54 protein-coding genes and 1 pseudogene (1 of these 55 cut by a window edge) are annotated in these 56,172 nt (G+C 62.9%); 32 read left to right on the top strand and 23 right to left on the bottom strand.

Annotated features, from left to right (window positions below; translation table 11 throughout):
- From NKI66_RS07555 to NKI66_RS07535, 5 genes are all read left to right on the top strand, one after another.
- Positions 1–60: the final stretch of an acetylornithine deacetylase/succinyl-diaminopimelate desuccinylase family protein gene (locus NKI66_RS07555; RefSeq protein WP_023812267.1), read on the top strand. 1,221 nt of this gene lie to the left of the window's left edge; 60 of the gene's 1,281 nt are visible here — the last part of the coding sequence; the start codon falls outside the window, past its left edge; it ends in the stop codon at positions 58–60.
- Positions 61–222: 162 nt separating this feature from the next.
- Positions 223–1,701 (top strand): ABC transporter substrate-binding protein, encoded by a 1,479-nt coding sequence (locus NKI66_RS07550; RefSeq protein ID WP_023812268.1) that lies wholly within the window; start codon positions 223–225, stop codon positions 1,699–1,701.
- Positions 1,702–1,966: 265 nt separating this feature from the next.
- Entirely contained in the window at positions 1,967–2,914 is a 948-nt protein-coding gene (locus NKI66_RS07545; protein ID WP_023812269.1) for an ABC transporter permease, read from the top strand.
- Positions 2,911–3,780 (top strand): ABC transporter permease, encoded by an 870-nt coding sequence (locus tag NKI66_RS07540; RefSeq protein ID WP_023812270.1) that lies wholly within the window; start codon positions 2,911–2,913, stop codon positions 3,778–3,780. Before NKI66_RS07545 ends, NKI66_RS07540 begins: the two co-directional genes overlap by 4 nt.
- Positions 3,777–5,399 carry an ABC transporter ATP-binding protein gene (locus NKI66_RS07535; RefSeq protein WP_023812271.1) on the top strand — a complete coding sequence of 541 codons (1,623 nt, stop codon included), beginning with the start codon at positions 3,777–3,779 and terminating at the stop codon, positions 5,397–5,399. Before NKI66_RS07540 ends, NKI66_RS07535 begins: the two co-directional genes overlap by 4 nt.
- A 21-nt stretch (positions 5,400–5,420) precedes the next feature.
- Here NKI66_RS07535 and NKI66_RS07530 read toward each other — a convergent pair whose 3' ends face one another.
- Positions 5,421–5,852 (bottom strand): TerB family tellurite resistance protein, encoded by a 432-nt coding sequence (locus tag NKI66_RS07530; protein WP_023812272.1) that lies wholly within the window; start codon positions 5,850–5,852, stop codon positions 5,421–5,423.
- Between the two features lie 148 nt (positions 5,853–6,000).
- Here NKI66_RS07530 and NKI66_RS07525 point away from each other — a divergent pair, with 148 nt between their 5' ends.
- The 4 genes from NKI66_RS07525 to NKI66_RS07510 all read left to right on the top strand — a co-directional run bounded on the left by NKI66_RS07525 (position 6,001) and on the right by NKI66_RS07510 (position 8,433).
- The gene (locus tag NKI66_RS07525; RefSeq protein ID WP_023812273.1) at positions 6,001–6,786 is read left to right on the top strand and encodes a TSUP family transporter; all 786 of its coding nucleotides are present in this window, start codon (positions 6,001–6,003) and stop codon (positions 6,784–6,786) included.
- Positions 6,787–6,837: 51 nt separating this feature from the next.
- Positions 6,838–7,008 carry a hypothetical protein gene (locus NKI66_RS07520; RefSeq protein ID WP_023812274.1) on the top strand — a complete coding sequence of 57 codons (171 nt, stop codon included), beginning with the start codon at positions 6,838–6,840 and terminating at the stop codon, positions 7,006–7,008.
- Between the two features lie 102 nt (positions 7,009–7,110).
- Positions 7,111–7,941 (top strand): helix-turn-helix transcriptional regulator, encoded by an 831-nt coding sequence (locus tag NKI66_RS07515; protein ID WP_023812275.1) that lies wholly within the window; start codon positions 7,111–7,113, stop codon positions 7,939–7,941.
- A gap of 72 nt (positions 7,942–8,013) precedes the next feature.
- Positions 8,014–8,433 carry a VOC family protein gene (locus NKI66_RS07510; RefSeq protein WP_023812276.1) on the top strand — a complete coding sequence of 140 codons (420 nt, stop codon included), beginning with the start codon at positions 8,014–8,016 and terminating at the stop codon, positions 8,431–8,433.
- A gap of 277 nt (positions 8,434–8,710) precedes the next feature.
- On the opposite strand, the gene NKI66_RS07505 is transcribed toward NKI66_RS07510, so the two are convergent.
- The gene (locus NKI66_RS07505; protein ID WP_023812277.1) at positions 8,711–10,186 is read right to left on the bottom strand and encodes a cobyric acid synthase; all 1,476 of its coding nucleotides are present in this window, start codon (positions 10,184–10,186) and stop codon (positions 8,711–8,713) included.
- Positions 10,186–10,800, bottom strand: a complete 615-nt coding sequence (locus tag NKI66_RS07500; protein WP_023812278.1) for a dimethylsulfonioproprionate lyase family protein — start codon at positions 10,798–10,800, stop codon at positions 10,186–10,188. The genes NKI66_RS07505 and NKI66_RS07500 overlap by 1 nt, the downstream gene beginning before the upstream one ends.
- 149 nt (positions 10,801–10,949) lie before the next feature.
- On the opposite strand from NKI66_RS07500, the gene NKI66_RS07495 reads away from it, so the two are divergent.
- Positions 10,950–12,116: an isobutyryl-CoA dehydrogenase gene (locus tag NKI66_RS07495; RefSeq protein ID WP_352751366.1), complete on the top strand. Its 1,167-nt coding sequence runs from the start codon at positions 10,950–10,952 to the stop codon at positions 12,114–12,116.
- Positions 12,117–12,140: 24 nt separating this feature from the next.
- Positions 12,141–13,025: a 3-hydroxyisobutyrate dehydrogenase gene (gene mmsB / locus NKI66_RS07490; RefSeq protein WP_352751365.1), complete on the top strand. Its 885-nt coding sequence runs from the start codon at positions 12,141–12,143 to the stop codon at positions 13,023–13,025.
- Between the two features lie 330 nt (positions 13,026–13,355).
- Here mmsB and NKI66_RS07485 read toward each other — a convergent pair whose 3' ends face one another.
- From NKI66_RS07485 to NKI66_RS07455, 7 genes are all read right to left on the bottom strand, one after another.
- Positions 13,356–15,794 (bottom strand): GcvT family protein, encoded by a 2,439-nt coding sequence (locus tag NKI66_RS07485; RefSeq protein ID WP_352751363.1) that lies wholly within the window; start codon positions 15,792–15,794, stop codon positions 13,356–13,358.
- 194 nt (positions 15,795–15,988) lie between these two features.
- The gene (locus NKI66_RS07480; protein ID WP_352751361.1) at positions 15,989–16,633 is read right to left on the bottom strand and encodes a cytochrome c oxidase assembly factor Coa1 family protein; all 645 of its coding nucleotides are present in this window, start codon (positions 16,631–16,633) and stop codon (positions 15,989–15,991) included.
- Positions 16,634–16,714: 81 nt separating this feature from the next.
- Positions 16,715–17,080 carry a hypothetical protein gene (locus NKI66_RS07475; RefSeq protein ID WP_352751359.1) on the bottom strand — a complete coding sequence of 122 codons (366 nt, stop codon included), beginning with the start codon at positions 17,078–17,080 and terminating at the stop codon, positions 16,715–16,717.
- A 141-nt stretch (positions 17,081–17,221) separates the two neighbouring features.
- On the bottom strand, positions 17,222–18,601 hold the full coding sequence (locus NKI66_RS07470; RefSeq protein WP_352751357.1) for an aspartate aminotransferase family protein: 1,380 nt from the start codon (positions 18,599–18,601) through the stop codon (positions 17,222–17,224).
- Positions 18,602–18,857: 256 nt separating this feature from the next.
- A complete protein-coding gene (locus NKI66_RS07465; RefSeq protein WP_352751355.1) occupies positions 18,858–20,930 on the bottom strand; it encodes a prolyl oligopeptidase family serine peptidase in 2,073 nt (690 codons plus the stop codon).
- A gap of 68 nt (positions 20,931–20,998) precedes the next feature.
- Positions 20,999–22,171 (bottom strand): MFS transporter, encoded by a 1,173-nt coding sequence (locus NKI66_RS07460; protein ID WP_352751352.1) that lies wholly within the window; start codon positions 22,169–22,171, stop codon positions 20,999–21,001.
- A gap of 112 nt (positions 22,172–22,283) precedes the next feature.
- Entirely contained in the window at positions 22,284–23,459 is a 1,176-nt protein-coding gene (locus tag NKI66_RS07455; RefSeq protein WP_352751350.1) for an MFS transporter, read from the bottom strand.
- A gap of 252 nt (positions 23,460–23,711) precedes the next feature.
- On the opposite strand from NKI66_RS07455, the gene NKI66_RS07450 reads away from it, so the two are divergent.
- From NKI66_RS07450 to NKI66_RS07440, 3 genes are all read left to right on the top strand, one after another.
- On the top strand, positions 23,712–25,289 hold the full coding sequence (locus tag NKI66_RS07450; protein ID WP_023812287.1) for a trimethylamine methyltransferase family protein: 1,578 nt from the start codon (positions 23,712–23,714) through the stop codon (positions 25,287–25,289).
- Positions 25,290–25,459: 170 nt separating this feature from the next.
- On the top strand, positions 25,460–28,030 hold the full coding sequence (locus NKI66_RS07445) for a GcvT family protein (protein WP_352751348.1): 2,571 nt from the start codon (positions 25,460–25,462) through the stop codon (positions 28,028–28,030).
- A gap of 9 nt (positions 28,031–28,039) precedes the next feature.
- Entirely contained in the window at positions 28,040–29,395 is a 1,356-nt protein-coding gene (locus tag NKI66_RS07440) for a M24 family metallopeptidase (RefSeq protein ID WP_023812289.1), read from the top strand.
- Here the strand turns inward: NKI66_RS07440 and NKI66_RS07435 are convergent.
- Both NKI66_RS07435 and NKI66_RS07430 read right to left on the bottom strand, forming a co-directional pair.
- A complete protein-coding gene (locus NKI66_RS07435) occupies positions 29,360–30,187 on the bottom strand; it encodes a phosphate/phosphite/phosphonate ABC transporter substrate-binding protein (RefSeq protein WP_023812290.1) in 828 nt (275 codons plus the stop codon). The genes NKI66_RS07440 and NKI66_RS07435 overlap by 36 nt on opposite strands.
- A 91-nt stretch (positions 30,188–30,278) precedes the next feature.
- Positions 30,279–31,289, bottom strand: a complete 1,011-nt coding sequence (locus NKI66_RS07430) for a fatty acid desaturase (protein ID WP_031213520.1) — start codon at positions 31,287–31,289, stop codon at positions 30,279–30,281.
- A gap of 230 nt (positions 31,290–31,519) precedes the next feature.
- On the opposite strand from NKI66_RS07430, the gene NKI66_RS07425 reads away from it, so the two are divergent.
- Positions 31,520–32,377 carry a helix-turn-helix domain-containing protein gene (locus NKI66_RS07425; protein WP_023812292.1) on the top strand — a complete coding sequence of 286 codons (858 nt, stop codon included), beginning with the start codon at positions 31,520–31,522 and terminating at the stop codon, positions 32,375–32,377.
- Between the two features lie 134 nt (positions 32,378–32,511).
- On the top strand, positions 32,512–33,534 hold the full coding sequence (gene bmt / locus NKI66_RS07420; protein ID WP_023812293.1) for a betaine--homocysteine S-methyltransferase: 1,023 nt from the start codon (positions 32,512–32,514) through the stop codon (positions 33,532–33,534).
- A gap of 15 nt (positions 33,535–33,549) precedes the next feature.
- Here the strand turns inward: bmt and NKI66_RS07415 are convergent, their stop codons facing one another.
- From NKI66_RS07415 to NKI66_RS07405, 3 genes are all read right to left on the bottom strand, one after another.
- Positions 33,550–33,819, bottom strand: coding sequence for a hypothetical protein (locus tag NKI66_RS07415; RefSeq protein ID WP_023812294.1), 270 nt, complete (start codon positions 33,817–33,819; stop codon positions 33,550–33,552).
- Positions 33,820–34,027: 208 nt separating this feature from the next.
- Positions 34,028–36,136 carry a YfbK domain-containing protein gene (locus tag NKI66_RS07410; protein WP_352751346.1) on the bottom strand — a complete coding sequence of 703 codons (2,109 nt, stop codon included), beginning with the start codon at positions 36,134–36,136 and terminating at the stop codon, positions 34,028–34,030.
- Positions 36,137–36,138: 2 nt separating this feature from the next.
- Entirely contained in the window at positions 36,139–36,699 is a 561-nt protein-coding gene (locus NKI66_RS07405) for an RNA polymerase sigma factor (protein ID WP_352609544.1), read from the bottom strand.
- A 155-nt stretch (positions 36,700–36,854) separates the two neighbouring features.
- Between NKI66_RS07405 and NKI66_RS07400 the strand changes: the two genes are divergently transcribed.
- The 6 genes and pseudogenes from NKI66_RS07400 to NKI66_RS07375 all read left to right on the top strand — a co-directional run bounded on the left by NKI66_RS07400 (position 36,855) and on the right by NKI66_RS07375 (position 39,246).
- A complete protein-coding gene (locus tag NKI66_RS07400) occupies positions 36,855–37,178 on the top strand; it encodes an ArsR/SmtB family transcription factor (RefSeq protein ID WP_127291759.1) in 324 nt (107 codons plus the stop codon).
- Positions 37,175–37,600, top strand: coding sequence for an SRPBCC family protein (locus tag NKI66_RS07395; RefSeq protein WP_352609542.1), 426 nt, complete (start codon positions 37,175–37,177; stop codon positions 37,598–37,600). The genes NKI66_RS07400 and NKI66_RS07395 overlap by 4 nt, the downstream gene beginning before the upstream one ends.
- A 53-nt stretch (positions 37,601–37,653) precedes the next feature.
- Positions 37,654–37,875, top strand: a complete 222-nt coding sequence (locus tag NKI66_RS07390) for a hypothetical protein (protein ID WP_352678280.1) — start codon at positions 37,654–37,656, stop codon at positions 37,873–37,875.
- A 12-nt stretch (positions 37,876–37,887) separates the two neighbouring features.
- Positions 37,888–38,326 (top strand): annotated as a pseudogene (locus NKI66_RS07385) (DUF1801 domain-containing protein).
- 150 nt (positions 38,327–38,476) lie between these two features.
- Positions 38,477–38,803: a VOC family protein gene (locus NKI66_RS07380; RefSeq protein WP_352751408.1), complete on the top strand. Its 327-nt coding sequence runs from the start codon at positions 38,477–38,479 to the stop codon at positions 38,801–38,803.
- Positions 38,804–38,844: 41 nt separating this feature from the next.
- Positions 38,845–39,246: a DUF1801 domain-containing protein gene (locus NKI66_RS07375; protein WP_352751343.1), complete on the top strand. Its 402-nt coding sequence runs from the start codon at positions 38,845–38,847 to the stop codon at positions 39,244–39,246.
- A 2-nt stretch (positions 39,247–39,248) separates the two neighbouring features.
- Here the strand turns inward: NKI66_RS07375 and NKI66_RS07370 are convergent, their stop codons facing one another.
- Entirely contained in the window at positions 39,249–40,427 is a 1,179-nt protein-coding gene (locus NKI66_RS07370; RefSeq protein ID WP_352751342.1) for a BaiN/RdsA family NAD(P)/FAD-dependent oxidoreductase, read from the bottom strand.
- Positions 40,428–40,509: 82 nt separating this feature from the next.
- Positions 40,510–41,097 (bottom strand): TetR/AcrR family transcriptional regulator, encoded by a 588-nt coding sequence (locus tag NKI66_RS07365; RefSeq protein ID WP_352751341.1) that lies wholly within the window; start codon positions 41,095–41,097, stop codon positions 40,510–40,512.
- A 130-nt stretch (positions 41,098–41,227) separates the two neighbouring features.
- On the opposite strand from NKI66_RS07365, the gene NKI66_RS07360 reads away from it, so the two are divergent.
- On the top strand, positions 41,228–41,785 hold the full coding sequence (locus NKI66_RS07360; RefSeq protein ID WP_352751339.1) for a DUF308 domain-containing protein: 558 nt from the start codon (positions 41,228–41,230) through the stop codon (positions 41,783–41,785).
- 139 nt (positions 41,786–41,924) lie between these two features.
- On the opposite strand, the gene NKI66_RS07355 is transcribed toward NKI66_RS07360, so the two are convergent.
- The 5 genes from NKI66_RS07355 to NKI66_RS07335 form a co-directional block, all read right to left on the bottom strand.
- Positions 41,925–42,662 carry a dienelactone hydrolase family protein gene (locus NKI66_RS07355; protein ID WP_023812306.1) on the bottom strand — a complete coding sequence of 246 codons (738 nt, stop codon included), beginning with the start codon at positions 42,660–42,662 and terminating at the stop codon, positions 41,925–41,927.
- A gap of 104 nt (positions 42,663–42,766) precedes the next feature.
- Positions 42,767–44,062, bottom strand: a complete 1,296-nt coding sequence (locus NKI66_RS07350; RefSeq protein ID WP_352751337.1) for a CynX/NimT family MFS transporter — start codon at positions 44,060–44,062, stop codon at positions 42,767–42,769.
- A complete protein-coding gene (locus tag NKI66_RS07345; protein ID WP_352751335.1) occupies positions 44,059–44,736 on the bottom strand; it encodes a FadR/GntR family transcriptional regulator in 678 nt (225 codons plus the stop codon). Before NKI66_RS07345 ends, NKI66_RS07350 begins: the two co-directional genes overlap by 4 nt.
- A 100-nt stretch (positions 44,737–44,836) precedes the next feature.
- The gene (locus NKI66_RS07340) at positions 44,837–45,532 is read right to left on the bottom strand and encodes a 4Fe-4S dicluster domain-containing protein (protein WP_352751333.1); all 696 of its coding nucleotides are present in this window, start codon (positions 45,530–45,532) and stop codon (positions 44,837–44,839) included.
- A gap of 89 nt (positions 45,533–45,621) precedes the next feature.
- Positions 45,622–47,196 (bottom strand): trimethylamine methyltransferase family protein, encoded by a 1,575-nt coding sequence (locus tag NKI66_RS07335; protein WP_023812310.1) that lies wholly within the window; start codon positions 47,194–47,196, stop codon positions 45,622–45,624.
- A gap of 276 nt (positions 47,197–47,472) precedes the next feature.
- Between NKI66_RS07335 and NKI66_RS07330 the strand changes: the two genes are divergently transcribed.
- Positions 47,473–48,171, top strand: coding sequence for a cobalamin B12-binding domain-containing protein (locus NKI66_RS07330; protein WP_023812311.1), 699 nt, complete (start codon positions 47,473–47,475; stop codon positions 48,169–48,171).
- Positions 48,172–48,257: 86 nt separating this feature from the next.
- Here the strand turns inward: NKI66_RS07330 and NKI66_RS32655 are convergent, their stop codons facing one another.
- On the bottom strand, positions 48,258–48,398 hold the full coding sequence (locus NKI66_RS32655) for an entericidin A/B family lipoprotein (protein ID WP_013531174.1): 141 nt from the start codon (positions 48,396–48,398) through the stop codon (positions 48,258–48,260).
- 63 nt (positions 48,399–48,461) lie between these two features.
- Between NKI66_RS32655 and NKI66_RS07320 the strand changes: the two genes are divergently transcribed.
- The 8 genes from NKI66_RS07320 (at position 48,462) to NKI66_RS07285 (ending at position 56,094) form a co-directional block, all read left to right on the top strand.
- Entirely contained in the window at positions 48,462–49,091 is a 630-nt protein-coding gene (locus NKI66_RS07320; RefSeq protein ID WP_352751331.1) for a DUF1638 domain-containing protein, read from the top strand.
- 112 nt (positions 49,092–49,203) lie between these two features.
- Positions 49,204–49,779: a DUF4893 domain-containing protein gene (locus tag NKI66_RS07315; RefSeq protein ID WP_352751329.1), complete on the top strand. Its 576-nt coding sequence runs from the start codon at positions 49,204–49,206 to the stop codon at positions 49,777–49,779.
- Between the two features lie 93 nt (positions 49,780–49,872).
- On the top strand, positions 49,873–50,652 hold the full coding sequence (locus tag NKI66_RS07310) for a formyl transferase (RefSeq protein ID WP_128304381.1): 780 nt from the start codon (positions 49,873–49,875) through the stop codon (positions 50,650–50,652).
- Between the two features lie 203 nt (positions 50,653–50,855).
- The gene (locus NKI66_RS07305) at positions 50,856–51,158 is read left to right on the top strand and encodes a virulence factor (RefSeq protein ID WP_023812316.1); all 303 of its coding nucleotides are present in this window, start codon (positions 50,856–50,858) and stop codon (positions 51,156–51,158) included.
- The gene (locus tag NKI66_RS07300) at positions 51,151–51,789 is read left to right on the top strand and encodes a methylenetetrahydrofolate reductase C-terminal domain-containing protein (protein WP_128304382.1); all 639 of its coding nucleotides are present in this window, start codon (positions 51,151–51,153) and stop codon (positions 51,787–51,789) included. The genes NKI66_RS07305 and NKI66_RS07300 overlap by 8 nt, the downstream gene beginning before the upstream one ends.
- A complete protein-coding gene (locus NKI66_RS07295; protein ID WP_128304383.1) occupies positions 51,786–52,877 on the top strand; it encodes a methylenetetrahydrofolate reductase in 1,092 nt (363 codons plus the stop codon). The genes NKI66_RS07300 and NKI66_RS07295 overlap by 4 nt, the downstream gene beginning before the upstream one ends.
- 141 nt (positions 52,878–53,018) lie before the next feature.
- Positions 53,019–53,993 carry a methyltetrahydrofolate cobalamin methyltransferase gene (locus NKI66_RS07290; protein WP_023812319.1) on the top strand — a complete coding sequence of 325 codons (975 nt, stop codon included), beginning with the start codon at positions 53,019–53,021 and terminating at the stop codon, positions 53,991–53,993.
- The gene (locus NKI66_RS07285) at positions 53,944–56,094 is read left to right on the top strand and encodes an ASKHA domain-containing protein (protein ID WP_352552491.1); all 2,151 of its coding nucleotides are present in this window, start codon (positions 53,944–53,946) and stop codon (positions 56,092–56,094) included. The genes NKI66_RS07290 and NKI66_RS07285 overlap by 50 nt, the downstream gene beginning before the upstream one ends.
- The last annotated feature ends 78 nt before the right edge of the window (positions 56,095–56,172 follow it).

The raw sequence follows: 56,172 nt of genomic DNA, 5'->3' as shown, positions 1-56,172 counted from the left end.
TCGGCCAAGGTGATGGCAATAGGGCTCAACGTGCTGCTGCGCGGCACAGCCACGGAATAAGGTGCGCACCGCGACAAGCTTCGACCTGCCGATGCGGTCGCCAGGACAAAAAGATTCCCGGCCACGCCAATGGGCAGAACGAAACGCAATTTACTCCGTGGCGAAATCACGCTTCTATCGCCCGGGTTCGAGCACGTGTCTGAACGCATGGGGAGTTGCACGATGAAACTGTGGAAAACCATTCTGGCGGCCGCGGTGCTGTCGCTGGCCGCCGGCACCTCTGCGTTTGCCGCGCGAACCGACCTGGTCATCGGCATCGCGCTCGAACCCCCGCATCTCGATCCGACCGCCGGGGCGGCCGCGGCGATCGACGAGGTTCTCTACGCCAATGTGTTCGAAGGCCTGACGCGCATCGGGCCGAATGGCGAGGTGCTGCCGGATCTGGCCGAAAGCTGGACCATTTCCGATGATGGAAAGGTCTACACCTTCAAGCTGCACACCGGCGTGAAATTCCATGACGGCACCGACTTCGACGCCAGCGACGTGAAATTCTCGCTCGATCGAGCCCGCGCCGAAAATTCCGTCAACGCACAAAAGGGCCTGTTCGCCGCCATCGACAAAGTCGACGTGGTCGACCCGGCAACCGTCAAGGTCACGCTGAAAAACCCGCAGGGCTCGTTCCTCTACAATATGGGCTGGGGCGACGCGGTAATCGTGGCGCCGGAATCTGCCGATACCAACAAGGAGAAACCGATCGGCACCGGCCCGTTCAAGTTCCAGAGCTGGGCCAAGGGATCGTCGATCACCTTGGTCAAATCGGATAACTACTGGGGTACGCCGGCGTCCCTCGACAAGGCCGAGTTCCGCATCGTGCCGGATGCAGCCGCCTATGTGCCGGCGCTGCTCTCGGGCGACATCCAGGCTTTCCCGTTCTTCGATGCCGACAGCGTCGCCCAGGTCAAGGACGACCCGCGCTTCAAGGTTGTGATCGGCGCGACCGAGGGTGAGACCATCCTGTCGATCAACAACAAGAAGCCGCCTTTCGACAAGCTGCAGGTAAGACAGGCGATCTCCTACGCGCTCGACCGCAAGGCGATCATCGACGGCGCCTCGGCCGGCCTCGGGCAGCCGATCGGCTCGCATATGTCGCCGGCCAACAAGGACTATGTCGACCTCACCGGCCGCTACCCGCATGATGTCGCCAAGGCCAAGGAACTGCTGAAGGAGGCAGGCCTCGAGAACGGCTTCAAGGCGACGCTGAAACTGCCGCCGCCCGCCTATGCGCGGCTCGGCGGCGAGATCATCGCCTCACAACTTCGCGACGTCGGCATCGATCTGGAAATCATCCCGGTCGAATGGGCACAGTGGCTGGATCAGGTGTTCACCAAGAAGGATTACGACCTGACCATCGTCTCCCACACCGAGCCCAACGACATCGATATCTATTCGCGCAAGGACTATTATTTCAACTACGACAACCCGGCCTTCGACAAGGTGATTGCCGACCTCGGTGTCACCTCCGACGAAGCCAAGCGCAAGGAATTGCTGGGGCAAGCGCAGAAGATCCTGGCCGACGACGCCGTGGTCGGCTTCCTCTACGAATTGCCGAAGGTCGGAGTCTGGGACGCCAAGCTGCAAGGGCTGTGGGAAAACGCGCCGATCCAGGCCAATGATTTGACCAAGGTGAAGTGGTCGGATTGAAGACTCAGGCTGCCTGGCGGAACTTGCGCTCCGTCACACCCCCCTCTGCCCTGCCGGGCATCTCCCCCGCAAGGGGGGAGATCGGCAGTTTGGCCGATGGTGCACCCTTTGCAACCTTCTTGGTCTGCGCACCGTCAACGATTGGCGAAAGCCTCGATGAGAGCACAATCTCCCCCCTTGCGGGGGGAGATGTCCGGCAGGACAGAGGGGGTGTGCGGGAACGCAACCTTTGCCCGGTGGACAAAATAACAGTGCCTCCGCTTCCATGACCGCCTATCTCCTAAAACGCATCGCCGTCGCCATCGCCACGCTGCTGCTGGCTTCCATGGTGGTGTTCGCCGTGCTGGAGATCCTGCCCGGCGATCCGGCACGGCTGATGCTGGGCATGAACGCAAGCGCCGACCAGATCGAACTTCTCCGCAACCAGATGGGCCTCAACGCGCCACTGGCCTTGCGCTATCTGCACTGGGCCGGCGGCCTGCTCAGCCTCGATTTCGGCCGTTCCTACACCTATTCGGTGCCGGTCATCGACCTGGTGAGCGAGCGGCTTGCCGTCTCGCTGCCGCTGGCGCTGATTGCACTTGCGCTCTCCACCATCATCGCGATTCCCGTTGGCCTGTTTTCCGCCAGCCGGCGTGGACGCGCCGGTGATACGATTTCGATGGGTGCCGCACAGCTTGGCGTCGCCGTGCCCAATTTCTGGTTCGCGCTGATGCTGATCTATGTGTTCGCCGTCTGGCTGCGGCTGGTCCCGGCCGGTGGGTTTCCCGGCTGGAGTGCCGGCGTCTGGCCAGCCCTGAAATCGCTGCTGCTGCCGGCGGTCGCACTTGCCTTGCCGCAAGCCGCGATCCTGGCGCGCGTCACCCGCTCGGCGCTGATCGAGGTGCTGAGCGAAGACTACATCCGCACCGCCCGCGCCAAGGGCCTGCCCTATCGCGCAGTCTTGTGGCGGCATGCACTGCGCAACGCCATGATCCCGGTCCTGACCATTCTGGGCCTGCAATTCGCCTTCCTGCTTGCCGGCACCATCATCATCGAGAATGTTTTCTATCTGCCCGGCCTCGGCCGGCTGGTATTCCAGGCGATCACCCAGCGCGATCTGATCGTCGTCGAAAGCGTCGTCATGCTGCTGGTCGCCGCCGTCATCGCCGTCAACCTTCTCGTCGATCTTTCCTATGCGGTTGTCGATCCGCGCCTGAGAAGCCGGCAATGACACTGCACATCGACATCCCAGAGGAGACGTTCGGCAGCATCCTGGCCAAGGCATTCAGGAACACCGCCTTCGTGGCCGGTTTCGTCATCACCCTGCTGATCCTGGCAATGGCAATCGTCTCCTATGCGTGGACGCCCTACGACGTCACCAAACTGGTGATATCGGACAAGACGCAAGCCCCCTCTCTGACGCACTGGTTCGGCACCGATCATTTCGGCCGCGACATCCTGTCGATGGTCATGGTCGGCGCCCGCAATTCGATTGCCGTGGCGCTGGTCGCGGTTGGCATCGGCATGGGGGTCGGCGTGCCGCTCGGCGCCTTTGCCGCGGCACGCGGCGGCCTCGTCGACGAGGCACTGATGCGGCTGAACGATCTCGTCTTCGCCTTCCCGGCTTTGCTGTCGGCGATCATGATCACCGCCATCTTCGGGCCGGGCGCGATCAACGCCATCATCGCCATCGGCATCTTCAACATTCCGGTCTTTGCCCGTGTCGCCCGCGCCGGCGCGCTGGCGATCTGGCCGCGCGAGTTCATTCTGGCCGCGCGCGCCGCCGGCAAGAGCAGCACGCAGATCACAATCGAACATGTGCTGCCCAACATCGCCACGCTGCTCCTGGTGCAGGGCACCATCCAGTTCGCGCTGGGCATCCTGGCCGAGGCCGGGCTTTCCTATCTGGGCCTGGGTGCCCAGCCGCCGATGCCGAGCTGGGGCCGCATGCTGTTCGACGCGCAGACCCGCATGGTGGTGGCGCCATGGATGGCGATCTTTCCGGGCATGGCGATCGTCGTCGCCGTGCTGGGACTGAACCTGCTGGGCGACGGCATTGCCGACATCCTCGATCCGAAATCGCGGCGGCAGCGATGAGCCTGCTCGACATTGAGAACCTGTCGCTGACTATCGGCGACACGCAGATCCTCAGGGGTATGGAGCTTTCCGTCGCGCCCGGTGAGGTAATGGGGCTGGTCGGCGAATCCGGTTCGGGCAAATCGATGACCGCGCTGACGGTGATGCAGCTTCTGCCCCATGCCGCGCGCGCCACCGGACGCGTCACATTCGACGGTATCGACATCCTGGCAGCAACCGAGGACCAGATGTGTGCGCTGCGCGGCGACGACATCGGCATGGTGTTTCAGGAGCCGATGACCGCGCTTAACCCGGTCAAGACCATCGGCGAACAAGTCGCCGAAGGCATCCGCTGGCACACCAAGGCCAACCGCGCCGAAGCCGAAGACCGGGCGCGAAAGATGCTCGACCGCGTCGGCTTGCCCGAGGCGAAATTCCCGATGGCGCGCTTTCCGCACGAACTGTCCGGCGGCCAGCGCCAGCGCGTCGTCATCGCCATCGCCTGCGCGCTGAAGCCGAAGCTGCTGATCGCCGACGAACCGACGACGGCGCTCGACGTGGTGCTGCAGGCACAGATCCTCGACCTGTTGCGCGACCTCGTCGCCGAAAGCCGCATGGGCCTGCTCCTGATCTCGCATGACCTCGCCGTGGTGACCGAGATGGCCGACCGCATCACCATCCTGCGCCATGGCGAGGTGATGGAGGCCGGCGACACGGCGCGCACGCTGTCCGAACAGACCCACCCCTACACGCGCCAGCTGGCGCAGGCCTCGATGCATGTGCCGGCGCGCGCCAGGCCGCATGACATCGAGACGGGCCAACCTTTGCTTCAGGTCGAAAGCGTGACCCGCGACTATCCCGGCCGACGCACCTCATTGTTCAAACGCGCGCCTGGTATCCGAGCCGTCGACGATGTCTCCCTGTCGATGGCGCCGGGTCAGTCAGTGGCGCTGGTCGGCCGCTCCGGTTGCGGCAAGTCAACGCTCGCCCGCATGATCCTGGCGCTGGACCAGCCAAGCTCGGGCACGATCCGGTTCCGAGGCGAGACCGTCACCGGCAAGAGCGAAGCCGAGCTGAAGCCGGCGCGACGTAACATGCAGGTCGTCTTCCAGGATCCCTACGGTTCCTTCGACCCGCGCCAGAAAGTCGAAAAACTGATCGCCGAACCCCTGCATGTGCTGGAGAAAAAGCCGACGCGCGCCGAACGCCGCGAGATGGTGGCGCATGCGCTGCACGAAGTCGGTCTCGGCATCAGCGACATGGACAAATACCCGCACGAATTTTCCGGCGGCCAGCGCCAGCGCCTGTCGATCGCCCGCGCCATCATCACCCGCCCCAAGCTGGTCGTCGCCGACGAGCCGGTCTCGGCGCTCGATGTCTCGATCCGCGCCCAGATCCTCGATCTGTTCGCCGAACTCAACCAGAAGCTCGGCATCGCCTACCTCTTCATCACCCACGACCTGACCGTCGCGCGCGCCATCACGGACGAGGTGCTGGTCATGCATGACGGCAAGGTTGTCGAGCGCGGCAAGACGAGCGAGGTGCTCGACCACCCGCAATCCGAGGCTGCCAAGGCGCTTGTCACCGCCGCCCCTGACTTGCACCGGGCAATCGCGAAGCGGCTGCGAGAGCAAGGCTGATCAGGAGAGAAGGCGGCCCAATCACTCCTGCGGCTTCACCACATCGACCGGGCTGATATCGAGCAGGTCGAGCGTGCGGCGCAGCAGGCGTATCTCGCTCTCGGCCAGTTGCGAATTCGCCTTGGCAATCTCCGCCATATGTTTGGCCAATTGCCGGCGCCGCTCGACATCGAGGTCGCGGAACAGTGCGATCGCCTGCGAACCATTGGTCTCGTAGCCGAACTCGTTGAGATATTCGATGACGCTGTCGATACTGCTTTCCGCAATGCCGAAGGCGTCCTTGCAGATGCGCCGGAAGGCAACCATCTCGCTCTCGCTGACAGACCCGTCGGCCAGGATCATGCGAAACAACATCAGCAGTTCCGCCGACAGGACCGGATCGTCCGCCACCTTGCGCACACCCGGGTCGCCGTCGAATATTTGACGTATCTGGTCCAGCAATGCGAATGCCATCAGGAGCCTCTTTCCGGGTTAACCACACAAATACAAATCCAAGCGCGATGCGCTTGGATAGAGGTAGCGCGGAATCGACCTTGCGCAAACAGGGTGGCCGTGGTCGAACGCCCGATATTTCAGCCGGCCGGATACCCCCATACATCAGATGATCGACCTTAGCATCCAGACCGTCGCCATGCTCGCCTTCGCCGCCTTTGCCGCGGGTTTTGTCGATTCGATCGCCGGCGGTGGCGGGCTGATCACGGTGCCGGCGCTGCTGCTTGCCGGCTTCACACCGGTCCAGGCGCTCGCCACCAACAAACTGCAAGGCATGTTCGGCTCGGGCTCGGCGACCATCCACTACGCATCGAAGGGTCATGTCGATCTGCGCCGGCAATTGCCGTCGGCGCTTCTGGCCCTTGTCGGAAGCGCCATCGGCGCCTTGCTGGCAACGATCGTGCCGGGTGACATTCTGCGTGCTGCCCTGCCTATCGTGCTGATCGCCATCGCGCTCTACTTCGCGTTTAAGCCCAACATGAACGACATCGACCGCGCCGAGCGGCTGTCGCCCTTCCTGTTCGGACTGATCCTTGTGCCCGCCATCGGCTTCTACGATGGCCTGTTTGGACCGGGCGCAGGCTCCTTCTACATGCTGGCCTTCGTGGCGCTCGCCGGCTATGGCGTGCTCAAGGCGACGGCGCATACCAAGCTGCTCAACTTCGCCTCCAACATCGGCGGCTTCATCGTCTTCGCGGCCTTCGGCGTCGTCTACTGGAAGATCGGCCTGATGATGGGCGTTGCCCAGTTCCTCGGCGCCCGCGTCGGCGCCAGCCTGGCCATGCGCATCGGCGCGAAACTGATCAAGCCGCTGCTGGTAATCGTGTGCCTGGCGCTTGCTGTGAAGCTGCTGGCCGACCCGGCGAACCCACTGCGCGCCTTGATTGGTGTGTGATCACGCGCCCTGATAGAATGCCGCTGTTCGAATCATGTTGGAGAGGCAGACATGAATCTTAGCGCACCTACCCAGATCGTTTTTATCATCTCCGTTGTTATCGCCATCATCGGCGTCCTCGCCGCGCTTGGCGTTCTTGCATTCATTCCACTCGCATCGGTGTGGATCGTACTTATTGCTTTCATCGTGCTTGCCGGCGGCTGCTTGATGCGCGGCGCCTGACCATTTCCCTTGAAGTGGGGACGAGGAGCGCCCGGCCAAAAGCCGGGCGCTTTTGATTCCGGCCTCGAGTCTGCTAGATTTGACTTGGCGCAAGGATGGCCAATGCCCGTCGATATGCAACCCCAGCAAGAGCAGGACCGATCCGTCGCCGGGCGGTTCGAGATGCGCCGGCGCCTGCCCGACCCTCGACTTGAGGGCATTGTGTCAGACATTTGCGGCTATCGCGAAATGGCGCCCGGCCATATGCGCAACGTCGAATACGCGTCGCTCACCGTACCGCTGGTCATCAGCTTCGCCGAACCCTTCGCCATCGGCCTCGGCAAGGCGCCCGGCGACAATGACCGCTTCGCCAGTTTCGCCGCCGGTCTCTATGCCGGACCGGTGGTGATCGAATCCTTCGGCGGCGCCTGCTGCGTCCAGGTCAACTTCACGCCGCTTGGCGCACGCCGTTTCTTCCGCCTGCCGATGAGCGAGCTGGCTGACAGCATGGTCGCCCTCGACGACGTGCTTGGCGCGCAAGGCATGGCGCTGCGTGAACGGCTTGGCAACGCGCCGGACTGGGCCACGCGTTTCGACGTGGCCGAAGCCTTCGTCACCGCCCGTCTCGAGAACGCCGCGGAAACGCCGCTCGAAATCGCCTGGGCCTATGACCGCATCATCACATCCGGCGGCCGGACCCGCATTGCATCGATCGCCGAAAGACTGGGCTGGAGCCGCAAACATCTCGCCGGCAGTTTTTCCAACGCCATCGGCATCGGCCCCAAGACGCTGTCGCGCATCGTCCGCTTCAACCGGGCGCTCGGCCTGTCGAGACAGCCGGCAGCCGACTGGGCGGATATCGCCGCCGATTGCGGCTATGCCGACCAGGCGCATCTGGTGCGCGAGTTTCGCGACCTCGCCGGCGAAACGCCGACCGCGCTCTCTGTCAGGTAACATTTCTTCAAGACGCCGGAACGGCCTTTGAGCAGGGTGGGTTGTCGACCAACCCAAATGAAGGAGGTTCCCATGCCAACCACCACTGAAACGCCCCGCCTCTATCCCGCTTTGCGCTACAAGAACGCGGCAAGAATGATCGACTGGCTGGGCGAAGCTTTCGGCTTCAGCGTCCGGGCCCGCTATGGCGAAGGCGATGTCGTGCACCATGCCGAACTGGTCTTCGGCTCCTCAATGATCATGCTGGGCACGGTGCGCGACGACGACTACGGCAAGATGGTCGGCGAGCCCGGCTCAGGCGGCGGCAAGTCGATCTACATTGCAGTCGATGATGCCGATGCCGCCTATGCCAAGGCCAAGAAGGCCGGCGCCACAATCATCCAGGAATTGACCAACCGCGACTATGGCAGCCGCGAGTTCATCTGCCGCGACCCGGAAGGCAATGTCTGGTCGTTTGGCACCTACTGGCCGAAGGCTGGCGAGAAGGCCTGAGTTATTGCGCTGCTGGCTGGGGATTGACCGAGGCGTCCTCAACTTCGTCATCCTAGGGCGAAGCAGGAGCGAAGCTCCGTCGCGGAGACCCTAGGATCCATGCCGCGACCTCAGTCGTAGAGTGCAGCGGTGCAGAATTCTGCACCGAAGCAACGCTTCGAAGTTGCGGCATGGATCCTCGGGTCTGCGCCGCGTCGCTACGCTCCTTGCTCCGCCCGTGGATGACGACGTGATCGGCGTTTATCGCTAATTGCCAAGGTGGTTCGCCAACGGGGATCTATCGAGCCAACCCAAAAATCGCGTCACAGTCGAGATTAGTCTCCAGCTCGGCCGCGATCTCGTCCAGCGCTTTCTCGACCTCGGCGCGATAATCGACGCCGCCGCCGCTGACGCCAAGGCTCGCAAGGTAGGCAGCGCGAAAGCCATCGGCGCCAAACAGGCCATGCATATAAGTACCCAACACCTTGCCGTCGGCCGACACCGCCCCATCCTCGATGCCATTGATGATTGCCGACGGCCGCAGCGTATCCGGTCCGGTGGTGCGGCCGAGATGGATTTCGTAGCCTTCGAGCGGCAGGTCGAATTGCACCGAACGGGCGCTGATATTGCGCACCGTCTTTTCCGGTTCCATCACCGTTTCGACGTCGAGCAGGCCTAGCCCTTCGGCTTCGGTGACGCTGCCCTCGACGCCGTCGGGATCGCGGACAGCACGGCCGAGCATCTGGAAACCACCGCAAATGCCGACGACATGGCCGCCGCGCTTGCGATGGGCCAGCAAGTCGCGATCCCAGCCGTTCTCGCGGAATTTCAGGAGATCGCCGATGGTCGACTTGGAGCCCGGAATGACCACCAGTCCGGCATCGGCCGGCAGCGGCCTTCCCGGCGGCACGAACACCACCTCGACCTGCGGTTCGGCCTTGAGCGGGTCGAGATCGTCGAAATTGGCGATGCGGCCAAGCATCGGCACCGCCACCTTCAGCGCGCGCGCTTCGCCGGATGCCAGCCGTTCCAGCACCACCGAATCTTCCGAAGGCAGGCGTGCCGCCGCCTTCAGCCACGGCACGACACCGAAACAGCGCCATCCCGTGAATGTCTCGATCGACTTCAGACCGTCGTCGAACAGCGAAACGTCGCCGCGAAACTTGTTGATGAGGTAGCCGACGATCATGCGCCGGTCCTCTTCCGGCAGGATCAGATGCGTGCCGACGACCGAAGCGATGACGCCGCCGCGATCGATGTCGCCGACCAGCACCACGGGCACGTCGGCGCGCGTGGCAAAGCCCATATTGGCGATGTCGCGGCTGCGCAGGTTGATCTCGGCCGGCGAACCGGCGCCCTCTACGATGACCAGATCGGCGCCCTCGCCGACCTTGCCCCAGGAGTCCAGCACGGCATCCATCAGCCGGCCCTTCATCGCCTGGTAGTCGCGCGCCCGCGCTTCGCCGAACATTTTGCCCTGCACGATGACCTGCGCGCCGACATCGGTCTGCGGCTTGAGCAGCACCGGGTTCATGTGAACCGATGGCGCAACACCGCAAGCGATCGCCTGCAGCCATTGCGCGCGGCCGATCTCGCCGCCGCCATGATTGTTGTCGCCCGGAATGTCGGCGACGGCGGCGTTGTTCGACATGTTCTGCGGCTTGAATGGCCGCACCTTCAGCCCACGCTTTTTTGCCGCCCGGCAGAGGCCGGCGACCAGCACCGTCTTGCCGACATCCGAACCCGTGCCTTGCAGCATGATCGCTTTGGCCATCAGCCCCTGCCCTGCGCCACGGTTCCGGTAATATCGGATTTCTGCGCCAGCGGCCCGCCGCGCCAGATGTAGAGCGCCAGCAATGGGTCCTTGCCGGTGCGCATGGCGTGATTGACGTTGGACGCGTGGTGGACGACCTCGCCGGCCGTGCGCATGCAAAAGCCGCTCTCGCCCATGCGCCATTCGGTACCGCCGGTCAGCGGAATGTAGATTTCCTCGGCAATGTGATGGTGGTCGGGATAGACGATATCAGGCCCAAGGATCAGCACGCCGGCGGCGACCGCGTCATTGGCGAAGTGGCCTCGGTTGCCGAACACTTCCAGCCAGCCGTAATTGTCGATGAACTCTTTTCCGAAATCCGCCTCGCTGTAGGTCTGCCCCCAGCGGAAATCATTCCGACGCTCGGCAAGCAGTTGCACCAGCGGCTTGGCATCCGACGGCGCCAGTTCGGCGGCGCGATCAAGATGGCGCAGGCAGGCAAGCGGATGTGGCTCCAGCGTGCGGGCCGGCATGCCCCAGCCAATGCGCGCCACGGCTTCGCGCACCAAGGCGTGATCCACGGACGCAAGGTATGCGTGGAACCGGCCCAGCAGTTCATCGAATTTTGTCGTCACATTGTGCTCCGGACATGCATTGATGCACAGCCGCTCCCCAAATGGCCGGTTGATAGGCTCGGGTTGCGCGGCGGCATCATTGGTCTAGATTGGTGCGCGCGCAAAGCCAAAAACGACAGGCCAACAGGTCGAAGATTAGGGAGCACGCCATGGACGCCGCGGTCGATGCGAGCACCAGCCAGTTCGAACTTAACGAGGAGCAGCGCGCCATCCAGGAGATGGCGCAGGCCTTCGCCGCAGACCGTGTCGCGCCGAATGCGTTAGACTGGGACCGCAACAAGCATTTCCCGGCCGACGTGATCCGCGAGACCGGGCCGCTCGGCCTTGGCGGCATCTATATCAGCGATGACGTCGGTGGTTCCGCGCTCGGCCGGCTCGATGCCGTACTGATCTTCGAGGCGCTTGCGCACGCCGATCCGGCCTTCTCGTCCTTCATCTCGATCCACAACATGGTGGCCTCGATGATCGACCGTTTCGGCAATGACGAGCAGCGCCAGCGCTTCCTGCCCAAGCTCACGTCGATGGAATGGCTGGCGAGCTACTGCCTGACCGAGCCCGGCTCCGGCTCCGATGCCGCGGCGCTCAAGACACGTGCGGTCAGGAGCGGCGACGACTATGTCCTCAACGGCACCAAGCAGTTCATCTCCGGCGCTGGCGACAGCGATGTCTACGCCGTCATGGTGCGCACCGGTGCCGAGGGGCCGAAAGGCATTTCCACCATCATCGTGCCGAAAGACGCGCCAGGCCTCTCCTTCGGCGCCAACGAGCACAAGATGGGCTGGCACATGCAGTCGACCCGCCAGGTGATTTTCGAGGATTGCAAGGTGCCGGCGGAAAACCTTTTGTCCGGCGAAGGCGCGGGCTTCGGCATCGCCATGGCCGGGCTCGACGGCGGCCGGCTGAACATATCAGCCTGTTCGCTGGGCGGCGCGCAGTCGGCGCTCGACAAGGCGCTTTCCTACACCGCCGAGCGCAAGGCCTTCGGCTCGAAGATCAATCAGTTCCAGGCGCTGCAGTTCAGGCTGGCCGACATGGAGACCGAGCTGCAGGCGGCGCGTATTTTCCTTTATACCGCCGCCTCGAAGCTCGACAGCAAGGCGCCGGATGCCGGCAAATGGTCGGCGATGGCCAAGCGCTTCGTCACCGACACCGGCTTCAATGTCGCCAACGACGCACTGCAACTGCTCGGCGGCTACGGCTACCTGCACGACTACGGCATCGAGAAGCTGGTGCGGGACCTGCGGGTACACCAGATCCTCGAAGGCACGAACGAGATCATGCGCGTCATCATCGCGCGGGCGCTGATCGGTCGCTGACGTTACAAAATCGGGAGAGAGACAATGACGACGATCGCCTTCATCGGCCTCGGCAACATGGGCAATCCAATGGCCGCCAATCTGGTCAAGGCCGGGCACCAAGTGCATGGCTTCGACTTGATGCCCGAGAATTTGACCGTCGCGCGCGAGCATGGCGTCGTCATCATGGCCAACGGGCCGGCTGCGGTGAAGGATGCCGACGTGGTGATCACCATGCTGCCTGCCGGCAAGCATGTGCTGTCAGTCTATGAAGACATCGCGCCCAAGGCGAAAAAGGGGGCGCTGTTCATCGATTCCTCCACCATCGATGTGGAGTCGGCGCGCAAGGTGCACGCCATAGCCGCCAAACACGGCCTGCTGTCCGTCGATGCGCCCGTCTCAGGCGGCACCGGCGGTGCCGCAGCCGGCACGCTGACCTTCATGGCCGGAGGCTACGATGACGCCTTTGCAACTGCCGAGCCGATCCTGAAGCCGATGGCCGGCCGCATCGTCCATTGCGGCGGCGACGGCGCCGGCCAGGCGGCAAAGATCTGCAACAACATGATCCTCGGCATTTCGATGATCGGTGTCGCCGAAGCCTTCGTGCTGGCGGAAAAGCTCGGCCTGTCACACCAGGCGCTGTTCGACGTCGCCTCAACCTCGTCGGGGCAATGCTGGTCCTTGACCACCTATTGCCCGGTGCCCGGCCCGGTGCCGACTTCGCCCGCAAACAGGGACTACAACCCAGGATTTGCAGCAGCACTGATGCTGAAAGACCTGAAATTGTCCCAGGAAGCCGCGCAAAGTGCGGGTGCTGTAACGCCGCTTGGTGCCGAAGCAGCCCAGCTCTATGCCTTGTTCAACGCCCAGGGACATGGCGGCGTCGATTTCTCCGGCATAATTAATTTTCTCAGGGGTAACCCAGCGTAACCCTTGGATTTGGCGGGTTTTTCCGGTTTCCTTCGGTGGAAAAAATGCAAATTTAGATTTGCTTAAGCTCTCGATAACTCCGCGGTAACGATGTCCCTATAAAACGGACTGCGAGGCGGACATATCTCATCCGCCCGGCGCTCCGGATCAGGTCTCGCGTACCGGAGCCCGTAAGTTTCGACAAGTGCCATAAGTTTCGCAAAGTGTTTGCGTAGCGAAGCGCCATGCGTATCTGGCAAAGCCGCGTTCCTGATGGAGCGCGGTTTTTGCGTTTTGCCCTGCAGCACGTTTTGAGACATCGATAACCCGGAAACTGTACTCCGGGATGCCTCACATGCGCCCGCGGGCGCCTTCCGGATCATAGGGCGAGTCCGCGATCACCTTGGCCGCGCGGCGCTCGCCGAGGATGGACACCTCGAGCTCGATACCGGGCGACACAAGTTCCAGGGGCAACAGCGCAAGTGCGATGTCGTGACCGAAAGTGTAGGAGTAGCCCGCAGAGGTGATGTGGCCGACGAGCTCGCCTTCGCGGTAGACGCCCTCGAAGGCGAACGCGCTCGCACCGTCCGTATCGATCGACAGCGTGGCGATCCGGCGTGCCGCCCCCTGCTTCTGTTTTGCGACCAGTGCCGCGCGGCCGATGAAGTCCCCTTTGTCGAGGCTCATGAATCGGTCGAGGCCGCTCTCCCAGGCCGACAGTTCGAGATTCATGTCGCGATACATGGCGCGGTAGGATTTATCGAGACGAAGCGATTCCAGCGCTTGAAGTCCGACCAGCCTCAGTCCGTGCGCCTCCCCCGAGGCCAGGAGCGCATCCAGCAAATGCCGCTGATAGCAGAGCGGATGATAGAGCTCCCATCCCAATTCGCCCGAATAGTTGACGCGCAGCAGTCGCACGTCGCTGGCCATGCCGACAGTGCCGGACTGCACGCTGAACCAGGGGAAGGCCTCGTTGGAGAGATCTATTTCCGTCAGCGGCTGCAATATGTCGCGCGCCTTCGGCCCAACCACCGTGAAGCTGCCGCGATCCTCCGTGACGTTGCGCAGATGCACGCTGCCGTCCTTCGGCAACAGCCGGCGGAGATCGTCAAGGTTACAGCGCTCTGCGCGCGGCGTCGATATGAGATAGAACAGGTCGCTCTGCAGCCGCGCCACCACATACTCGGCCCGCACGCCGCCGGCCGGCGTCAGGTGATGGGCAAGAGCGACGCGACCGGGACGCGGCAGTCTGTTGGCTAGGATTCCGTCGAGCCAGTCCCTTGCGCCCGGTCCGCTGACCTCGAACTTGGTCATTGGTGTCATCTCGACCAGGCCAGCGGTCTGGCGGACAGCCTGGACCTCCGCGGCGACGTGGTTCCCTTTGGGGGTCCAGCGCCAGCTGCAGACGTTGCGCGCTTCGACACCGGCAGGCGCAAACCAGCTCGGCATCTCCCAGCCGTTCAACACATCCCACACCGCGCCGAGCTGGCTTAGACGGTCATAGGAAGGGGCCGTTTTCTGCGGTCGTGCCGCCGGCATGTCCTGGCCTGGATAGTGCTGTGCGGCGTGGGTGCCCCAGGCTTCCCGGACCTTTGCCCGGGTCCAGTTCTTGTTGGCATATTGGCCGAACCGACGGGGATCCAGCTCCGCCGTGTCGATGCTGTTGCCACCCTCCACGATCCGTTCGGAGAGGTAGTAGCCAATCGCACCGCCCCAAAGGATGCCCCCCGGCACCCCTTCGGCGAGCCAGACATTCTCCAGGCCCCACGCCTGCCCCATCAGCGGCAGTTCATCGGCCGTCATCTGGAAAGGCCCTCGCACATTCCGCTTGATGCCGGCGCGGCCTAGTGCGGGGACCAGTTCGGTCGCGCGCTCCCAGTTCCAGGAAACGGCGTCGAAATCTTCATCGAGCAGATCGGCGCCGAACCATTCCGGGACGCCGTTTTCGGCGAACAGCTTGAGCTGCTCGGTACGCTCATAGGGGCCGAACATCAGCCCGTCCCCCTCTTCGCGCAGATAGCCCTCATAACCCTCGTCCCTGAGGATCGGCATCTCCGGAAGACCAAGCCGTTTGCGTTCCACCACCTCGGGAACCGACTCGGTGATCCAGTACTGATGCAGGATCGGGATCGCGGGAATGTCCAGGCCCAGCATGGCGCCTGTCTGGCGTGCGTAATTGCCGGTCGCAAGGATGACATGTTCGCAAACGATGTCACCGCGCGAGGTATTGACCCTCCACTCGCCGCTCGGCATCCGCTCGAAACCCACGACCTCGGTATCAAGATGGATCTTCGCGCCGAGGTCGCGTGCACCCTTGGCCATGGCCTGGGTGACATCGGCGGGTGCAATGTGGCCGTCATCGGGATGGTAGAGGGCGCCCAGCATGCTGTTGTTGTCGAGCAGCGGCCAGATCTCTCGCGCCTCCGCGGGCGATACGATCCGGGCCCGCACACCCTGGACCTCGGCAACGTCCATGTAGCTTCTGTACTCGTCCAGCCTGTCGCGCGTGTTGGCAATGCGCAGCTGGCCGCATTTGTGCCAGCCGACGTTCTGGCCCGTCTCCGCCTCCAGCCCCTCATAGATTTCGATCGACCTGGCGATCATGCGGCCGACATTGCGGCTGCGCGCGTAAGAGGGGATGAGCCCCGCGGCATGCCATGTCGACCCGGCCGTAAGCTGCGTTCGCTCCAACAATGCCACATCGGTCCAGCCGCGCTTTGCCAGGCCGTAGAGAATGCCGGCACCCACACAGCCGCCACCGACCACGACCGCACGAAAGGAACTCACCATATGCGCGTGCCCTTGTATGAAATTGCCACCGGCCCACATGAACGCATGCGCATACTGTCAGACAGCATCCGGCTTTTCAGCATATTTCCTTGTCTGGAACGCAGCAGTGGTGACCCGATTGTTGGGCCACAAAGCCGACCGAACTGTCAGCCTTCGCGCCCGTGTTTAGGTTGCTTTTTTTGCGTTTTGCCCAGCTATATTCCGATTGCAGCATTCGGGATCGGGACATGATCTTCGTTGATCAGCACGATCGGCGCATTGGTTCCCTCGACCCTGACGACCAGCAGGCGCAAGCTCCATGTGCCGGCTGTCCGGACAGCGGTCGAATAGGCCGTGCCCTTGCCCTTGGCGCCATGGACCGGAATGCCGAACTGGGCGTCGCCGGCCCCATTTGCATTGACGTTGAGATGGCCGCCGACCCAGAAACTGTCGGTCAAATCATCACCCAACGCCGCCTTGACGCGGTCGTCGGCGCGAAGCCTGTCCATCGTCATGTGATAGGCATCGCTGCCTTTCAGGACGTAGGGAATGCTGCCCACCATCGTCGCGCAGCCGCCAATCCCGACAACCCAGACGGCAAGGCCGGCGATTGCCCAGTTGCGCTGCGTCTTGCGAAACTGTTCCGCGTCATGCCAGGCGCGGTTCTGCCAAGCCCAGCGGCTGCCGCGCGCGCCCAGCACGATGATCATGATGATGTTGACGACAGGGATCAGCGCCAGCAACGCGATGAAAGTGCTGTTGCCGATGCCCCAGATCCAGTTGAGGAAGAAAGCGCCCCAGTTCCAGCGGTCGAGTTCGGCTGGAATTTCAGCCGGCTGGTTGAGCGGTTGTCCGGCCATCGTGTCCCCCATCGGTGACGTACCGACTGATTCTAGCGCATGAGCCCGTCAATGCGCAAAATCAAAGTTCTGCAACTTCTGTCAGGTCTTGTTGGATAGCCGGCGAAAGTTCGCTTTCACGGCACGGCTTGCCGGCTTCAGCGCGGCGCTGATCGAGCGTTCAGCGGCGACACCGTTAAACAGCGACGGCGTGCGGCCGGAAAAGATTTCCGGCCAGAACCGCGATGCCGATTGCAGGAAAGACATTTGCGCCGCAAGCGCACCTTCGGCCATGGCAACGGTCTTCTCGTTGACCGCACGCGCGGTCTCCGTGCTCCATGGCTGGCTGCTCCCGCCATCCATGGCCATCAACGGCAGCCGCATCATCGCCACCAGCGGCGCCAGCATCAGGTCGTCGCCGATGCTGGCCGCTTCTTGCGTCCGTCGGCTTTTGCCGGTCTTTCTCATGGAAACAAACCCCTTGTCGCGGCCGAATCAGCCGCAGCCCCACACACTACGCGCTTGTGGTGGAATTCGTTCGCTCCCCGCTTCAGCATGGTCTCAAGGCTGGGCGCTCCCTCAAGGAGCGCCCAGCCAAGGGATCGAGTTCTACCGCTTGCGAAGATCGGCTTGCGCCAGATCCAGCGCCTTCGAGATGCGGTCGCAGGCCATATCGATCGTCTCACGGGTCCAGATCAGCGGCGGCGACAGGATCATCGTGTCGCCGGTGGCGCGCAGCATCATGCCATTCGCGATGGCATGATCGCGCACGGTTACCGCCGCACTTCCAGCCGGCAGGAACCGCTCCTTGGTCGCCTTGTCCTTGACGATCTCGATCGCGCCCATCAGTCCGATCGAACGCACCTCGCCGACCAGATCATGTCCGGCAATGCGCTCCTGCAACGCCTTGGCGAAATAAGGACCGGTGTCGTTCCTGACGCGGTCGACCAGCCCTTCGCGCTCGATGATCTCGAGGTTCTTCAGCGCCACGGCGCAGGCCACCGGGTGGCCGGAATAGGTGTAGCCATGGTTGAACTCGCCGCCCTTCTCGACCAGCGTCGAGGCGATGCGGTCGCCAACCAGCAATGCCGACAGCGGTTGATAGCCCGAGGTCAGAGCCTTGGCGGTGGTGATCGTGTCGGGCTCGATGCCAAGCGTCTGGGCGGCGAACCATTCGCCGGTGCGGCCATAACCGGTGATGACTTCGTCCAGCATCAACAGGACATCGTATTTGCGGCAGATGCGCTGCACTTCCGGCCAGTAGCTTGCCGGCGGTATCTTCACGCCGCCCGCCCCCATGACCGGCTCGCCGATAAACGCGGCAACCTTGTCGGCGCCGGCTTCGAGGATCGCCTCCTCGACAGCCCCGGCCGCGCGCAGGCCGAAATCATGATCGCTCTCGCCAGGCAGCGCCAGTTCATAGGCGTAGGGCATCATCACATGGACGATGTTGGGCACCGCACCGTTGAGCTGCTTGTGCATACCATCCATGCCACCGAGCGAGGTGCCGGCAACGGTCGAGCCGTGATAGGCCATCTTGCGCGAGATGATGCGGTTCTTCTCTGGCTGGCCTTCCAGCACCCAATAGTGGCGCACAAGGCGCAGTGCCGTGTCATTGGCCTCCGAGCCCGACGAGCCATAGAACACCTGGTTGACGTGCTTCGGCGCGATCTCCGCCAGCTTCTTGGACAGCAGCACTGGCGTTGGCGTCGAGCATTTGAAGAAGGAGTTGTAATAAGGCAGTTCCTTCATCTGGGCATAGGCGGCCTCGGCCAGCTCGTCACGGCCATAGCCGATGTTGACGCACCACAGCCCGGCCATGCCGTCGAGGATTTCTGTCCCTTCGGAATCGTAGATGAAAGGGCCGTTGGCATGGGTGATGATGCGCGACCCGGCCCCGCGCATTTCCTTGTGGTCGGTGAACGGATGCAGATGATGCGCGGCGTCGATCTGCTGAAGCTGCTTCAGCGAATAATTCTGATAGGTCATGTCTGATCTTCCCTCTGGATTCTATCCGGCAAGCCGGGGCGAATGCTTCAGAGGCACAGAGGTGGCGAATAGCCGATGCGGGCACACAGCCGCAAAAGCTCGGCGCGCAGCGTACGCGGTGACGGTGTCACCGCCACCCGCAGCGCGCGAGCCTCAAATGCGTCAACCAACATCCTGACGAGAGCCATGGAAGCCATCTTAGAGCAAAGGCTGGTCGAGGAGAACCACCCTTTGCTTGGCCCATAACGGAATGAGTCTAGGCCTTGGCTGTCAGCGCCCTCTGCAGGAAGACATATTTCATCGCCGTCTGCGCCGCCTGCGGCCGGCGGTCGCCACGCCCGCCATGGCCGCCCTCGGTCTCCTCGAAGAACAGCGTCCTGGCATGGCCGGCTTCCTGCAGGCGGGCGGCCATCTTGCGCGCATGGCCGGGATGGACCCGATCGTCAGCGGTCGATGTGGTCAGCAGCACCGGCGGATAGGCGGCAGCGGCGTCGACATGCTGGTAGGGCGAGTAGGCTGAAAGCCACCTCGCGTCTTCGGGTTTCGACGGATCGCCGTATTCGGCCATCCACGAGGCGCCGGGCGGCAATTCGGCGTAACGCAGCATGTCGAGCAGCGGCACCTCGATGATGACGGCGCCGAAAAGCTCGGGATGCTGCGTCAAGGAAACGCCGGTCAGCAAGCCGCCATTCGAACCACCCTGGATGCCGAGTGAGCTTGCTGTCGCGATGCCGCGCTTGACGACGTCCTGCGCGACCGCTGCGAAATCATCGAATCCATTTTGGCGATTGCCCTTGAGCGCCGCTTGATGCCAGGCCGGGCCGAACTCGCCGCCGCCACGGATGCAGGCCTGCACATAGGCATTGCCCTTTTCCAGCCATAGCCTGCCGCGCACGCCGGCATAGCCGGGCAGCAGCGGCACTTCGAAACCGCCATAGCCGTAAAGCAGCGTCGGCACCGGCCCCTTCTGATCGCGCCGCCTGACGACGAAATAAGGGATCATCGTGCCGTCCTTGGAGCGCGCCTCGAACTGTTCCGAGATCAGCGGCGAGGCATCGAAACGCGCCGGCTGCGACTTCACGGTTTCTAGCGTCTCGCCATTGTCGTCAGACCAGATGATCGAACTCGGGGTCAGGAAATCGGTGAAGGAGAAGGACACGCTCGAGCCGAACTGCTCGGCATGGCTGATGCCGACATTGCCATTTTCGGGCAGCGCCACCGGTTTCAGCGACCAGTTGCCATCCTTGCGCTCGCAGACGACGACCTTGCCGCGCACATTGTCCATCAGGCTGATGAACAGCCGGTCCCGCGTGCGGGCAACGCCGGCTATGGAAACGCGATATGCCGGCTCGAACAAGGTTTCGACAGGTCCGAGCGCGCCGATCTTGGCCCAGTGCGCGAGATCCAGCGAATAGAGGCCGTCGGGCTTGCAAACCGTGCCGTCGGGCGCCGTCCATGGACTGCGCACGCCGAACACGAGCTGATCCCTGAAGATTGCCGTATCGGTCATGTCGTCCGGTAGCGGCAGTTGTTTGTTTTCGCCGGAAGGCAGCCGAAGGAAGATGTGCGAAGCGAAGAAATTCAGCGTTCGAGCCAGGACCAGATAGCGTCTGTCACCGTCGTACTCGACAGCGGCACCAACGGCGAGATCCTCTTTCTGCGCCTCGAAGATCGGCGTCGCGTCTTCCAGCTTGGTACCGCGCTTCCACAGCTTTATGACTCGCGGATAGCCGGACTCGGTCTTGTCGGCCTCGTCGAAAGCGGCCGAAACAATCACGGTGTCCTTGTCCAGCCAGCTGAAGCCCGACTTGGAAGCGGGTGCACGAAACCCACCCTCGACAAACGACTTGGTCGCGATGTCGAATTCGCGCATCTCGCTGGCGTCGCCGCCATCCGGCGACATACTCACCAGGCAACGGTTGAAGTCCGGATAGAGTCGGCTTGCGCCGCCAAAAACCCATTTTACCCCCTCCTTCGCCGCAAGCTGGTCGAAGTCGATGATCGTTTCCCAGTCGGGCTTCTCGGTCTTGTAGGAAGCGACGGTCGTGCGGCGCCAGAGGCCGAGCACATTGGTCTTGTCCTGCCAGAAATTGTAGACATGGCCGGCAATGGCGGCGCCGACCGCGATGTTGTCCTCGGCCGTCATCAGGTCGAGCGCGGTCTGGAACGACGCCTGATAGGACGGATCGCCCTGCAATTCGCCAACCGTGACCTCGTTCTGGCGATGTACCCAGTCCAATGACTGTTTGGCTGTCCTGTCCTCCAGCCAGAGGAAGGGATCGTCGGTCGACGGGGTGGAATTCGGCGTCTGGGTGGCAGGCTTGGTCATGAGGTCTCCGATAAACGCGTTGCTTTGAAAAAGCCAACGCCGATAGGCCGTATCGATATTCACTATGTTCAGCGCACGATTGAGGCTTTCCGCCCACCAGCGAGGCTAGCAATAGCCAGCGCCAGGCACAGCAGCCCAAGCGTGATCGGCAGCCCGCCGGCACCCAGAATATCCATGGCGCCGCCCGCCAGCGGCGGCACGGCGATACCGCCGACGCCCCACATCAAGGAAAAGGCCGCATTACCGGCAACCAGTGCGGAGCCGGTGAAGCGTTCGCCGAGCTCGATGATCGACATCGCGTAGATGCCGTAGGAAACCGCGCCCCAGACAAAGATCATTGGCCAGATGAGCGGCGATTCGATGAAAAGCGGAAGCAGGACGCAGCCGAGCACCGTGATCGCGACGCAGGCGAGCCGCACCAGGCGCGCGGAAAGCCTTTCCGCCAGCAGGCCTAGCGGCACCTGCATGGCGATATTGCCGGCAATCATCACCGACAGCAGCGCCGACATGCGGATCTCGGTAATGCCGTGATGGGTGCCATAGACAGGCAGCAACGCCAGCGCGCCCTGTTCGAAACCGGCGGCGACTATGACGGCAAACAAAAGCAGCCACGCCAGCGGCACGAAACCCAGGACGGAAACTTGATGCCCGGCCTCGTCGACCTTGGGCAAGCGCGGCAGCACCAAGCCCAGGCAGATGCCGCACAGCACGAAGGCGGAGATGCCGACGAGGAAGGGCGGCCAGCCCTCGGTGCCGACTGCAAGCAGGCATAGCGGCCCGGCCGCGAAACCGGCCGAGATGATCGTCGAATAGACACTCATGACGCGCCCTCGCCGCGCCGGCGGCGCCAGCGCGATGACCCAGATCTCGCTCAGCACATAGAGCGGGTTGGTCACCACGCCGATCAGGAAGCGCAGCGGAAACCACAAATAGACATTTTGCGTCCAGCCGATCAGCGCCAGCACGACAGCCGAAAGGGCCGCACAGGTAAGCGCCGTGCGCCCTGCCCCGAACCGCCGCGCCAGCGCCGGGATCAGCGGCGATGACACGATGAAGCCGACCGGCGTCATCGCCGCCGACAGGCCGATCATCGCCGGCGAAACACCCTGGCGCTGCAGGATGAAGCTCAACAGCGGATAGGACAGCCCTTGCGCGATGGCGAACACCGAGACGGTCGCGATCACACCGGTGATCGCAGCCCATTGCATCGTTTCGTTCTTGTTCGATTCAACCAAATTCATGTGCGCACCGCTATCGAGGCTGCAGGATTAGCGATTGGGTTGCGTGGTGGTAAGTCCCCTGGCGGGAGAAAACCGCTTGCTCCAGACAGTGCCTGTCAGGAGGTTGGGCTCGTCAGGAAGCTCGGCGCACGGACGACCGATACAGCGCGAACATCACCAGCACCGCGTCGAGGCCGGCGATCACGACCGGCAGCCCGAGCGGGCCGATGCCTTGCATGAGCAGGCCGGCACCGGGTGGGCCGACGATGCCACCGACGCCCCACATCAGTGCAAAGGCAGCGTTGCCGGCGACCAGCACAGAGCCCTTGAACCGGCTGCCGAGTTCGACCAATGCCATGGTGTAGACGCCGTAACCGACCGCGCCCATCACCAGCAGCACGACCCAGATCAACGGCGTTGTGATCAGCAGAGGCAGCAAAAGCGCGCAAACGGTTGTTGCCAGCGCGCAGACGATGATCATGGGGCGGCCGCCAAAACGCTCCGCCAGAAGGCCGAGTGGTATCTGCAGCAGGATGTTGCCGAGTGAAAGCGCCATCACCAGCGAGGCCAGAACGGCTTCCGCCAAGCCGTAGCTGGCGCCGAAGACCGGCACCAGCGCATAGGTGCTCTGCTGGACCGCCGCCGAGACAAGCACGGCAAGCAACAGCGCCGGCGCCATCCCGGCGAAGCCGACAAGGCCGCTGGCAGGCTGGCCGTCATCCTCGAAACCGGTGAGCTTAGACGAGACGGCGCGCAGGATCACCGCGCAGAGCGCGAAACCGGCGACGCCGACCATGAAGGGCGCCCAGCCCGACGTACCGAGCAGGGTCAGCGCGAATGGTCCGGCGGCGTAACCGGCGCCCATTAGCGTGTTGAACACGCCCATCACCCGGCCACGCCGCGATGGCGGCGCCAGCGACAGTGCCCAAACCTCGCCAAGGATGTAGAGCGGGTTGATGACGACGCCGATGATAAAGCGGATGACGAACCACGCCACCCAGTCCTGCAGATAGCCGATGCCCAGGAAGCAGAGCGCGCCGATCAGCGAGCAGCCGACCGCCAGGTTGCGTGCACCGACAAGCCGCACAGCCGCGGGCACGAAAGAAGCAGAAAGGATCAGCCCGAGCGGCATCATCGCCGCCGACAAGCCGATCAGCGCTGGCGACATGCCTTGCTTCTGCATCAAGAGCGTGAACAGCGGCGAACTCAGCCCTTGCGCAGCGCCAAACATGGCAAGTGCCGCGGTGACGCCGGCAAGCGCTGCCCATTGCGTTCCTGCTTCGCCTTCGCTCGAGCCGGTCGCGACCATGCTGCCATCCAAATGAACTGCTGGCCATCAGGCCGGCAAGCCGAGTAGCTATCGGTTCGATCCCGGGAAAGGAAGGGCCGGCCGCCGAAATCCGCTTAAGCCAACGAGGCGGCGGGATCAGGCCGATGTCGTGGCCGCGCAACTGCCGTTCCGGCATGTCGCTTCCCTCGCCCTAGTGGTCGCCGCCTCCGCAATGGCTGGACAGCCGCCGGTCCATTATGCCGCCCGCTATCGCATCCCACGAGGACCATCATGACCGCCGCCCTACAACCCTTGGAACCGGCATTGGCTACCGACCGCGCCCGTCGCGGCGGCCGCGCCGGAAAGCGCGCCGGCGGCTCGGCCGCGTTCGAGCAGCCGGCTTTTCGCCAGCTGAAGAACCCGCTGGCGCCGACCAGGCTGGTCTCCGACGACGAGCTGGAATCGATCCACCTCGCTTCCCTGCGCGTGCTGCGGGAAATCGGCGTCGACGTGCTGCATGACGAAGCCCGCAGCATCATGAAGGCGCATGGCGCCGACGTGCGCGACGGCAGCGAGCGGGTGCGCTTCGATAGCGACATGATCCTCGAACTGGTGTCGCACTGCCCGTCGGAGTTCACCATCCATGCCCGCAACCCCGCGCACAATGTGCGCTTCGGCGGCAACAATGTGATCATCTCGATGATGGCGTCGGCGCCCAATTGCTCCGACATCGATCGCGGCCGCCGGCCCGGCAACCAGCAGGACTACCGCAACTTCCTCAAGCTTGCGCAGATGCACAACATCCTGAACTGCACGGGCGGCTATCCGGTCGAGCCGACCGATATCCATCCGTCCGTCCGCCACCTCGAATGCATCCGCGATCTCAGCGTGCTCACCGACAAGGTGTTCCACATCTATTCGCTCGGCAAGGAGCGCAATGTCGACGGCATCGAGATCGCCAGGATCGCGCGCGGCATCAGCCACGAGCAGATGCTGGAAGAGCCGTCGGTCTTCACTATCATCAACACCAATTCGCCGCTGAAACTCGATGTGCCGATGATGGAAGGCATCATCCAGATGTCGAGCAAGGGCCAGGTCGTCGTCGTGACGCCGTTCACCCTGTCGGGGGCCATGGCGCCTGTCACCATCGCCGGCGCACTGGTGCAGCAGAACGCCGAGGCGCTTGCCGGCATCGCCTTCGCCCAGATGGTGCGCAAGGGCGCGCCCGTCGGCTATGGCGGCTTCACCTCCAATGTCGACATGAAGTCCGGTTCGCCGGCGTTCGGCACGCCGGAATACATGAAGGCGCAGCTTGTCGGCGGCCAGCTTGCCCGCCGCTACAACATCCCCTACCGCACCTCCAACACTTGCGCCGCCAACACGGTCGACGCGCAGGCGGCTTATGAAAGCGTGTTCTCGCTGTGGGGCGCCATCCAGGGCGGCGGCAATCTGATGATGCATGCCGCCGGCTGGCTCGAGGGCGGCCTGCGCTGCTCCTACGAGAAGACCATTCTGGACATCGACCTGCTGCAGATGGTCGCCGAATTCCTGACCCCTCTCGATCTTTCCGAAGAGGCACTCGGCTTCGACGCCATCCAGTCGGTCGGTCCTGGCGGCCATTTCTTCGGCACCCAGCACACGCAGGACCGCTACAAGACCGCCTTCTACTCGCCGATCCTCTCCGACTGGCGCAATTACGAGACCTGGGCGGAAGCCGGCTCGCCGACGGCGCTCGAAAAGGCCAACAAGGTCTGGAAGGAGCGGCTGGCGTCCTATGAGGAGCCTTACATGGACCCGGCCATCCGCGAGGAACTCAACGCCTTCGTCGCCAAGCGGCGGTCCGAAGGCGGCGCGCCGACCGATTTTTGATCGGCCGTGTTGTTGATGAACAGTCGACCCCCACTCCGTCGAGCTGCGCTCGACACCTCTCCTCCAATCGACGGCGGAGAGGGAAGGCGCGAGCTTATGCCGGCTGGCGCCCTTCCTCTCCCCCCGGAGGGGTCATCCGATTCAATCTCTTCAAAAACGGACTTATCTAGATGAAATCTCACGTAAAAGCGGTTGTCATCGGCGGCGGCGTCGTCGGCTGCTCGGTTCTCTACCATCTGGCCAAGGCCGGCTGGACCGACATCATGCTGATCGAGCGCTCGGAGCTCACCTCCGGCTCGTCCTGGCATGCGGCGGGAGGCTTCCACACGCTGAACGGCGACCCCAACGTCGCCAAGCTGCAGGCCTATACGGTGCAGCTCTACAAGGAGATCGAGGAGATATCCGGCCAGTCCTGCTCGCTGCACCTGACCGGCGGCGTGATGATGGCTGATACGCCAGAGCGCATGGATTTCCTGCGGCTGGCCCACGCCAAGGGCCGCTATCTCGGCATGGACACAGAGCTGATCACCCCGTCCGAAGCCAAGGCGATGTTTCCGCTGATGGACGAGACCAATTTCGTCGGCGCCATGTGGGATCCGGTGGAAGGCCATCTCGATCCGTCGGGCACCACCATCGCCTACTCCAAGGCGGCAAAAAAACTCGGCGCCGAGATCGTGCTGCGCAACCGCGTTGTGGAACTGACACAGGAGGTCGACGGCACCTGGAACGTCGTCACCGAACAGGGCACGGTGAAGGCCGAGCATGTCGTCAACTGCGGCGGCCTGTGGGCGCGCGAGATCGGCCGCATGGTCGGCGTCGAGCTGCCGGTTCTGGCCATGGAGCACATGTATCTCTTGACCGAGCCGATGCCGGAGGTCGAGGAGTTCAACAAGTCGACCGGCCGCGAAATGATCGGCGTGCTCGACTTCAAGGGCGAGATCTACACCCGCCAGGAGCGCAACGGCATCCTGCTCGGCACCTATGAGAAGGCCTGCAAGCCGTGGTCGCCGGTCAACACGCCGTGGGATTTCGGCCATGAATTGCTGCCGCCCGACCTCGACCGCATCGCGCCGTCGCTGGAAATCGGCTTCACGCATTTCCCCGGCATCGAGAAGGCCGGCATCAAGCAGATCATCAACGGCCCCTTCACCTTCGCGCTCGACGGCAACCCGCTGGTCGGCCCGGTGCAGGGCCTGACCAATTTTTGGTGCGCCTGCGCCGTGATGGCCGGCTTCAGCCAGGGCGGCGGCGTCGGCTTGGCGCTGTCGAACTGGATGGTCCATGGCGATCCCGGCTTCGACGTCTGGGGCATGGATGTCACCCGCTTCGGCGAATGGGCCGGCCTGCGCTACACCAACGCCAAGGTGCGCGAAAACTATTCGCGCCGCTTCTCCATCCGCTTCCCCAATGAGGAACTCCCGGCGGCACGCCCGGCGCAGACGACCCCGCTCTACGACACGATGCTGGCCAACAACGCCGTCATGGGCGACAGCTGGGGACTTGAGACACCGCTCTGGTTCGCACCTGAAGGCAAGGAACCCAGGGATATCGTCTCCTTCCACCGCTCCAACGATTTTGGGCCGATCGGCGAGGAAGTGCGCGCCACGCGTGAGCGTGTCGGTGTCACCGAGATCGCCAATTTTGCCAAATACGAAGTCTCGGGACCCGCGGCCGAGGATTTCCTCAACCGGCTGATGACCAACCGCATGCCGAAGACCCGCCGCATCGTGTTGACGCCGATGCTCAACGAATTCGGCAAGCTGATCGGCGACTTCACCATCGCCAAGGCGGCAGAAGACCGCTTCATGATCTGGGGCTCGTCGGCGGCGCAGAAATACCACATGCGCTGGTTCGAGAAGCACCTGCCGAAGGACGGAACGGTGCGCATCCACCGCTTCGACCAGACCCTGGTCGGCCTGTCGATCGCCGGGCCGAAATCACGGGACTTGCTGCAGAAACTGGTCGATGTCGACGTCTCGACAAAAGCCTTCCGCTTCATGGATTTCCGCGAGATGGCGGTCGGCGGGGCGCCCTGCATGGTCAACCGCATCACCTACACCGGCGACCTCGGCTATGAAATCTGGATGGCGCCGGCCTACGAGCGCCTGGTTTACAAAGCGATCAAGGACGCCGGCGAGGAATTCGGCCTTGTCGATTTCGGCATGCGCGCGCTGCTCTCCATGCGCCTCGAAAAGAATTTTCCGACCTGGTTCCGCGAGTTGCGGCCGATCTACGGCCCGTTCGAAGGGGCGATGGACCGCTTCATCAAACTGGAGAAGAACGACTTCATCGGCCGCGAGGCTGCCGCCAAGGAACAGGTCGAGGGTCCGAAGCTGCGCCGCGTCTCCTTCATCGTCGATGCCGCCGACGCCGACGTCATGGGCGACGAACCGATCTGGGCCAAGGTCAGCAAGGACTACGGCACGGTGGAAAAGCCGCATGGCTATGGCGCGCCACGCTTCGACAAGGGCGGCAAGGAAATACGCGGCTCCAAGGCTGCCGAAGGCGCGTCCGCCGTGCGCGGCATCGTCGACGGCGACTGGCGCGTGGTTGGCTGGGTCACGTCGGGCGGCTATGCGCATTATGTGCAGAAGTCGATGGCGCAAGGCTATGTGCCGGCGGCTCTTGCCGAGGACGAAAGCGCGGGCCTGTTCGAGATCGAGATCCTCGGACACCGCCGGCCGGCCCGCATCAACGTCGAAGCGCCTTTCGACCCGAGCGGCGAGAAGATGCGGACCTGAGGTTCGACCATGGACAGCGCGGGGCCGAAGGGCAGCTTTGGCCGCCATCGCAAGATCATGCCGTTCGAGCCAGGCTCGATCGAGGCCCTCCGCGACGCCTCCCGCCGGAAGGCGGCTTCGCTCAACCAGCATGTGCTGGGCTATGGCGCGCAGGCCGAAGCTGAATGGGCCGCGGCAGGCATTGCCGCGCCCGATCTGCCTGCCATGCGTCAATACCGGCTGGAGCGTATCCGCGCCGAGCTGAAGCGGCGCGGCTATGCCGGCGCCCTGCTCTACGACCCCGTCAACATCCGCTACGCCACCGACTCGACCAACATGCAGCTGTGGGTGGCGCACAACCCGACGCGGCATTGCTTTGTCGCCACCGACGGCCCGGTGGTGCTGTTCGACTATTTTTCCTGCGAGCACCTGTCCGATCATTCCGGCGTCGTCGACGAGGTGCGGCCGGCGGTGTCGTGGATGTACCTCTATAGCGGCGAGTTGACCGAGCAAAAAGTCCGCCGCTGGGCCGCCGGGATCGCCGATCTGGTGAAAGAGCATGGCGGCGGCAACAGCCGCATCGCCGTCGATCACATCAACCCGGAAGGCGTCGAGGAACTGGCGCGGCTTGGTATCTCCATCGGCAATGGCGAAGCGGTGATGGAAAATGCGCGGCTGATCAAGTCGCCTGACGAAATCCTCGCCATGCGCCGCGCCATCGTCGCCTGCGAGGCGGCGATGGGCGAAATGGAACAGGCGCTGAAGCCTGGCATTTCCGAAAATGAGTTGTGGGCGGAACTGCATCGCGGCAACATCGCGCGCGGCGGCGAATGGATCGAGACCCGGCTGCTGACGTCAGGTCCGCGCACCAACCCATGGTTCCAGGAATGCTCGTCACGCAAGATTGTATCAGGCGACCTCGTCGCCTTCGACACCGACCTTATCGGCCCCTACGGCTTCTGCGCCGACCTGTCGCGGACATGGCTGTGCGGCGATGCAAAGCCGACCAATGAACAGCGCGACCTGTTCCGTATCGCCGCCGATCAGATCGAGCACAACACGGCACTGATGCAGCCGGGCATCTCGTTTCGCGACCTCGTCGAGCGCTCGGCCGTGCCACCGGGAGACTGCTTCCCGACGCGATACGGCGTGCTCTATCATGGCGTCGGCCTGGCCGACGAGTATCCGACACTACCGCATGCCAGCGACTGGACATCGGACACGCCGGACGGCGTGCTGGAACCGGGCATGGTGCTGTGCGTGGAAAGCTATATCGGCCGGCTTGGCGGGCGCGAAGGCGTCAAGATCGAGGAACAGATCCTGATTACCGAGACCGGCAACGAACAGCTCTCAACCTACCCGTTGGATGCGAGGCTGCTCGGCTAGCCCGGCAAGGGCCTCGCGCAACGCCCCAACCGTCTTTTCCGGTGTCACCGCGGCGGTGATGTAAGGCAGGCCTTTGCGCCGCCCGGTCCAGCCGATGACCACCACCTTTTTCGCCGCCGGCTCGAAACGCTGCGCCAGTGCCCAGCTCTCGCAGTCGATGGCCGCTATATCGGCCTTGCCCTCGGCAATTGCCACGATCGAGGAACGGTGCCCACCGCTTTCGCTGCGCGAGGCAAAGAGGTCAAGGCTCTCGCCCATCGCCTCCAGGTCGCGCGTCAAACCGAGGAACCCCGACATCGAATCGAGGCTGTTGAAGGTGAAGCGCTTGCCACGGATGCGATCGAGTGGGACCAGCGGGCTGCCGTCATTGGGCGAGGCAACCGACGGCGCGCCATCCGCCAGCATGACGATAGCGCTGGAATAGAGCTCGCCCTGCCCGCCTTCGTAGGCGTCGTAGCTTGGCTGGGCGACCACCTGCACATGCCTGGACAGGCCGAGTTCCATCGGCCCCCAGCAGGTCTGCGCGAACAGCAGCGCCGGGTGCAGCCACAGTCTGTGAAAATCGAGTTCGTCCGGCGGCAATGTCGCTGGATCGGGTGCGATCAATGCACCGGCAGCATCACGAATTCCGCCCGGCACCGGCGGCAGGTCACCATTGCGACGCGCGATGGTTTCCGGCGCGTCAATGCCCTTTCCCCGGAAAGCATCGCGCAGCAGCACCCATTGCGCGTCGACCTCGCCGCGCACTTCGGGCCAATCATACATCGGCAACGCCGCAACCAATTCACTCATGCCGATATCAAATCATCATGTCGGGAAAAAGGATCGCAAAAACGCGGCGTCCAATCAGAATTGGCCGACACGGACCCCCGGATAGGCCGGATTATTCCTTGGGCGGCTCGGCGGGAACCGGCGCACTGCCAAGCCCGCTGATGCTGCGCGCCCTGATGCGCGGCTTGAAGGCCCTGCCCGGCTCGGCTTGACGCCGCAGCACCGGGTGCACGATCGGCTCTTTTGCCTTGAAGGCGTAAGCCTTGATCAGCGCGAAATAGTTCGGATAGGCATAGCCATTGTTCATCCGCAGCCATTCCTCACGGCGGTCACGAAACAGCTTGGGTAGCTTGTACCAGGCCACGGTCGGGGTCTTGTGGTGGACGAAGTGCAGATTGTTGTTGAGGAACAGGAACGACAGCGGCGAACGCTCGACGATCACCGTGCGACCTTCCGGATGTTCCGACCATTGATGCTCGGCGAACGTGCGGATCGAGATCAGCGACTGGCCGAGCCAGACCGGCACGAGAATGTAAAGCCACAGCGGGATGCCGAAGCCGAACTGGACGATCGGCAGCACGACGGCAAGGCCGATCGCGTGCAGCAGCCACGCCTTGCGGATCGCCTTGTCGCCGGCGAACATCTGCTTGGCGTCGTCGATGAAGAAGCCGACGCAGGACAGCCACGGGCCGAGCACGAAGCGGCCGGCCATGGTGTTGTTGATCTTGAGCAGGAATTTCATCGTCGGCGGCAGCTCGTCATGCTGCCAGAGCGCCTGGTAATAACTCTCTGGATCGTCCAACGGGTCGGTCAGCCGCTCGTCGGCGTGGTGGCGCAGATGGATGGTCTTGAAGCGGCGGAATGGCCAGACCAGACCGATCGGCAGGAACACGAAGGCTTCGTTGACCCGTGCATTGCGTGTCGGATGCCCGTGCAGCACTTCGTGCATGATCGACGATTGCAGTGCGGCGGTCAAAGCCAGGATGGCGAGCGCCAGGACGGGGTAGGATGGCCAGAGCAGGAAACCGGTGGCGAGCCAAGTTGCGTAACAGAAAAAGGCGAGTACCACGGTCGGCCACTCGATGGCCGGTGCGCTGTGTCGCCTGATGCTCTTGCTCGTCATGCTATCGACCACTGTCCCTCAGTCGCCGGAAACCCCAATTGGCTCCTGACAGCATAGTGTCAGGAGAAATGATTCCACTCAACGAGACAAAGTGCACAAACTGTTGCGATTGCGCATTTTCGGCCGCACATGTTATACATTGTAAACAAACTTAGGGATTCATTTACGCCTGAGGCGCGCTCGGAAGCGATTCGGCGCAAATTTTTCCTCAATCGAGGTGGAGCCCGCACATGGACAAGCGCGACCTGTCGACGATCTTCCGCGAACGCCTGAAAATGCTCTTGACACGCTCCGACCTGAACCAGTCGGCCTTCGCGACCGCGGTCGGCATCGACCGCTCGGCGCTATCGCAGCTGCTGTCCGGCGCCTCGACCCGCCTGCCCCGCGCCGAAACGCTGCTCAACATCGCCGCCGAGTTCAAAGTGTCGCTGGACTGGCTACTCGGTCTCAGCCAGGACGAGGGCCTCACCGGCGAAATCCGCGAGAGCCTGGAGATCGAGGAGGCACCCGACGGCTTCGACCGCACCCTGCTGGCCAAATGGCATGCCGAGGCGGCCGGCACCAAGATCCGCTACGTGCCTGCCGGCATTCCCGATCTTCTGCGCACCGAAGCGCTGGTCGACTACGAAGCCGGCATCACCAACAAGAGCCGCCTGGCGCAGGCCGGAGAAACGCAATACCGCATCGACTACAACAGGCGCCCGGAAACCGACATGGAAGTCTGCATGCCGCGCCACACGCTGGAGATCTTCGCCCGCGGGCTGGGTGTCTGGGACCGTTTCCCCGAAGCCGACCGGCGCGCCCAGTTGCTGCACATGGCGACGCTGCTCGACGACCTCTACCCGACCTTCCGGCTGTTTCTCTATGATGGGCGGATGCGCTATTCGATCCCCTACACCATCTTCGGCCCCTATCGTGCCGCCATCTATGTCGGCGACATGTATCTGGTGCTCAACGCCACCCAGCCGATCCAGACGCTGATCCAGCATTTCGACAATCTGATCCGGGCTGCCGACATCAATGCGCACGAGGCGTCCGGCTTTGCGCACAGGCTGGCCGGCATGTCGTTCCCAACAGGCACTGTCTGATTTTCGGCAGCCAAGATCACCACCGCGCCATGGCTCAAGGCGCCGCATGGGCGAACTCCGTCCTAGCTATTCATTGACTACACATAAAGACTTCTTTATATCCTTATCCGACTTCGAACATGAAAGCCAATCCGATGACGACCACCAACCCGATCGATGCGCTGCTGGCTGAAAAGGGCGTGCTGCTGGCCGATGGCGCCACCGGCACCAATCTATTCGCCATGGGTCTGGAGGCCGGCGAGGCGCCCGAACTGCTGAACGAGACGGCGCCCGACACCATCACCAGCCTGCACCAGAATTTCGTCGATGCCGGCGCAGACATCATCCTCACCAATTCGTTCGGCGGCACCCGTCACCGTTTGAAGCTTCACCATGCGCAGGACCGCGCGCATGCGCTGAACAAGCGCGCCGCCGAGCTTGCTCGTGCCGTCGCCGACAGAGCCGGCCGCAAGGTGATCGTCGCCGGTTCGGTCGGCCCGACCGGCGAATTGCTGGTGCCGCTGGGCGCCATGACCTATCACGAGGCGGTCGACGCCTTCGCCGAACAGATCGAGGGTCTCAAGGCCGGCGGCGCCGAAGTTGCCTGGATCGAGACGATGTCGGCTCCCGACGAGATCCGCGCCGCCGCCGAGGCGGCCATCCGCGTCGGCTTGCCCTACACCTACACCGGTTCCTTCGACACCGCCGGCCGCACCATGATGGGTCTGCTGCCGAAGGATATCCACGGCGTCACCGACGGGCTGTCGCAGGCGCCGCTCGGCGTTGGCGCCAATTGCGGCGTCGGCGCCTCCGACATCCTGGCCTCGCTGCTCGACATGACCGAGGCGAAGCCGGAAGCGACGGTGATCGTCAAGGGGAATTGCGGCATTCCCGAATTCCGCGGCACCGAGATCCATTATTCCGGCACACCCGAACTGATGGCCGACTATGTCAGGCTCGCCGTCGATGGCGGCGCCAAAATTATCGGCGGCTGCTGCGGCACCTCGTTCCAGCACCTCGCCGCCATGCGCAAGGCGCTCGACGCGCACACCAGGGCGGATCGTCCGACGGTTGCCGCGATCGTCGAACGCATCGGTCCGATGCGCAACAAGGTGGCGACGGAAAACACCGCCGAGACCAGCGAAGCCCGCCGCGAGCGCCGCCGCAGCCGGGCCTGACCCATCGGTTTTCGACTATTCGCTGTTGTCGGCGTAGCTCGACTGCGCCGACTTGAAGTCGACCACATTGTCGCCGCGCATCGTCATCAGCGCGCCTGAAGCGCTGGGGTCGGTGATCTGTTCCAGCATGATGCGGAACCGGTCGTTGGTCAGTGCCGACAGGGCGGTATGGCGCGCCTGCGCGACATCGTCACTGATACGCCTGGATTCCGATGATGGGGCCGATGAAACCGCCGAGGCGTCTGGCGCTGGGGGTATCGAGTTGGCGATAGTCCTGATCTGCAATTTCGGCTCCCTCAAGCCCAGTACACCTGTCCTGCGTAACAAGGAGAGGGTTGCCATCCAGTACCGGAAATGCCGCGCAATTTAACGACCCGGAAAATCCGCGAAAAAAGGCCGGCAAGATTTCCCTCGCCGGCCTGCCTCACCCGCCCGTAGGTCGGTTTCCCCTGTCAGAACGATCCCATCTGAAAGAAACCGGCCGTCATCACCACTACCGGTTACCGCCCAGCGCCGAGGCAAGGCGCACAAGTGAAAGGAACTCGGACCTGTACCCAAACGGGTCGGCTCCTCGAGCGGCAGTGGCGATCTCCATGATCTTGTCGTAGCCAAACTTCGCGGTCGCATCCTCGTCGCGCAGCTTCTGGCCGAAGGCGGCAACCGCGACGGAGAAGCGCTGATCGGCGCTGGCCTGGTCGAAGGACGAAATCTCGTTGGCCGAGGTCACCGGCGTGGTGATCAGCTTCGAGACGTCTTCATTCGGCAGCTTGTAGCGGATCTTGACGAAGGCATATTCGTCCGCGTTGGCGACGCCGCCATTGTCCACCGACGCCTGGCCGTAGCGCAGCGGATCGATCTGCTCGCCGCCGCTGCCCTTTGGCGTGATTTCATAGATCGCGGTAACGGAATGGCCCGAACCAATGTCGCCGGCATCGACGCGGTCGTTGTTGAAATCCTCGCGGTTCAAGGCGCGGGTCTCGTAGCCGATCAGGCGATATTCCGAGACCTTGTTCGGGTTGAACTCGACCTGGATCTTCACGTCCTTTGCGATAGTGAACAACGTCGACGAAGCATCCTCGACCAGCACCTTTTCGGCCTCGGCCAGCGTATCGATATAGGCGGCGGTGCCGTTGCCGTTCTGCGCGATGGTCTGCATCATCTGGTCGTTCAGATTGCCGCGGCCGAAGCCGAACACCGACAGGAAGACACCGCTCTTGCGCTCGCTTTCGATCAGCCGCTTAAGGTCGTCGTCATCGGTCTGGCCGACATTGAAGTCGCCGTCGGTGGCGAGCATCACCCGGTTGACGCCGTCCTTGACGAAGGATTTTTGCGCCAGCCTGTAGGCTTCCTTGATGCCCGCCTCACCGGCCGTGCTGCCGCCGGGCGTCAGATTGTCGATGGCGCTGAGGATCTTGTCCTTTTCGGACGCCTTGGTCGGCTCCAGGACTGTGCCGGCGTCACCGGCATAGGTGACGATCGAAATGGTGTCGTCGGCCTTCAGCTTGCTGACCAGCAGCCGGAAGGCCGATTTGAGCAGCGGCAGCTTGTCCGGCTCGTCCATCGAGCCCGAGACATCGATCAGGAACACCAGATTGGCCTTCGGCTGCTCGGTCGGCTTGACGTCAAAACCCTTGATGGCGACATGCATCAGCCTGGTCTGCGTGTTCCACGGCGTCGGCATGACGCTGACGGTCGAGTTGAACGGCGTCGAGGCGGAGTCCGGCCCCTTCCAGTCATAGGGGAAGTAATTGATCATCTCCTCGACGCGAACAGTATCGGCTTGCGGCAGAGTGCCTTGCTTCAGCGAACTGCGCACGAAGGAATAGGAGGCCGTGTCGACGTCGATCGAGAAGGTCGAGACCGGGTCCTCGAGTGCCGCATGCACCGGATTGGTCTTGAAATCCTCGATACGGTCGCGATTTTCCTCCTGCGGCAGCATCTGGTCGGCCGGCGCCATGGCCGGCTGCTGCGGCGCCATCAGCTTCGACTCCGCCGCCATGCGGGCTCGCGAGGTACTGGGTACACTTGCAGCGCCATCCAGTGCGAATTCACCTGTCGGTGCCGGTGGCGCAGGCTCGGCCAGCACACCGCGCTCCAGCGCATTTTGTTGTGCAGCGCCCCCAGCAACGGTCGATTCGGATTTCTGCGGCGAGGCCGGCGCCACAAGCGCATCGGTGGCGTCGCGGCTTTCCACATCGGCGTCCGCCTTCTTGTCCTTCTCCAACTCGCCGCGCTTCGGCTCGGCGGTCGTCGGCTTCACCGTCGTCGGCTTGTCGGCCAGCGTCTCGGTGATCTTCTCGTCGCCGTCGAATTTGGGCGGCTGTTCCCTCAGCAGATGGAAGGTGGCGTATCCGGCGATCGGCAGGGCGACGAGCCCGGCAAGAGCCGGCGTGGCAATGAGTTTCTTTTGCATGATCTCGCTCCAGAGCTTTTGTGCTCGCTCTGTGAGACGAAGCCCGCCAAGCGATCCTTGGGAGACAGCAGAAATATTTTCCTGATCATAGGCGCGCAGGGCGGCCTCGAAGGCACGTGCCTTGGCATCCTTGGCGGGCGCCAGTGCTGCGATATCGCGCAGTCTGTTGAGTTCATTGTCGTCGACCATGGTCACACTTCCCCGGCCGCGCGCATCAGCGTCTTCAGCCGTTTCTTCGCTTCATGGATGTGCCAGGAAACCGTCGTCTCCGAGATCGCCATCGCCTCGGCGGCGGCCGCGTGGCTCAATCCTTCGCCATAGACCAAAAGCACGGCGTCGCGCTGCTTGTCCGGCAATTGCCGCACCGCGGCCCATAGCGCTTCGGCGGGGTCTTCCGGTTCGATCGACGCCTCGCCCGAGATCAGTGCATGGACGCCATAGGCCTCTGTCTTGACTGTCTCGCGGGCGGATTTGCGCATCATGTCGCGCGCGGCGTTCAGGGTCACGGAATAGAGCCATGTGGTGAAGGCGCCGCCGCCGCGATAGTCGCGGATCGCCTTGCCCAGCCTGACGCAGACTTCCTGGGCTATGTCTTCGGCATCGGCCTTCCTGCCGCACCAGCGATAGGCAGCGCGATAGACGAAGTCATAGTGCCTTTCCAGCAATGTGCTGAAGGCCCCCCTGTCTCCGCCCTTCGCCCGCCCGATCAGTTCGGCGTCGGAGGCTTCGCTCTCATCCAGCATCATCGCCATCATTTGCCTGTTGGACGAAGGCTAATGGCTAATCCTTGGGGCAATGGAAAGATTTTTTTGGAAACCGCCGGATCGTGACCGCCGGCACCCCGCTTGACACATCCATATCTCGACGGTTATACGTCAATCAATAGCCACCGGGTTATCGATCCAAAATGAACAACGCTCACGACGTCCTCTTCAGAACGCTCTCCGATCCGACGCGTCGTGCGATCTTCGAGCGCCTGTGCCGGCAAGGCGAGCAGACGGTCGGTGCCCTGACGGCTCAGTCGGGGGTCTCGCAGCCGGCGGTGTCGAAGCATCTCGGCGTGCTCAGGCAGGCCGGGCTCGTGCGTGACCGCCATCAAGGACGGCAGACCCATTATAGCGCCCAGCTCGCAGCACTTTCCCCGCTGACCGACTGGACGAACCAGATGAACACGTTCTGGCAGAGCCGGTTCGACGACCTCGAAAATTTGCTCAAAAGAATGGACCAATGACCAACATCGCGACCGAAACGCGCTCCGTCATCGTCGAACGTGAGATCCCCTATCCGCCGGAAAAAATCTGGCGCGCGCTGACCCAACCGCATCTGATCGAGGAATGGCTGATGAAGAACGACTTCAAGCCAGTCGTGGACCATCGTTTCAAGCTGCGAAAGGAACCGCAACCTGACGTGAGCATCGTTGTCGACTGTCAGGTAACAGCCGTCGAATTGAACAAGACACTGTCCTACACGTGGCAGGCCTATGGCCTCGAGAGTGTCGTCACCTGGACTCTCCTGCCGACCAGCACGGGCACCCGGTTGCGCATGGAACAATCCGGCTTCCGTCCGGATCAGGAGCAGGCGTATCGGGGCGCGACGAGCGGGTGGCGGCAGTACTTTACGAATCTGAGTCAAGTCCTGGCGCGGATAGATTGAACCCGCCGGTGCGGATCGGTGGTCCGCGTCGGCTGTTTTGACAGGAGGAACTATTGGACTGGAACATGTGGGTTCGGCAAATTCATCGCTGGCTGTCGATCATCTTTACGCTGACCGTCATCACCAACTTCGCCACCATGGCATTCGGCCAGCCTCCCGCCTGGGTGGTCTACTCGCCGCTCCTGCCGCTCTTCCTGCTGCTGTTCAGCGGCCTGTACATGTTCGTGCTGCCCTATGCCGCCAAGGGCCGCGGCGCGCAGTGTGTCGGCGGATAGGAGTGGGGCAGAATGGCCAAGACGCAGCGGCAATCGACCAAGGCCAAGGCTGCGCCAGTGCTGCTCTCGGGCGGCAACCCGCAAATCGCCAAGGGCGATGGTGACGCCCCGGTGCAGGCCTATATCGCTGCGATGCCGGGTTGGAAGCGCGGCCTGGGCGAACGCCTCGACGCGCTCATCGAGCGCAACGTGCCGGACGTCCGCAAAGCCGTGCGATGGAACTCGCCCTTCTACGGCATCGAAGGCCAGGGCTGGTTCGTGTCGTTTCATGTCTTCACCCACTATTTGAAGGTGACCTTCTTCAGCGGCACGTCGTTGCGGCCGGTACCGCCTGGCGGCACGGCGAAGAGCAGGGATGTGCGCTGGATCGACATCCGCGAAGACCAGTTCGACGAGGCGGATGGCGGACTGGGTGAAACAGGCCGCCGCCCTGCCAGGCTGGATCCCGTAGCGGCCGCAACGACGACTGCGAGCAGAAATTCGAATTCTTTCCTGCCGAAAGGGCGGGGCCAAAGACGACAGAGGAAAAAGAGCCATGAAGATCAAGCTGACCAGCATGTATGTGGACAACCAGGAAAACGCACTGCGCTTCTACACCGACGTGCTGGGCTTCACCAAAAAGGCCGATTTCAGCAACGGGCCCTATCGCTGGCTGACCGTGGCCTCGGCTGAAGAGCCTGATGGAACCGAGCTGCAGCTCGCGCTCAACGACAACCCGGCCGCCAAGGCCTATCAGGAAGCCATTTTCAAGCAGGGTCAGCCCGCGATCATGTTCTTCACCGACGACGTCAAGAGCGATTATGAGCGCATCAAGGCGAAGGGCGGCGCGTTTATCAAGCCGCCGACCGAGGTGACCGGCTCGACCATCGCCCAGTTGAACGACAGCTGCGGCAACCTCGTTCAGATCACCCAGCTGGCGCGCTGGTAACGGGCGGCGGTTGAAACGCGTCGAGGCACAGGAGACACCCAATGACCCCCTCGCAACAGATCGACCAGCTGATCGCCGGCCTTACCGATTGGCGCGGCGAGACGCTCGCCGGCATCCGCAAGACCATCCTTGCAGCCGACCCGGACATCGTCGAGGAGTGGAAGTGGATGGGCAGCCCGGTATGGTGCCTCGACGGCAACATCGTGGTCGGCAACGCCCACAAGGACAAGGTGAAACTCACCTTTTCCCATGGTGCCAGCCTGCCGGACCCCGACAATCTGTTTAACAACGGTTTTGGCGGCAAGGTGTGGCGGGCAATCGATATCCTTGAGGGCGAAAAGCTCGACGAGGGCGCCCTGAAAGACCTCGTCCGTGCCGCCATCGATTACAACCAGGCCAAAAAGAAGAAGAAGGCGGCTGCTGGGACGAAGCCACGGACGTAAGTCTAGGCCGCCTGCCCCGCCACCCAGCCCGATGACCATGCCCACTGGAAATTATAGCCGCCCAGCCAACCCGTGACATCGACGACTTCGCCGATGAAAAACAGGCCCGGCACGGATTTCGCCTGCATCGTCTTCTGGTCCAGCCCGTTGGTGTCGACCCCGCCCAGCGTCACTTCGGCGGTGCGGTAGCCCTCCGAGCCGGCAGGCTTGATGCGCCAGTCATTGACTGCGGCAGTTATGGTTTTCATCTGGGCGTCGGAAAGATCGGCAAGGTTGCCGTCGATCCCGGTGCGCTCGGCGATCGACTGCGCAAGCCGCTTCGGCAGATGATTTGCCAGCACCGTCTGTACCGCTTGCCGCCCATTGCTTCGCTTGGCCACCCGAATGAGGTCCGCCACGTCAACTCCCGGCAGCATGGCGATGCGGATTTCATCGCCCTCGCGCCAATAGGAAGAGATCTGCAGGATGGACGGTCCGCTGACGCCGCGATGCGTAAACAGCATCGCTTCGGAAAACCGCGTCTTGCCGCAGGCGACTTCCGCGTCGACGGCGTTGCCGGCCAGCGGCGCCAGCCGTTCGAGCGTGTTTGCGTCGAAGGTCAGCGGAACCAGCGCCGGCCGCGTTTCGACAACAGCAAGGCCGAACCGTTCGGCAAGCTCATAGCCGAAACCGGTCGCCCCCATCTTGGGGATCGACTTGCCGCCGCAGGCCACGACCAGCGACTGGCAAGTGACCAAGCCTGTGGAGAGGGTGAGCGCAAACCCCTCCACGGTTTTGCGGACATCCTCAACGCTGGCCGAGAGCGCCAGCTCCACGCCCCTGCCCTGCATTTCCGAGACCAGCATATCGATGATCTGGCGCGCGGAGCCATCGCAGAACAGCTGCCCAAGCGTCTTCTCGTGATAGGCAATGCGGTGGCGTTCGACGAGGGCGATGAAATCGCGCTGCGTGTGGCGGCTGAGCGCCGAAATGCAGAAATGCGGATTGCCCGACAGAAAATTCTTCGGGCTGGCATGGATGTTGGTGAAATTGCACCGGCCGCCGCCGGAGATGCGGATCTTCTCGCCAGGCGCAGCCGCATGATCGAGGATCAGCACCGAACGGCCGCGCTTGGCCGCCTCCACGGCGCACATCATTCCGGCGGCACCCGCGCCGATGATCACGACATCATAGGATTGCATCAGGCTATTCGTTTCCGCTCGACCCACTCACATGGGGCCGCGCCATTTGTGCTGCCTGATACCACTTTGGCCCGACAGTTTTCTAGCAATCCCGTCCCAGCAGCCTGGCGATCTGGGGATTGACGATTGTGGTGAACAGCCCGGGATCGCTGAAAGCCCTCGCGGACAGCATTGCCCCGTGAACAGATGCCATCAGCATTTGGGCCTCCTCCTCCGGCCGATTGTTCATGCGGAACAAGTCCTGCTCCATTCCAGCCCGCAGCACCGACGTAAGCCATTCCGCGAGATTTTGGAAATGGGCACGAACGCGTGATGCGACCTCTTCCGGCAGCATCTGCATCTCGCCGGCGAGCATCGCGCAGACGCAGAAGGACGGCGAGGCATCGCGAATGCATGTCCGCCAATAGTTCATGTAGGACTGCAGTTGTTCAGCAGGGCTTGAGAGTTCTCCCCGGAGAGACTCCAAACCCACTTCGGCCTGCCGCCTGTAACGATCCACCAGCACCGAAACCAGCTCGGCCTTCGTCGGAAAATGATGGTGGATGCTCGCCTTCCTGATCCCGATGGCAGCCGAGATATCGGCATAGCTGAACCCGTTGTAGCCTCCCGCGACGATGAGAGACTGCGCGACATCGAGAATCTTTTCTGAGGTCGAAGCCATTGATTTCATGGCGCTGCCTACCTTCTGATAGGCAGATTGTCAAGGTCCCGTTTCTCACAGAGAGGTGTTCGAGCGTCGGGTTGATTCAAAGCAAATGCCTTCCTACTAGTAGGTAGAAATCACAACAAGGAACCTACTGATGCAAAGCCAATCGTCGATCCCATCCAACTGGTTGCGATCCTATTATTTCGGACGCGCCATATTTTCTATCGCCTGGGTTGCTGCCGCCATCCTATTCAACGGGCAACCCGGTCCCACCGCGCTTCTGCTCGTGATCTACCCCGCATGGGACGCCCTCGCCAATCTGGTTGACGCCAGGGTAAATGGCGGCCTGGAAGCCAACTCGTCCCAGGCATTGAACGTCGTGGTCAGCACGATAACGACGCTCGCCGTCATCGTGGCGGTCGCCAACAGCATGTATGCCGTTCTGGCCGTGTTTGGGGTTTGGGCGATCCTCTCGGGCCTGCTACAGCTGAACACGGGACTAAAGCGTTGGCGCTACCATGGCGCACAATGGCCGATGATCCTGAGTGGTGCGCAGTCGGCCCTCGCCGGGGGCTTCATGATCAGCCGATCCCTCGGCACGGCTGCGCCGACGATTCTGGACATCGCCCCTTATGCCGGGTTCGGCGCGTTTTACTTTCTGCTTTCCGCAATTTGGCTTGTCGTCGCAGCCTATCGCAAGGCAAACGCCTAGGCGCAGCCCGATCCGGCGGCGGCAAGGTGAACGATCATCTGCCGCCGTCGAAAGGGCAAGCATCGCTCACTCTTTGCCGCATGGGCTGCCGTTCTGGTTCAAAGACGCGTAGCGTCCTGCTCAGGGTCGACCGCTGACCTTAGATCAGCGTCTCGGCGAACAACGTCGTCAGCCGCTTCCAGTGGCGTTCGGCGCCGGCGGCATTGAAAACGCTATGATCGGGTACGCACCAGCCATGCGCCATCCCGGCATAGTTCTCGATGACATGATCGACTTCAGCGACCCGCAGCGCTTCGGCCAGCCGCGCCGACTGTTCCGGCGGGAAACTCCTGTCGACGCCGGATGTGCCGACATAGACGCGCCCCCTGATGGAGGCTGCCTTGCGATGCGGGCTGTCGGCGGCGTCGCTGGCCAGATTGCCGCCATGGAAGCTTGCGGCCGCTTTTATCCGTTCGGGATAGGTTGCAGCCGCATTCAATGATCGACCGCCGCCCATGCAATAGCCGACGGTGCCGATCGGCCCGGTAATGCCCTCGGCAGCAAGCGCATCGAGGAACGCATCGCTGTCGCTGATGGTCATGTCCTGCGTCGTGCCGGTGACCAGCGCCATCAGCGGGATTTTGGTCTTTTCCTCGGCGAAGGCGGTCTTGGCGTCGAACGGCCCGTAGGGCGCATTGCGGTAGAATAGGTCGGGCACCAGTACCGCATAGCCTTCATTCGCCAGCCGGTTGGCCATACTGTCGAGCGCCGGCCGCGGACCGAAGGCGTCCTGATAGAGAATGACGCCGGCCTTGGCAGGAGATGCGTTTGCCGAGCGGAAAAGCCCAGCATTGGCAACACCATCCCTGGTCTTGATTTGAAGGTCGTGTTTCGTCATCGCCCGCTCCGTTCGACTGATGCGCGATACATATCCGCGCGAGGCCATACGGCAAGGCATTCCCCGGGCATGGCAGTCAACATTTCGTGCAGGATTGCGTGACGCTATTGCTCGCCCTCGCGCACGGTCCGCGCGCCGACATGCAGCGCACGGCCGGCACCGAGCCCCATGATGGCTACGCCAAGCCCGAGCGCGACGAACAGGAACGCCGTCCCCGAAAAACTGCCGGTCCAATCGCGGATCAGGCCCACCAGCAGCGGGCCGAATGCCGCCAGTACATAGCCGACGCCTTGCGCCATGCCTGAAAGATGCGCGGCGACATGCGAATCCGGCGAACGCAGCACGATCAAGCTCATGGCAGCCGCTATCAGGCCCCCCTGCCCAATGCCTTGCAGGACCGCCCAGAACAGCACCGTCGAGGTCGGCGCAAAGAGAATGCCGAGCAGCGCGATCACCGCTATGGCAACGAGCGCCACATTGATGCCGCGCTGGTCCTTCAGCCGCATCGCAAAGGATGGCACGGCGAGGCACGTGATGACCTGCGCCATCACCGACACCGAAACCATCGCGCCGGCGGTGGCCGCGTCAAAGCCGCGCTCGCGCAGGATCGGCGCCAGCCAGCCGAAGATGCAATAGGCAAGTGCCGACTGCAGCCCCATGAACAGCGTCACCTGCCAAGCCAGGCGATCGCGCCAAAGCCCGACGACGTGAAAGCCGCGATGACTGACCTGCCGACGGCTGCCCAGCGCCTGCGGGATCCAGATCAGCAGCACGACCAGCGTCGGCACCGCCCAGGCAGCGAGCGCTCCCGACCATGAACCGGTGACAAAATGCTCGATCGGCAGCGTGAAGCCGGCAGCGGCAGCCGAGCCGGCGCAGAGCGCCATGGTGTAGAACCCGGTCATGATAGCGGCCCTGTCGGCGAAATCGCGCTTCACCAGGCCCGGCATCAGCACATTGCCGATGGCAATCGCGCCACCGGCCAGGAATGTGGCGACAAACAGCAGGGGAACCGTACCGAACCAGCGCAGGCCGGTTCCCAGCACCAGCAAGGCGAGCGCCCCGAGCAAAGTGCGCTCGGCTCCATAGCGCTGCGCAAGCCTTGGCGCGAAGGGCGCGAACAGGCCGAGGCACAGGACGGGCAGCGTCGTCAGCAGGCTGGCGCCCGTCGTCGAAAGACCGGTTGCCTGCATCACCTCGGGCAACAGCACCGACAGGCTGGAAAACAGCGGCCTCAAGCTGAAGGCGATCAGCACAAGGCTTGCGCCAAGCATGATGCGCGCCGCACGGCTGCGCAGTTCAGGCGGCTGCGGCATGGGCAGGCTGTCGGCCTCGGCATCGACGAGTTCCAGACCCTCGACCTCGGCCTTCGGATCAGGCTGACGAAAACTCTGGTTCATTGCGAAAGCAGTCTTTCAAGTTGGGCAAGCACCGGCGCCATGAAGGCTCGGACGGCGGCAACGGCGCGCTCGGGATCGCTCGCGGCAATGGCGTCGACGATTGCCGCATGCGCCTGGTGGTCCGGTTCGGGCAGATCGCCGTCGATGGTGGCATGGATGGTCTCGGTGATGGCGGCGGTGAAGAAGTCATAGAGCTCCATCATCGCCCTGTTGCCGGACGCCGCGACGACGGATTTGTGGAAAGCGAGATCGCGCCGGATGAAGGCTTCGCTTCCGCCTTCGGCGACAGTGCCGCGCGCGGCAAGCAATTGCCGCATCCGCTCGAGGTCGGCTGGCGTGTGGCGCAAGGCGGCGAGCCTCGCGGCCTCGAGGTCCAGCGCCGCCCGCGCCTCCCACTGATCGCGCAAGCCGCTGCGTTTGATCCGGTCAAGCGCGGCAGAAGTATCGACGGCGGAGCGCACATAGGTGCCCGAGCCCTGACGCGTATTCAGCAACCCCTGCGAGACCAGCACCCGCACCGCCTCGCGGACGGTGCCCCGACTGACCGACAGAAGGTCGGTCAGAGCTGCCTCGTTGGGGATACGCTCGCCGACACCCCAGCGGCCGCTGACGATTTCAGCCCGCAGGCTCTCGGTGGCGCTGTCGGTGAGATTGGTTCGGATAGCAGGTTGCATCGGCCTATTCATCAAGTCATCAGATGACTTGATGAATAGGCTTGGTTCTAACTGCCGTCAAGATGCTCGAAGCGAACGAGCACCACGCAATGGGAATGGATCAGTTGGTGGCGCGTGCGAAGCTCGCCATGTGGTAGGCCTGAACCTCCGGCGGATAGCGATACTCCGTGCCATAGGGGCACGCATTGCGATCAAGGCAGCCGCCGCTGCGGCAAGGCGAGCCGCCGGCTCCACGCACATGCGCCAGGCAGGATTGATAAGCAAATCCTTGCGCGGAATAAGCGTCGACCGGGCAGGATTTCAGGCAGGGTTTCTCGACGCAGCTATCGCAAAGATGGGCCCCCGGCTCAGCGGCTTGAACCGGAAGCTCGTCGTCGAACAGCAGCGCACCGCGATAGGCGTGCCAGAGCCCATAGTGCGGATGCATGAGGATGCCGAGCGGTGACGGCTTCAGCCCCTCCGCCCGCATCGCCCATTGCTGGAACGGCAGATAAGGCTTGTCCGACGGAGAAATCGCCCGTGCGCCAAAATCCTGCGCCACCGCGCCGATCACCTCACGCGACCAGGTGTCGAGCGGATTGGCGATTTGCTCCGGCTGGCTTTCGCGCCAGCGCAGGAAATGCGGCCAGTGCGCGGCTCCCGCCTGACCTACCAGCAGGACGGCCGCTGCCGGCGCACCCGATGACCCCGTTGGTGGCGCATCGCCTGGCGTAAAATTGAAGCCGCCACGAAGAACAAGGCCGTTGGCAAGAAGCGCCGCGGCAATGCGGTCAACGCTGCCGGCAGTCGCAATCATTCCTTCTTGACCGGATCGGAGAACGCGCTCCGCCAGACTTCCTTGTGGATGATGTTGGCGACTTTAGCCCCGCCTGACTCGGGCTCCTTTCAAGTGAAGGCGTCGGGCATCGACCCCTTCTTCTTGGCGATGAAGTCCTGCAACGCTTCGTCGATGCTCGGATCGAGATACGGCGCCTCGTAGCTTTCCAGCCAGCGGCGGGCAAGTTCGTTGGCACGCTGCGGCGCTGTCTTCTCGCCTTCGGCCAGCCACTGCTCGTAGGAATTGTTGTCGGCGATGTTGGAGCGGTAGAAGGCGGTCTGGAAATTGGCCTGGGTGTGGTCGCAGCCGAGATAGTGGCTGCCCGGGCCGACCTGGCGGATGGCGTCCATCGCCTGGCCGTTTTCCGACAGATCGACGCCCTCGGAAAACTTCTGCGTCATGCCGAGCTGGTCGATGTCCATCATGAATTTCTCGTAGCAGGACGCCAACCCGCCCTCGAGCCAGCCGGCCGAATGCAGCACGAAATTGGTGCCGGCCAGGATGGTCGAGTTCAGCGTGTTGGCGCTTTCATAGGCCGCCTGAGCATCCGGAACCTTGGACGCGCAGAGCGAGCCGCCGGTGCGGAACGGCAGGCCCAGCCGACGCGCCAGCTGCGCGGCGCCATAAGACACCAGCGACGGCTCCGGCGTGCCGAAGGTCGGCGCTCCCGACTGCATCGAAATCGACGAGGCGAAGGTGCCGAACAGCACCGGCGCGCCGGGACGGATCAACTGCGTGAACGAGGCGCCGGCCAGCACTTCGGCCAGGACCTGCGTTAGCGTGCCGGCCACCGTCACCGGGCTCATCGCGCCCGCAAGGATGAACGGCGTGACGATGCAGGCCTGGTTGTGGCGCGCATAGACTTTCAGCGCGCCGAGCATGGTCTCGTCGAACACCATCGGCGAGTTGGCGTTGATCAGGCTGGTCAGCACCGTGTTGTTCTCGACGAAATCGTCGCCGAACACGATCTTGGCCATGGCGACGGTGTCTTCGGCGCGTTCCGGCGCGGTCACCGAGCCCATGAACGGCTTGTCGGAATATTTGATGTGGCTGTAGATCATGTCGAGGTGGCGCTTGTTGACCGGCACGTCGACGGGCTCACACACCGTGCCGCCCGAATGGTGGATCGACGGCGCCATATAGGCGAGCTTCACGAAATTCTGGAAATCCTCGATCGTCGCATAACGCCTGACGCCATCGAGGTCACGCACGAAGGGCGGACCGTAGACCGGCGCAAAGACGGTGGCATTGCCGCCGATCTGCACCGAACGCTCGGAATTGCGCGCATGCTGGGTGTAGACGGACGGCGCGGTCTTGAGCAGCGAACGGCACAGCCCCTTCGGAAAGTGCACGCGCTCGCCCTTGACGTCGGCGCCGGCCTCTTTCCACAGTTGCAGCGCTTCCGCGTCATCACGGAAGATGATGCCGATCTCCTCGAGCACCGTGTCGGTGTTCTTCTCGATCAGCGCCAGGCCTTCCTCGTCCAGCACCTCGTAAACGTTGATCTTGCGCTTGATGTAGGTGAGCTGCGTACCCGGGCCACCGCCCGAACGTGCTGCCCGCCGGGCTGCAGCCCCGCCACTGGCGCCACGCCCACGTCGCGCGTTTGACGCTTCCTGATCGACTGCCGCGTGTTCGCTCATGGTGGTTCTTCCCTGAATCTGTTCTTGTCTGGAATCCATAGCGGCTGCATCTCGCCGCTTCTTGCCAGATCGTAGCCATGCACCCTATTCGAAACGGCCCGCCAGCGCCAACGCCTGTCGCAAAATCGACAAGAATTCCAAGAGAGTTACGGTCGCTTTCCTTTTGCGGGAAGTCGCAAATCAGCTATGGATACCTGCCCCCAGCGGGTTAGGTATGAACGCGAATATTTTGTGCCTTGCGACGCACGTCGCGATGCCGGCAGGAGCTCGATACAAATGGCCGACGACGAGATCATCCTTTCCGAACTTTCCGACGACGAGTTGGTGCAGCAGATGCACGACGATCTCTATGACGGGCTGAAGGAAGAGATTGAGGAAGGCACCAACATCCTGCTCGAGCGCGGCTGGGTGCCCTACAAGGTGCTGACCGAGGCGCTGGTCGAAGGCATGCGCATCGTCGGCGAGGATTTTCGCGACGGCATCCTGTTCGTGCCCGAAGTGCTGTTGTCGGCCAATGCGATGAAGGCCGGCATGTTCATCCTGCGTCCGCTGCTCGCCGCCACCGGCGCGCCGAAGCAGGGCAAGATGGTCATCGGCACCGTCAAGGGCGACATCCACGACATCGGCAAGAATCTCGTCGGCATGATGATGGAAGGTGCTGGCTTCGACGTCATCGATCTCGGCATCAACAATGCGGTCGAGAAATATCTCGATGCGATCGAACAGCACCAGCCGGACATCATCGGCATGTCGGCACTTTTGACCACGACCATGCCCTACATGAAGGTCGTCATCGACACGATGAAGGAAAAGGGCATCCGCGACGACTATGTCGTGCTGGTCGGCGGTGCGCCGCTGAACGAGGAATTCGGCAAGGCCGTCGGCGCCGATGCCTATTGCCGCGATGCGGCGGTGGCGGTCGAGACCGCCAAGGACTACATGAAGCGCAAGCACAATGTGCGCGCTTCGGCCTGATTGGCCAATTCGGCATGGACAATAGGAAGCCGCGCCTTGCAGCGCGGCTTTTTTGTTCCCAGATGGTGAAGAAGGCCGCGCGCGGATCAGGGCTTGGTGACGGTGTCCTCGACCGCCTTGGCAGTCGATTTGACATCCCTGCCGACGCCGCGAACGGTGTTCGCGCAAGCCGCAAGGGCCAAGGCGCAGGCCAGGATGGCAATCGGCGTGATGCGTAGCAGTTTCATGGACGGTGTCTCCCTCAATAGATAAATTAGCGCCACAACAACGAAGGCCGCTCGACTGGTTCCATGGCCAAGACGCAAAAAACGAAACCGAATCAAGACGACAGGCTGCTCGTCATCGCCTGCGGGATGATTGCGCGTGAAGTTCTGGCCGTCAAGGAACAGCTCGGACTGGATCACCTCGACCTGACCTGCCTGCCGGCGGAATTCCATTTCTACCCGGACCGCATCGCTCCGGCCATGGACAAGGCAATCGAAAAGGCCAAGGCCGAAGGCTACAGCAACATCTTCGTCGGCTATGCCGATTGCGGCACCGGCGGCCTGCTCGACAGGGTCTGCGAGAAGCATGGCGTCGAGCGCATGGCCGGCCCGCACTGCTTTGCCTTCTATCAAGGCATGGAGGCTTATGCGAAAATCGCCGACGACGACATGATGTCCTTCTACATGACCGACTTCCTCTGCCGGCAGTTCGACGCCTTCTTCATGAAGCCGCTCGGCCTCGACAAGCATCCGGAACTGATCAAGGACTATTTCGGCAACTACGAAAAGCTGATCTATCTGGCCCAGACCAATGATCCGGAACTCGACAAGATCGCCGAAAAGGCCGCCAAAATGCTTGGTCTCGTCTATGAACGCCGCGCAACCGGCTACGGCGACCTGACGGCCGGAATGGCGCTGGCGGCTGCACACGCCTGAAGCAATTCTTGACCCGCCATGCTCCAACCCTGGATGACAGGCCATCGAGAACGGGTAAGTTGTGCGCCACAAGGCAACAGGCCCTCCAGCCATTCGAACGTGGAAACGCACGATGACCCCTCACCTCTTGATAGCCGTACTCGGTCTCCTCTGTTTCGCCCTGCCCGCTCATGCCGACGGCGAGGTGCAGAAACTCATCACCCCAGCCGACAAGGCACGGCTCGACAAATATGGCGAGACCCGCAAGGCGGCGCTCGCCGAGGCGAAAGCGGGAAACCCCGCCGAGGTCAAACAACTCGACGCCTTGCTGGCAAAACCGCTGGTAGCCTTCTCCGACAAGGACCTGACCGGCAATTGGCGGTGCCGCACGATCAAGGCCGGCGGACCTTTGCCGCTCGTCATCTATGGCTGGTTCAAGTGCAAGGTGACCGATGACGGTTCCGGCTGGCGGCTGGAGAAGATCAGCGGCTCACAGCGCACCAAGGGCCGTTTCTTCGACGATGGCGAGAAACGCGCGATCTATCTCGGCTCCTTCTATGTCAAGGATGATCCGGCAAAGCCCTATGGAAGCGGCCCGCAAACCGACCAGGTCGGCTACGCCTTCCGCAACAGCGCCAAGGAATGGCGTATCGAATTTCCGGCGCCCTACTACGAATCGAAGCTCGATATCATCGAATTCAAGCGCTGACTGTGTATCGAAGGCTGATCACCAAGGATTAACCCGGACGCCCTAGCATCCCAACCATTATCAAGAACGGGTTGCTTGGAGGGGGCAATATCCATGGCAGCATCAGAATCCAGCACGCGGATCGTGGTCGTCACCGGAGGCGGCCAGCATGTCTGGGCTATGATCAATGCAATCGCCGATCGCGTTGGTCCTGTCAGCGTCGTCCTCGAAACCCCTGAATCCAAAAAGCAATTGCTGCGTGGCCGGGCTCGCCGCCAAGGCTGGATCTCCGCCATGGGCCAGCTTGGCACGATGGTGCTGAGCAGGTTGGGCAAGCGATTCCTGGCCGGCCATAGCGCGCGATTGATTGCCGAGGAGAAGCTGGAGGTTGAGCCGCGACCAGGCCAGGAGATCATCCAAGTATCCTCGGCCAATGGGCTTGAGTGCCTGCAGGTAATCCAGAAGATCCGGCCAGGCGTTGTGCTGCTCAACGGTTGCCGACTAATCTCGGCGGAGATGCTGAGCAAAATGCCCTGCCCGGTGCTCAATTACCATGCGGGCATCACGCCGAAATATCGCGGCATGAATGGCGGCTATTGGGCTCTGGTATCAGGCGATGCGCAGAATTTCGGCACGACTGTCCACCTCGTCGACGCTGGCGTCGACACCGGTGGCGTGCTGAAGCAGGCGCGCGGACGATCGAAAAAGGGCGACACCATCTCAAGTCACGCGCTACGCCAGACGGCGTTCTCGCGCGACATCTGCGTCGAGGCCGTCAGCGATGCACTGGCTGGAAAACTCACGACGATCGATCCCGGCCTGCCTTCGAAGCTGTGGTATCATCCGACGATCTGGTTCTACGTCTGGACGGGCCTCAGAACCGGCATCTGGTAGCGAGTTCCTCGCCCGTATCCGCATGCCGCACGCTGGCTCTTCCGGCGCGTCGAACCTGCCGCCAGCACACGCCGCAAACGAATAAACCCACCTTTCATTTTACGACATCCAAATGCGTCGCTTTTGAATGCGCGCGCGTCGTCCCATAACAAGCGGCCCCACTGCGCTTCCGGCAATGCTCGCAGATCGAGGAGTGAGAATTCATGGCCGATCTGATCGTCGTCTACTGGCGCGACATCCCAGCCCAAATCATCGTCAAGAAGGGCCGGCAGAACGCCAAGCGCGAACTGCCGCTGCGCTTCACCGAGGCGATCGACATGTGCGCGATGCGCACTGGCGCCGGCGGCACCGACGATTATCTGGCCGAATGGCGCAAGGCCGATCCCGTCCCGGTCGGCGATGACCTCGAAGCCGAGGTCGAGAAGGCATTCAACGATATCGACACGAAATACGACCGCGAGCGGCTGGTCGCCCTGGTCAAGGCAGGCGGCAAAGAAAATGTCTGAAACCATTCCTGCCAAGGATGGCCAAAGGGTTGTCCAGCCGGTTACCCAAGCCACTCTGGTCAAGAAGGCAGCGCCGAAATCCGACTACAAGCCGGCCGACGTGTCGCCGCAGCGGCGCGTGCAGCGTTCCTTTGCGGTTCGGCTGTGGTCGATCAGGCATTCGCGTCTGCTCGAATGGTTCTACGCCAAATTCGCCGACATGTTTCTGCTCCTCCATCCCCTCTGGAAGGGCATAGGCTACGGCCGCGTCGAAGGGCCGATCAAATTCGTCGAGAAGCGCGTCAAGGGCTTCATGTTCGACTGCCGCATGTGCGGCCAGTGCATCTTGTCCTCGACCGGCATGTCGTGCCCGATGAACTGCCCCAAGCAATTGCGCAACGGCCCTTGCGGCGGCGTCCGCGCCAACGGCAATTGCGAGGTCGAGCCCGATATGCCCTGCGTCTGGGTCAAGGCCTGGGAAGGCTCGCAAAACATGGTGCACGGCGACAGGATCCTGACCGTGCAGAAGCCGGTCGACCAGTCGCTGCGCGAAACCTCGGCCTGGCTGCGGGTGACCGCGCAGGCGGCCACCGCGCGCGAAGCGGCCGCTGCCGCCAAGAATGAGACGGCCAACACCGGGGCGTCGGCATGATCGGCCGCCAGCGCGACGAGAACCCGGCTGGCATCCACCTGCCGCTTGAGCCCTTGCCCGGCCACACCTCGCGCGGCCGGCTGGAGCGCGTGCTTAGGCGCGGCGAATTCGCGGTGACGACCGAACTCAACCCACCCGACAGCGCCGATCCCGAAGACGTCTATAACAGGGCGAAGATTTTCGATGGCTGGGTCGACGCCATCAACGCCGTCGACGCATCGGGCGCCAATTGCCACATGTCGTCGGTCGGTATCTGTGCGCTTTTGACCCGCATGGGCTATGCGCCGATCATGCAGATCGCCTGCCGCGACAAGAATCGGATCGCCATCCAGGGCGACGTGCTGGGTGGTGCCGCCATGGGCGTGGCCAACATGCTGTGCCTGACCGGCGACGGCGTGCAGGCCGGCGACCAGCCCGGCGCCAAGCCGGTGTTCGACCTCGACTGCATGTCGCTGTTGGAAACCTGCCGTATCATGCGCGACAATGGCAAGTTCCTGTCCGGCCGCAAGCTGACGACGCCGCCGCAGCTTTTCCTGGGTGCTGCGATCAACCCGTTCGCGCCGCCGATCGATTTCCGGCCGCATCGCCTGGGCAAGAAGATCGCCGCCGGCGCGCAATTCGTACAGAGCCAATATTGCTTCGACGTGCCGATGTTCCGCACCTACATGCAAAAGGTGCGCGACCTCGGCTACACCGAAAAATGCTTCATCCTGGTTGGCGTCGGCCCGCTCGCCTCGGCCAAGACGGCCAAATGGATCCGCTCGAACGTGCCGGGCATCCATATTCCCGATTCAGTCATCAAGCGGCTGGAAGGCGCCCAGGACCAGAAGAAGGAAGGCAAGCAGCTCTGCATCGACATCATCAATGAGGTGAAGGAAATATCAGGCGTTTCCGGCGTTCACGTAATGGCCTACCGGCAGGAGGAATATGTCGCCGAGATCGTCGATGAATCGGGCGTTCTGAGGGGCCGCCAGCCGTGGAAACGTGAGATCCGTCGCGACGACCAGATGGTCGCCGACCGGCTCGACAGCATCTTGCACGACGACATTACCGAAACGCAGGTGGACATGGTGAAGACCGCGCACTGATGTATGTCGCCCAAAAGTGGGAACCGGTTTTGGGACAACGACATACTTTAACTCGAGGCGAAGCGCGGACGGCCACCCATTCGCTTGAACGAAAACAGACAACGATATAAAGAAATCTTTATATCACGGCGGAGAGAATTCATGACCCGTACCATCGTCGCTTCGGCGACACGAGAAATCATCATCGGCTTCGACCAGCCGTTCTGCGTGATCGGTGAACGCATCAACCCGACCGGCCGCAAGAAGCTGGCCGCCGAGATGATCGCGGGCAATTTCGAGACCGTCATCAGGGACGCATTGGAGCAGGCAGCGTGCGGCGCCACCATGCTCGACGTCAACGCCGGTGTCACCTCGGTTAACCCGAACGAGACCGAACCCGGCCTCTTGGTGCAGACGCTGGAGATCGTGCAAGGGCTGGTCGACCTGCCGCTGTCGATCGACAGTTCCGTCACCGCAGCGATCGAAGCCGCACTCAAAGTTGCCAAGGGCCGTCCGCTGGTCAACTCCGTCACCGGCGAGGAAGAAAAGCTCGAAGCCATCCTGCCGCTGGTGAAGAAGTACAATGTGCCTGTCGTCGCCATCTCCAACGACGAGACCGGCATTTCGATGGACCCGGATGTCCGTTTCGCCGTCGCCAAGAAGATCGTGCAGCGTTGCGCCGATTTCGGCATTCCGGCGCATGACGTCGTCGTCGACCCGCTGGTCATGCCGATCGGCGCGCTCGGCGACGCCGGCCGCCAGGTGTTCGCGCTGCTGCGTCGCCTGCGCGAGGAGCTCAAGGTCAACACCACCTGCGGCCTGTCCAACATCTCCTTCGGCCTGCCGCATCGCCACGGCATCAACGCCGCTTTCATCCCGATGGTGATCGGCGCCGGCATGACATCAGCCATCATGAACCCGGTACGCCCGCAGGAAATGGAAGCCGTGCGCGGCGCCAATGTGCTGAACGGCACCGACGAGAACTGCACCAACTGGATCAGAACCTACAAGGATTACAAGCCGGCCGAAGGCGGCCAGGCGGTCGCCGCCCCGACGCAGGTCAATGCGCCGGGCGACGGCGCCGGCAATGGCGGCCGCCGCCGTGGCGGCCGTGAAGCCCGGATGGGCCGAGGATAAGCGCGCAATCGTGAACTCACCTGCAAACATCACCGATCCGCTCGTGCTTTTCATGCCGTCCGGCAAGCGCGGGCGGTTTCCTGTCGGCACACCGGTGCTTGATGCCGCGCGCCAGCTTGGTGTCTATGTCGAAAGTGTGTGCGGCGGACGCGCCACCTGCGGGCGCTGCCAGATCGAAGTGCAGGAAGGCAATTTCGCCAAGCACAAGATCACCTCTTCCAACGACCACATCACGCCCAAGGGCGCCAAGGAAGAGCGCTATGAGCGCGTCCGCGGCCTGCCCGAACGGCGCCGCCTCTCCTGCTCGGCGCAAATCCTCGGCGACCTCGTCATCGACGTGCCGCAGGACACCGTGATCAACGCGCAGACCATCCGCAAGGATGCCGACACCAGGGTCATCGCCCGCGATTCGGCGATCCGCATGTGCTATGTCGAGATCGAAGAGCCCGACATGCACAAGCCGCTTGGCGACCTCGACCGCCTGAAGATCGCGCTGATGCACGACTGGGGCCTGAAAAGCCTCGATTTCGATTTTCATCTGCTGCCGCAGGTGCAAGGTATCCTGCGCAAGGGCAACTGGACCGCGACCGCCGCCATCTACAAGGATGCCGACTCAGAGACAGCGCGCGTCGTGGCGCTGTGGCCCGGCCTCAAGAACGAAGCCTATGGGCTGGCTTGCGACATCGGCTCGACCACCATCGCCATGCATCTGGTATCGCTGCTATCGGGCCGCGTCGCCGCCTCGTCGGGCACCTCGAACCCGCAGATCCGCTTCGGCGAGGACCTGATGAGCCGCGTCTCCTATGTGATGATGAATCCTGACGGGCGCGAAGGCATGACGGTCGCCGTGCGTGAGGCGATCTCGGGCCTGGTCGACAAGGTCTGCGCCGAAGGCAATGTCCAGCGCAACGACATCCTGGACAGCGTCTTCGTCGGCAATCCGATCATGCACCATCTGTTCCTCGGCATCGATCCGACCGAGCTTGGCGGCGCGCCCTTTGCGCTGGCCGTTTCGGGCGCCGTGCATATCAAGGCATCCGACATCGGCTTGAAGCTCAACCAGGGCGCCAGGCTCTACATGCTGCCTTGCATCGCCGGCCATGTCGGAGCGGACGCGGCGGCGGTGACGCTGTCGGAAGGCCCGCATCGCCAGGACGAGATGATGCTGATCGTCGATGTCGGCACCAATGCCGAGATCGTACTCGGCAATCGCCAGCGGGTGGTTGCGGCTTCCTCGCCCACCGGCCCTGCCTTCGAGGGTGCCGAAATCTCCGGCGGCCAGCGGGCAGCACCCGGCGCCATCGAGCGCGTGCGCATCGACCCAGACACGCTGGAGCCGAAATACCGCGTCATCGGCTCGGAACTGTGGTCCGACGAACCGGGCTTCCTGGAGAGCGTCCAGGCAACCGGCGTCACCGGCATCTGCGGTTCCGGCATCATCGAGGTGGTGGCCGAGATGTATCTCGCCGGCATCATTTCCGAGGACGGCGTCATCGACGGCGGGCTTTCGGCCCGTTCGCCGCGCGTCACCGCCAACGGCCGCACCTTCTCCTATGTGCTGAAGGAAGGCTCCGCCGCATTGACGGAAGATGGGCCGAAGATCACCATCACCCAGACCGATGTGCGCGCCATTCAGCTTGCCAAGGCAGCGCTTTATGCCGGGACCAAGCTGTTGATGGAAAAGCAGAACACCGAGCATGTCGACCGCATCCATTTCGCCGGCGCCTTCGGCTCCTTCATCGATCCGAAATACGCCATGGTGCTCGGGCTGATCCCGGATTGCGACCTCGACAAGGTCTCGGCCGTCGGCAACGCCGCAGGTGCCGGCGCCCGCATGGCGCTGCTCAATCGCGGCTACCGCCGCGAGATCGAGGACACGGTCAGCAAGATCGAGAAGATCGAGACGGCGCTGGAACCGAAATTCCAGGAGCATTTCGTCTACGCCATGGCGCTGCCCAACAAGGTCGATCCGTTCCCAAAACTGTCGGCAGCGGTGAAACTGCCGCCGCGCAAGACGGTCAGCGAGGACGGCGTTGCCGGCGACGCCGCTCCCCGACGGCGTTCGCGCGAAGGCCACGCCGCCAGGCGTGGACGGGAATAAGCGGCCGCGCCCAGGCCACCGCCTTTCCAAACTCATTTGCATGCAAATGTTTCCGGATCGCTTGATCCGGAAACCAAA

This window comes from Mesorhizobium sp. M0518 (genome assembly GCF_040321125.1).
Classification (GTDB): Bacteria; Pseudomonadota; Alphaproteobacteria; order Rhizobiales; family Rhizobiaceae; genus Mesorhizobium.
Note: the sequence above shows the minus strand (reverse complement) of the source record. Positions and strands in the feature narration are given on the sequence as shown.

What these genes read in the sequence shown, in the direction of transcription:
- NKI66_RS07550 (WP_023812268.1), top strand. Translation starts at nt 223, where the DNA reads ATGAAACTGTGGAAAACCATTCTGGCGGCCGCGGTGCTGTCGCTGGCC.
- NKI66_RS07545 (WP_023812269.1), top strand. Translation starts at nt 1,967, where the DNA reads ATGACCGCCTATCTCCTAAAACGCATCGCCGTCGCCATCGCCACGCTG.
- NKI66_RS07540 (WP_023812270.1), top strand. Translation starts at nt 2,911, where the DNA reads ATGACACTGCACATCGACATCCCAGAGGAGACGTTCGGCAGCATCCTG.
- NKI66_RS07535 (WP_023812271.1), top strand. Translation starts at nt 3,777, where the DNA reads ATGAGCCTGCTCGACATTGAGAACCTGTCGCTGACTATCGGCGACACG.
- NKI66_RS07530 (WP_023812272.1), bottom strand. Translation starts at nt 5,852, where the DNA reads ATGGCATTCGCATTGCTGGACCAGATACGTCAAATATTCGACGGCGAC.
- NKI66_RS07525 (WP_023812273.1), top strand. Translation starts at nt 6,001, where the DNA reads ATGATCGACCTTAGCATCCAGACCGTCGCCATGCTCGCCTTCGCCGCC.
- NKI66_RS07520 (WP_023812274.1), top strand. Translation starts at nt 6,838, where the DNA reads ATGAATCTTAGCGCACCTACCCAGATCGTTTTTATCATCTCCGTTGTT.
- NKI66_RS07515 (WP_023812275.1), top strand. Translation starts at nt 7,111, where the DNA reads ATGCCCGTCGATATGCAACCCCAGCAAGAGCAGGACCGATCCGTCGCC.
- NKI66_RS07510 (WP_023812276.1), top strand. Translation starts at nt 8,014, where the DNA reads ATGCCAACCACCACTGAAACGCCCCGCCTCTATCCCGCTTTGCGCTAC.
- NKI66_RS07505 (WP_023812277.1), bottom strand. Translation starts at nt 10,186, where the DNA reads ATGGCCAAAGCGATCATGCTGCAAGGCACGGGTTCGGATGTCGGCAAG.
- NKI66_RS07495 (WP_352751366.1), top strand. Translation starts at nt 10,950, where the DNA reads ATGGACGCCGCGGTCGATGCGAGCACCAGCCAGTTCGAACTTAACGAG.
- mmsB (WP_352751365.1), top strand. Translation starts at nt 12,141, where the DNA reads ATGACGACGATCGCCTTCATCGGCCTCGGCAACATGGGCAATCCAATG.
- NKI66_RS07485 (WP_352751363.1), bottom strand. Translation starts at nt 15,794, where the DNA reads ATGGTGAGTTCCTTTCGTGCGGTCGTGGTCGGTGGCGGCTGTGTGGGT.
- NKI66_RS07480 (WP_352751361.1), bottom strand. Translation starts at nt 16,633, where the DNA reads ATGGCCGGACAACCGCTCAACCAGCCGGCTGAAATTCCAGCCGAACTC.
- NKI66_RS07475 (WP_352751359.1), bottom strand. Translation starts at nt 17,080, where the DNA reads ATGAGAAAGACCGGCAAAAGCCGACGGACGCAAGAAGCGGCCAGCATC.
- NKI66_RS07470 (WP_352751357.1), bottom strand. Translation starts at nt 18,601, where the DNA reads ATGACCTATCAGAATTATTCGCTGAAGCAGCTTCAGCAGATCGACGCC.
- NKI66_RS07465 (WP_352751355.1), bottom strand. Translation starts at nt 20,930, where the DNA reads ATGACCAAGCCTGCCACCCAGACGCCGAATTCCACCCCGTCGACCGAC.
- NKI66_RS07460 (WP_352751352.1), bottom strand. Translation starts at nt 22,171, where the DNA reads ATGAATTTGGTTGAATCGAACAAGAACGAAACGATGCAATGGGCTGCG.
- NKI66_RS07455 (WP_352751350.1), bottom strand. Translation starts at nt 23,459, where the DNA reads ATGGTCGCGACCGGCTCGAGCGAAGGCGAAGCAGGAACGCAATGGGCA.
- NKI66_RS07450 (WP_023812287.1), top strand. Translation starts at nt 23,712, where the DNA reads ATGACCGCCGCCCTACAACCCTTGGAACCGGCATTGGCTACCGACCGC.
- NKI66_RS07445 (WP_352751348.1), top strand. Translation starts at nt 25,460, where the DNA reads ATGAAATCTCACGTAAAAGCGGTTGTCATCGGCGGCGGCGTCGTCGGC.
- NKI66_RS07440 (WP_023812289.1), top strand. Translation starts at nt 28,040, where the DNA reads ATGGACAGCGCGGGGCCGAAGGGCAGCTTTGGCCGCCATCGCAAGATC.
- NKI66_RS07435 (WP_023812290.1), bottom strand. Translation starts at nt 30,187, where the DNA reads ATGAGTGAATTGGTTGCGGCGTTGCCGATGTATGATTGGCCCGAAGTG.
- NKI66_RS07430 (WP_031213520.1), bottom strand. Translation starts at nt 31,289, where the DNA reads ATGACGAGCAAGAGCATCAGGCGACACAGCGCACCGGCCATCGAGTGG.
- NKI66_RS07425 (WP_023812292.1), top strand. Translation starts at nt 31,520, where the DNA reads ATGGACAAGCGCGACCTGTCGACGATCTTCCGCGAACGCCTGAAAATG.
- bmt (WP_023812293.1), top strand. Translation starts at nt 32,512, where the DNA reads ATGACGACCACCAACCCGATCGATGCGCTGCTGGCTGAAAAGGGCGTG.
- NKI66_RS07410 (WP_352751346.1), bottom strand. Translation starts at nt 36,136, where the DNA reads ATGGTCGACGACAATGAACTCAACAGACTGCGCGATATCGCAGCACTG.
- NKI66_RS07405 (WP_352609544.1), bottom strand. Translation starts at nt 36,699, where the DNA reads ATGGCGATGATGCTGGATGAGAGCGAAGCCTCCGACGCCGAACTGATC.
- NKI66_RS07400 (WP_127291759.1), top strand. Translation starts at nt 36,855, where the DNA reads ATGAACAACGCTCACGACGTCCTCTTCAGAACGCTCTCCGATCCGACG.
- NKI66_RS07395 (WP_352609542.1), top strand. Translation starts at nt 37,175, where the DNA reads ATGACCAACATCGCGACCGAAACGCGCTCCGTCATCGTCGAACGTGAG.
- NKI66_RS07375 (WP_352751343.1), top strand. Translation starts at nt 38,845, where the DNA reads ATGACCCCCTCGCAACAGATCGACCAGCTGATCGCCGGCCTTACCGAT.
- NKI66_RS07370 (WP_352751342.1), bottom strand. Translation starts at nt 40,427, where the DNA reads ATGCAATCCTATGATGTCGTGATCATCGGCGCGGGTGCCGCCGGAATG.
- NKI66_RS07365 (WP_352751341.1), bottom strand. Translation starts at nt 41,097, where the DNA reads ATGAAATCAATGGCTTCGACCTCAGAAAAGATTCTCGATGTCGCGCAG.
- NKI66_RS07360 (WP_352751339.1), top strand. Translation starts at nt 41,228, where the DNA reads ATGCAAAGCCAATCGTCGATCCCATCCAACTGGTTGCGATCCTATTAT.
- NKI66_RS07355 (WP_023812306.1), bottom strand. Translation starts at nt 42,662, where the DNA reads ATGACGAAACACGACCTTCAAATCAAGACCAGGGATGGTGTTGCCAAT.
- NKI66_RS07350 (WP_352751337.1), bottom strand. Translation starts at nt 44,062, where the DNA reads ATGAACCAGAGTTTTCGTCAGCCTGATCCGAAGGCCGAGGTCGAGGGT.
- NKI66_RS07345 (WP_352751335.1), bottom strand. Translation starts at nt 44,736, where the DNA reads ATGCAACCTGCTATCCGAACCAATCTCACCGACAGCGCCACCGAGAGC.
- NKI66_RS07340 (WP_352751333.1), bottom strand. Translation starts at nt 45,532, where the DNA reads ATGATTGCGACTGCCGGCAGCGTTGACCGCATTGCCGCGGCGCTTCTT.
- NKI66_RS07335 (WP_023812310.1), bottom strand. Translation starts at nt 47,196, where the DNA reads ATGAGCGAACACGCGGCAGTCGATCAGGAAGCGTCAAACGCGCGACGT.
- NKI66_RS07330 (WP_023812311.1), top strand. Translation starts at nt 47,473, where the DNA reads ATGGCCGACGACGAGATCATCCTTTCCGAACTTTCCGACGACGAGTTG.
- NKI66_RS32655 (WP_013531174.1), bottom strand. Translation starts at nt 48,398, where the DNA reads ATGAAACTGCTACGCATCACGCCGATTGCCATCCTGGCCTGCGCCTTG.
- NKI66_RS07320 (WP_352751331.1), top strand. Translation starts at nt 48,462, where the DNA reads ATGGCCAAGACGCAAAAAACGAAACCGAATCAAGACGACAGGCTGCTC.
- NKI66_RS07315 (WP_352751329.1), top strand. Translation starts at nt 49,204, where the DNA reads ATGACCCCTCACCTCTTGATAGCCGTACTCGGTCTCCTCTGTTTCGCC.
- NKI66_RS07310 (WP_128304381.1), top strand. Translation starts at nt 49,873, where the DNA reads ATGGCAGCATCAGAATCCAGCACGCGGATCGTGGTCGTCACCGGAGGC.
- NKI66_RS07305 (WP_023812316.1), top strand. Translation starts at nt 50,856, where the DNA reads ATGGCCGATCTGATCGTCGTCTACTGGCGCGACATCCCAGCCCAAATC.
- NKI66_RS07300 (WP_128304382.1), top strand. Translation starts at nt 51,151, where the DNA reads ATGTCTGAAACCATTCCTGCCAAGGATGGCCAAAGGGTTGTCCAGCCG.
- NKI66_RS07295 (WP_128304383.1), top strand. Translation starts at nt 51,786, where the DNA reads ATGATCGGCCGCCAGCGCGACGAGAACCCGGCTGGCATCCACCTGCCG.
- NKI66_RS07290 (WP_023812319.1), top strand. Translation starts at nt 53,019, where the DNA reads ATGACCCGTACCATCGTCGCTTCGGCGACACGAGAAATCATCATCGGC.
- NKI66_RS07285 (WP_352552491.1), top strand. Translation starts at nt 53,944, where the DNA reads ATGGCGGCCGCCGCCGTGGCGGCCGTGAAGCCCGGATGGGCCGAGGAT.